This is a genomic window from Burkholderia sp. HI2714 (assembly GCF_002223085.1).
Classification (GTDB): domain Bacteria; phylum Pseudomonadota; class Gammaproteobacteria; order Burkholderiales; family Burkholderiaceae; genus Burkholderia; species Burkholderia lata_D.
In genome coordinates this window covers 1-57,009 of sequence record NZ_NKFM01000067.1, presented here as the reverse complement: position 1 = coordinate 57,009, position 57,009 = coordinate 1, and the positions used below count along the sequence as shown (strand labels likewise).

Sequence of the window (57,009 nt, the reverse complement as noted above, 5' to 3'; positions counted from 1 at the left end):
TGGAGATTCGTCGCTCGGGCGGGACGGCCTTCGACATTCACTTCGGACTACAACAGACAGGCGGCCTCTAACATGTCAGCCGCGCGCATATTGATAGTCGAAGACGATCGGGTCGTCGCTCGTGACATTGCCCAGCAAATGCATCGATGCGGGCATGTCGTCATAGGAAGTGTCGCGACCGGGGAAGAAGCGATAACCTTGGCGGCGAAGGAAATGCCCGACCTTGTCCTCATGGATGTGCGGCTCGAGGGAGGACTCGACGGTATCGATACGGCTCGGCATTTGCGCGAGTCGTTCAATTTGCCCATTGTTTTCCTGACAGCCTATGCCGATGAGGAAACGGTACGACGTGCCACCGTGACCGAGCCATTCGGCTACGTGTTAAAGCCCTTCGATGACGTCCAGTTGCGGACGGTCGTCGAGATGGCGCTCTATAAGCACGATGCCGAGCGTCGATTGCGCGAGAGCGAGCAGCGCTATGCCGTTACGCTGGATAGCATCGGTGATGGTGTCATCGCGACAGACTTCAAGGGCGACATTACGCTGATCAATCCCGTTGCAGAATCGTTGACGGAATGGTCGCGGGGCGACGCAATAGGGAAGCCGCTCGAAGAAGTTCTGGATTTGTTCGACGAGGATACAGCCGCGCCGCTGAACATCAACGTTGCTGCTGTTTTGCGCGAAGGCGGTGTCATCAAGTTTCCTCCGCGGACAACGCTGGTCGGAAAAGCGGGACGTTCGGTACCGGTTGAAAACCGTGGGACGCCGATCGTGAGCGACTCGGGCGGCGTGATCGGCATGGTATTTGTCATTCGCGATGCGACGGAAACGCGTAAGGCCGCCCAAGCCGAAATCCTGCGTGAGACCAATGAAAGGCTGGACGTTGCGATGCGCGGCTCGAAAGTCGGGGTGTGGGCGGCTGAGATTCCGGGTGAAGACAGACGCGAATTGTCGCTGAAGTGTTGGAACATCCTGACGTGGTTGGGTTACACCGAAGGTCATACCGCACCGGACCTCGACCACGTGATGCAGCTTGTTCATCCCGATGACCGGGAGCGCCTGCGCGAAGCGTTTTGGCGATGTAGCAGGGTACCAGAGGGTCTCTTTGGCGTTGAACACCGCTTGCTTCATCACGACGGGACTTATCGATGGGTCTTGACGCGCGGCGCATCGAGGCAGCTTTCCTCCAGGGCGGCCGCGCGCGTGTGCGGCACCATGGTCGACATTACGGACCTGAAGTACGCGGAATCTGCGCTGCGGACTAGCGAAGAGCGCTTCCGGGGAACGTTTGAAAATGCCGCGGTAGGGATAGCGCACTGCGATCCGAGCGGGCGATTCCTCCGCGTCAACCAGCGCTATTGCGATATCGTGGGTTACAGGCGCGACGAACTGCTGTCGATGACGTTTATGGATATCACCGAGCGGCGGAGTGTCCCGAACAGCGTCAATCTATTCAAGAAGCTGATCGACGATGAATTCTCTCACTATGCAGAGGAGAAAGTCCTCATGCGTGGTGACGGCTCCCCAGTGTGGGTCAGTGTTTGCGTCTCCATACAGCGTGACGCCGACCGGCAAGTTCAGCATTCGATCGGCATTCTCCAGGACATCACGGAACGCAAAGCGCTCGAGGAGACTGTGCGCATTGCTCGTGACGAGGCGGAATCTGCCAACAAGGCGAAGGATCAGTTCCTGGCCAATATCAGCCACGAACTTCGCACGCCGCTGAACTGCATTCTCGGTTACGCGCAACTTTTGCGGCGTAGTGATGAGCTAAGCACGCGTCAGAAGTCACATGTGTCGCTGATTGAGCAAAGTGGGTCGCATCTTGTCACGTTGATTAATGACTTGCTGGACTTCGTGCGTACTGGCGCTGGCCGGATTGATCTGGAAGCAATGGATCTGTTGCTTGCACCCTTTCTCAAAATGCTTGCAGAGATGGTCAGCGTGCGAGCGCGTGAAAAGGGGATTGTTCTGACCTGCACGATTGCGCCAGACCTCCCGGCGATCATTCGTGTCGATGAAAAACGATTGCGGCAGGTGCTGCTCAATTTGTTGTCCAATGCAGTGAAGTTTACGGACGTCGGAGAGGTGGCATTTTCGGTGAAGATGCTTCCAGGCAGTGTCATGAGGTTCGAAGTGACAGATACCGGGCTTGGTATCAAGCCTGACGATATCGAGCGCGTGTTTCAGCCGTTTGAGCAGGCAGGTGACAGCGAACGTAGGCGTGCCGGTCTAGGCTTGGGACTTTCCATCAGCCAGCATTTGGCTCGCCTCATGGGTAGCGAAATCTTCGTCGAGAGTGAATATGGGCGGGGAAGTAAATTCGGGTTCGATTTGTTGATCGAAGATTCCTCCCGGGAATCGTCCGAACCTGACGACATGGGTTGTAGTCAATCGATGTTGGGTGGAGGCATGGTTGATGACGCACCGGACCACGTGTGCACGCCAGTGGAACTCCACTCGGATCGCTCGTGTCAGAGCGGTACAAAACTTTCCGATGTCGAAGCAACGGCGCCATTCGTCCTTCCTCCTCGGGCGAGCATGGAGGTGTTACACAACCTCGCGCTCAGAGGTTCGATGCGGGAAGTCATTCGACACATTGAGTCGCTCCGAACAAGCGACAGCCATTACGAGGATTTCGCCAACAAGGTGTGCAATCTTGCGGAGAACTTCGAGTCCCGAGAGCTAGTTGCGCTCATCGAGAAAAATCTAAATGGAAGTTAGTCCAGATGCCAGATGACTTCGGAAAAGATCCACCTGTAGTCTTGGTGGTTGATGATACGGCGGCTAACTTGGGGTTGGTGGTCGACTTCCTTGAGGGCAGCGGTCTGCAAGTCTCGATTGCGCGGGACGGTGAAGAGGCACTGAGCCGTGCGGTGCTTGTGCGCCCAGACTTGATACTGCTCGACGTGATGATGCCAGGCTTGGACGGGTTCGAGGTTTGCCAACGTTTGAAGGCCAAGCCTGAGACGAGGGATATTCCCATCATCTTCATGACGTCGCTATCGCGTACGGAAGACAAGACCGCGGGTTTCCAGGTTGGGGCAGTCGACTATGTCACCAAGCCCTTGCAAATGGAGGAATTGCTCGCACGGGTGCGCACGCACGTCAAGCTGCGGCGATTGCAAATGGCTCTCCAGGATCGCAACGCGCGTCTTCATGAAGAAGTGGAGCGGCGACAGGAAGCGCAAGAGGCGCTGCTGGAGATGATAAACAGCGTTCGCAACACATCGAATGCAATTGCTCATGATTTGCGGACGCCCCTCGCTGAACTTCGGTCGCGGATGGAGGTGATGATCTTCGATCTGAAAGACAAGCTCGATACTGACGGTCTTGAGCGACTTGAGGGTTCGCTCAATGATATCGACCGAGTGATTGGCATCTTCAATGCGCTTCTCCGTCTGGCCGAAATCGACGCAGGGGTTCGAAGGTCCGGCTTTGTTGCCAGTAATGTCGCAGAAATCGCGTCCGAGGCGGTGGACTTCTACCAGCCGTTGGCCGACCTGGGTGGGATTGCGCTTTCGCATGCTTGTCCCGCCGAACTGGACGCAGTGGTGGATCCACTACTTATTGCCCAAGCGGTTGGCAACCTGATTGACAACGGGCTGAAGTACGCGAAATCACGCGTGATTGTGTCAGTGAACGAACGTGACGACCTCATCGAGATATCGGTTGCAGACGATGGTCCTGGGGTCCCTGCTGCTGAAAAGGAAAAGGTAACGGAGCGGTTCTATCGTGGCGATGCGAGCCGGGGTACGCCTGGCGTGGGCCTGGGACTCTCGTTGGTCCAGAGCGTCGCCACGTTGCATCGAGGCACGCTAACCCTGGCCGACAATAATCCTGGGCTGGCGGTAAAGCTGACGGTTTCCCGGCGACTCGACAGTCACCGGCATCGTTCCAGTTGATGGATGCTTGTTGGGGCGCCTCGTGGGCTTCGCTACGAGACGCGTACTTCGCTGAAAGGGGGCGGGAAAAGTGCTTCGACGTCGGCTCGCTGCACACATGTCGCGACTCGGTATCGGCGCGATGCTTCTCTGATTAAGGTGCTGCAGATCCTTTAAGCGTGTGACAAAGACTCTTCAGTGACGGCTCAATTATTGTGAGCCTTGGGTCACTCGCTGTATTCCGCGGCGATTCGCGATGGCACACGAAGAACTTGCGATGCGAACGGGCCCGAAGTAACTGGACCGCTTGTCATTTGCTTGGATACTCCGCCATGAACGAGTTCAATCGCTGGGAGCGAGTGATTTCGCTGCTAAACCCACCGCTCGACGCGGATCGCTGGATGGTGCCCCGCATCCGAGGACGGAAGGACGTGCCCGTTTCGATTAGCAGCATCCCGCGGCGTCGAACCGCAATCGTTTCAGCTGAGCGGAATACCGATTCGTCGGTCTTGTTGTCATGGAGTGACCCGACTCACTGCCGCTACGATGAACAACGCTGGATCATTGCGAAGGCGCGCACGGTCGGCCGCTGCGCGCTGACGGGGCGCGTGATCCGTTGCGGGGATGCGATCTACAAGCCTCAGATCCGGTGCGCGAAACGCCCCGCGAACTCCCGCGAGATGGTACTTGCGTCAGCATTCGATGAGTTTCTGCCGCGAACGTTGCGGGGACGAAGCAAGGCGGTTTACGACTCCTCTGGCGATGTCCGTCCCCTTGGTCCGAACTAGCTTCTTCCACTATGTTCAGCAGGATTGCGAAGGAAGAGATTCTGATTCACCGTTGGCCTACGCTACTAATTCGCCTGCAACAGCAGCGCAGTTACGCATTCAGATCACTTGCAGCTAACGACAACGCAAGCAATCCAAATTGCTGAGACTGGTCACCTCGGTGTGATGCCGTGTCCGAAATCTCGCAGCCAATTCCAGCCACATGGAAGCAAGGGACTCAATGAAGCGATACGAAAAACTCGCGGACGACATCGAGCGCCTGATCCGCCACGGTGTGTATCGGCATGGCGACCGGATTCCGTCGGTGCGGCAGGCGAGCCAGCAACATCGGATCAGCATCACGACCGTGCTGCATGCGTATCTGCTGCTGGAAAGCCGCGGGTTGCTCGAAAGCCGACCGCAGTCGGGCTATTTCGTGAAGCTGCGGCGCGACGACGGCCACGCGCCGGTGCGCGAGCTGCGGCCATCGAAGCCGATCGCGATCTCGTCGTCGGTCGACGTGAGCCGGCTCGTGCTGTCGACGCTGCGCTCGGTCGGCACGGATGACGCGGTGCCGCTCGGCTCGCCGTATCCGGACCCGAGCCTGTTCCCGTTCGAGAAGCTGAACCGCTACGTATACGAGGCCGGTCGCGACAAGTCGCTGTGGGGCGTGACCGACGGGCTGCCGCCCGGCCATCCGCGGCTGATCCGTCAGATCGCGCGCCGCTACCTGGAGAACGGGATGTCGGTGGACCCGAACGAGATCATCGTGACGGTCGGCGCGACGGAGGCGATCAATCTGTGCCTGCAGGCGGTGGCAAAGCCGGGCGACACGATCGCGGTGGAATCGCCGACGTTCTACGCGATGCTGCATGCGATCGAACGCATGGGGATGAAGGCGATCGAGGTGGCAACGCATCCGGAGTACGGGATCGACATCGCGGCGCTGGCCGCGATCGCGAAGTCGCAGCCGATCGCCGCGTGCATGGTGATGCCGAACTTCCAGAACCCGCTCGGCTTCCAGATGCCGGACGAGCGCAAGCGCGAGCTGGTCGAGTTCGCGACGAAGACCGGGATGCCGCTGATCGAGAACGGCGTGTACAACGAGCTGTATTTCGGCGATGCGCATCCGAGTTCGCTGAAGTCGTATGACCGCAGCGGGATCGTGCTGCACTGCTCGTCGTTCTCGAAGAGCCTGACGGCCGCGTACCGGATCGGCTGGGCGCTGCCGGGCCGCTACCGCGATCAGGTCGAGAAGCTGAAATTCCTGAACACGCTCGCGACGCCGTCGTTGCCGCAGCTCGCGATCGCGGAGTTTCTCGAACGCGACGGCTACGAGCATCACCTGCGGCGCCTGCGCAAGGCGTATGCGCAGCAGGCGAACCTGATGCGCGCGATGGTGTCGCGATTCTTTCCGGAAGGCACGCGCATTTCGAGCCCGGCGGGTGGCTACGTGCTGTGGGTCGAACTGCCCGCGCAGCTCGATGCAATGCGGCTGTACCAGCTCGCGCTGGAGCAGGGGATCACGATCGGCCCCGGCTACATGTTCTCGGCCACCGGGAACTACCGAAGTTTTATCCGGTTGAACTACAGTAGTCCTTGGTCCTCTGATGTTGAGCAGTCTGTCGTAACCGTCGGCCGACTCGCACAAAGCCCTGACTTTTTCTGCGTCTAGTACGAGGTTGTTCGATCAATCGGAGATCGCGTCCGACGAGTGGCACGCGACGATCCGGCGCACGCGCGCCGTGCGCCGCGACGCACGAGCGTTCAGCGCGACCGGGTGCGCCGCCACACGCCGGGCGGATGACCCACGATCCGGGCGAATACGCGGTTGAGATGGCTCTGGTCCGAGAAGCCGCACGCGACCGCGATGTCGGCCAGCGTCATGTCGGACGTCTCGATCAGTTCGCGTGCGCGTATTACGCGCTGTTCGAGCAGCCATTGGTGCGGCGTGCGGCCGGTGGTGCGCGAGAATGCGCGGATGAAATAGCCGCGCGACAGGTCGCATTCGTTCGCCACTTCCTCGATCGATACGCCGAGGTCCGCCTTTTCCATCAACAGCTCCTGGGCGCGCGCCACCTTCGCGGGAGACAGCACGCCCTTGCGTTCGAGCTCGCGCGTGCGCGCATTGCCGTAGCGGCGCACCAGATGCGTGCCCATCGCGAGCCCGATCTGTTCGATGAACAGCGCGTTCAGCGGGCCGGGGGCGTCGAGGCTGTCGGCTACCGCGTGCGCGAGATGCCCGAGCACCGGATCGCGGACGTCGGGACGGCACGTGAGGCCGCCGATCGGCTGGCCGCCGTGCTCGGGGCCGACGCGTTCGAGATACGCATGCGGCAGCTCGACCAGCACGAAGTCGAAGTTGCCGTACAGATCCGCGTGGAAAGGGCGGGAAAAATCGCGAATGTAGATCGAGTGATGCTCGAACCGGCGTTCGCTCGCGGCGCCGCGCCCATACAGCGTGCGGCGGTGGCCGCCGTTCAGCGACACGCCGACCAGGAAGCCGCGTTCGCACGGCGGCATCTCGATGCGCTCGACGTGCGCTTCGCGCATGCATTTGCGGTGAAGCTTCAGGCCGCCGGATGTCGTCTCGACATCCTTCGCCAGCAGGCTCGACACGCAGCCGAGCGTGTCTTTCGGCAGCGGCGGAGGCGCTGTCACCGGCGCGGCGATGACGGTGTCTGACATGGAATTCCCCAGCGAGGGACTCGGTGCGTGAAATGACGAGTCCAGTTTAGATGCGCACGCGAACGTTCAAAATGAATTTGCATAAACGTACGCTCGCCATTCTGACAAATTGCTTTCAATGCGGGTGCGCGGTGGCGGCGTATTCCGGCGCAACGCCTGCACGAGCGGTCCGGCAGAATATAGCGCCCCACTTTGACACGCAAGTGATCGTGCCGGCCGCGCCCGACCGAAATCCGCGTGCCGAGCGCATTTTCCTTCAAGATTTTCAGCGGCCATCTGTCTACACTTGGTCCGGAATTCGACATTCTCCGTCCGGTGCAACGGTGCGCCGGACGCGGACTTCCTGCCGGATGAACTGCCGCGTTCATCCGGCAGCCATCCCGAGGGACCCGGAGGCGGCCATGATCCAGATCGGAACTTTGTCGGTGGATTTCGAGCAGCGCGACATTCGGCGCCACGGCTCGTCGCTGCGCATCGGCGCGCGCGCGCTCGACATTCTCGAAGTCCTGCACCGCGCGAGCGGGTCGGTCGTGTCGAAAGACGACATCATGGATGCGGTCTGGCCGGGCCTGATCGTCGAGGAAAACCGGCTTCAGGTGCATGTGGCGACGCTGCGCAAGGCGCTCGGCGCGAACCGCGATCTGATCAAGACGGTGCCCGGACGCGGCTACCTGCTGGTGGCGAGCGCGTCGCCCGGCCCGGACCTCGTGCCCGTGGCCGAAGCGCCGGCCGTCGCGGTGCCGCCGGCCATCGCCGTATCGTCCGATGCGCCCGATGCGCCCGATGCGCCCGATGCGCCCGCGTCGTCGCTGCTCGCGCCGCTCGTCGGGCGCGACGCCGAAATCGCGCAGATCGTCGACATGCTCGAACGCACGCCGGTCGTCACGCTCGTCGGCGCGGGCGGCATCGGCAAGACGAGCCTCGCCGTACGCGTGGCCCACGCGGTGCGCAGCCGCTCGCGCGAGCGCGTGCTGTTCGTGGAGCTGGCGCGCGCGGGGACGCGCGACGACATGCTGATCGCCCTCGCGGCCGAGTTCGGCCTGGACACGCAGCGCGCGCCCGCCGTCGAGGACATCGGTGCCGCGTTCGCGGCGTCGCGCTGCCTGCTCGTGCTCGACAATGCCGAACACATCGTCGATCTCGTCGCGAGCCTCGTCGAAACGCTGACGTCGAGTGCCGGCTCGCTGCGCGTGCTCGTCACGAGCCGCGAGCCGCTGCACATCTCGGCTGAAGCGGTGCTGCGCATGAGCCCGCTCGCGGTGCCGGACGGCAACGCGTCCGCCGACGAAATCGTCCGCTGTTCGGCCGTCGAGCTGTTCCTCGAACGCGTGCGCGCGGCCGCGCCGGATTGCGCGGTCGACGAGGCCGGCGTGCGGCTGATCGGCGACATCTGCCGGCGCCTCGATGGGCTGCCGCTCGCCATCGAGCTGGCCGCGGCGCGCGTGGCGACGCTCGGGCTCGCGGTCGTCGCCTCGCGTCTCGACGACCGGCTGAACCTGCTGACGGGCGGGCTGCGCTCGGCGCTGCCGCGTCATCAGACGCTGCGCGCGACGTTCGACTGGAGCTACGTGCTGCTCGATCGGGCCGCGCGCACGCTGTTTCGCCGGATGGGGTGCTTCATCGGGCCGTTTTCGTTCGATGCCGCGCAGGCGGTCGCCACCGAGCCCGGCACGTCGGCCGCCGACATGATCGCGGTGTTCGGCGAGCTGGTGGCGAAATCGCTGGTGACCGTCGAGTTCCATGGCGCGTCTGCGCGCTACCGGCTGACCGAATCGACGCGCGCATACGCGCTCGAAAAACTGCACAACGAGGGCGAGTTCGAGCGCATCGTCGCGCGCCATGCGGAGTACGAGCGCGAGCGTGCGCCCGTGCGTCTCGTGGCGCCCGTGACGCCCGCCGACGTGCCGCCCGCCGATGCGCCCGCGCTGGCCGTGGACGAACCGGCTGACGCCGCCGAGGCCGCCGAGGTCGCCGACGTGCCCGAGCCCGACCGGCTGACGCACGCGCTGCTGGAGCCGTCGCGGATGCGCGCGTGCACGGCGCGCGCGAGAGAGCTGCTCGACGGACTCGACACGGGCGCGACGGACCCGGTTGACGCCGCGCGCGAGATGCGGCTGCGGGCGGCCTGCGCGTCGGCGCTGCTGCATACCGACGGCGACGCGCTGGCCGCCGCCGCGATGTGGGACCACACGCTCGGTCTCGCCGCGCACATCGGCGACGATGCGTTCGACGCGCGCGCGCTGGTCGGACTGTGGAACACGATGCTGACGCTGTCGGACATTCACGAATCGCTGCGCTACGCGACCCGCTTCGAGCGGGCGGCCGAGCGGCGCGGCGACCGCTCGCAGCGGTTGCTGGCGAACACGATGGTCGCGACGTCGCTGCATTACTTCGGCGAGCACGCCCAGGCGCGCGAGCGGCTGGAAGCGGCGATGGCCGAGCTCGCCGATGCGGGCGAACCGCCGTGCGCGCAGGCCGCGCTGGGCGTCGACATGGCGACGCTCGGGCGCACGATGCTGATCCGTCTGCTCTGGATGCAAGGCGAGCCCGAGCACGCGATGCGGGTCGCCGCGCAGGCGGTCGAGCATGCGCATCGCAGCCCGTCGCCGCTCTCGCTGTGCATCGTGCTCGGCGCGGCCGCCGTGCCGATCGCGCTGCGCTACGGCGATCACGACATCACCTCCGACTATCTCGCGACGCTGCGCGCGACCGCCGACGCGCACGGTTTCGACATCTGGCGCAGTCACGCGGAATGCCTGACCGGCGAGTTCGACATCCAGGCCGGCCATCCCGGCGCCGGCCTCGCGCGGCTCGAACCCGCGCTGCGGCGCGTCGAGGCGAGCGGCTTCCGGCGCGTGCTCGCGCCGTTGACCGTCGCGTACGCGGAGGGCCTCGTGCGGACCGGCCGCGCGGATGAAGCGCGCACGCGGCTCGATGCGACGCTCGCGCGCTGCCGCGCGCACGGCGAGCACCTGTTCGTCCCCGAACTGCTGCGCGTGAGAGGCGTCGCGATGCTCGAACAGGCGCGCACCGTCGGCGCGGATCTCGCCGTGGCGTACGAGGCCGACGGGCATCGTCATCTGCAGATGGCGATCCAGACCGCGAACGCGCAGGGCGCCGCGATGTGGGCGCTGCGCAGCTCGCTCGATCTCGCCGATCACCTGATCGAGCGCGGGCACACCGCGCAGGCGTCGGCGCTGGTCGCCGGTGTCGCGCGGCACTTCGATCCGCATTCGCGCGCCCACGACGTGCGCCGTTTGCTGCGGGTGCAGAACTTCGTCCGTCAGGATGCGCCGCTCGCGCCGTGCCTGACGCGCGCGCGACGCGATGCCGCCGACGCGGCGCAGCAGGCGGCATGACGATGCGCGAATCCGGTACGGCAGTGCGGCCGCGCGATCGCAGCAGGCGTGCCGACGCAGGCGGTGCGGCCGCGTGCCAGTGGGCGGCGGGAAGCAGGACGTGTCGTGCGGCGTCGTGCGCCGGCGTGCACGGGAGGCCCGACGGTGCTTAGAGCGACGGAACCCGCGCGTTCGGCGGACCTCGTCGTGTTCAACGGCAAGATCGCGACCCAGGACGAACAGCGCTCGTTCGTCCGCGCGCTCGCCGTGAAGGACGGAACCATCGTCGCGACCGGCGACGATCGCGACGTGCTGCGCCATGCGCACGACGGCACGACCCGTATCGATCTGAACGGCCGTACCGTGATTCCGGGGCTGATCGACGCGCACCTGCAGGCGATCCGCGGCGGCATGAACTTCAACCTCGAGGTGCGCTGGGACGGCGTGCCGTCGCTGGCCGACGCGCTCGACCTGCTGGGCCGGCAAGTCCGCCGCACGCCCGCGCCGCACTGGGCGCGCGTGGCGGGCGGCTGGACCGCGCTGCAGTTCGCGGAAAAGCGCGGCCCGACGGCGGCCGAGCTCAACGCGATCGCACCCGACACGCCGGTATTCATCCAGCATCTCGGCGACAGCGCGTGGCTGAATGCGGCCGCGCTGCGCGCGATCGGCTACGGGCGCGACACGCCCGATCCGCCGGGCGGCGAATTGCGGCGCGACCGCCATGGGCGGCCGACCGGGCTGCTGCTCGCGCGCCCGGATCCGGCCGTGCTGGCCGCGGCGCTCGCGCGCGCGCCGGTGCTCGGCGCGGCCGACCGGGTCAACTCGACGCGGCAGTTCATGCGCGCGCTGAACCGCGTCGGCGTGACGAGCGCGATCGACGCCGGCGGCGACGGTCTTGCGTATCCGGACGATTACGCGGCGGTCATCGCGCTGGCACGCCGCGGCGAACTGACGACGCGCATCGCGTACGCGCTGGGCGCACGGCACGCCGGCCGGGAAATCGACGACTTCGCGCAGTGGATCGCGCTGACCTCGCCTGGCGACGGCGATGCGTTCCTGCGCGCGAACGGCGCGGGCGAGCGGCTGCTGTTTTCGGCGGTCGATCTGGGGAGTTTTCTCGACCCGCGCACCGAACTGCCCGCGTCGGTCGAAGCGGAGCTGACCGCCGTCGTCCGGCTGCTGGTCCGCCACCGCTGGCCGTTCCGGCTGCATGCGACCTACGACGAGTCGATCGGCCGCTTCCTCGACGTGTTCGAGGCGGTGAACCGCGATACGCCGTTCGCCGGGCTGCGCTGGTGTTTCGACCGGTGCGAGACGATGTCGGATGCGAACATCGCGCGCGTGGCGGCGCTGGGCGGCGGCGTGACGGTGCAGCCGCGCATGGCGTTCCAGGGCGAAGCATTCATCGCGCGCGACGGTGCGGCCGCGGCGACGCGCGCGCCGCCGATCCGCGCGATGCTCGCGGCCGGGCTGCCGGTCGGGGCGGGCTCCGGCGCGCTGGATGCGGGAAGCTACAACCCGTTCGTCGCGCTGTACTGGATGGTGTCGGGGCGCAGCGTCGGCGGCACCGTGCTGTATCCGGCGCGCAACCGGCTCGGCCGGATGGAGGCGCTGCGCCGCTACACGGTCGGCAGCGCATGGTTTTCCGCCGACGAGCATCGCAAGGGTGCGCTGATGCCCGGCCGTTACGCGGACTTCGCGGTACTGAGCGACGACTATTTCACGATCGACACGGCGCGCATCCCGCAGCTGTCGTCGGTGCTGACGGTCGTCGACGGCAAGGTCGTGCACGCGGAACGGGAATTTGCGTCGCTCGCGCCGCCGCCGCCCCCCGTCAGCCCCGGATGGTCGCCGGTCGCCGATGGCGGCGGCACGCCTGCGGCCGGTACGAACGGGCACGGCGGTCCGCGCGCATCGGCGGCGGGCGACGCGTGCACGGAACCCGCTACCGATGCGTGCCGGGCACGCGGCCCCGGGCGCCGCTTCGCGCGGCCGCGCTATCCGACGGCCAGCGCGGCCGGCGGCCGCTGCGAAGCGTGCGGCCGCCGCTGCGCCGTGTGCTAGCCGGCACGCACCGGTGCGCGCGCCGCCGTGGCCGGCGCACGGCCTTGCCTTGAACGATTTTTCGTCCCGTGCACGGGACAGGAAGGAGACACGATGAACGTTGCGCATACGCGCGCACCGTCGACCGGCGACGAAGTGGCCGGCGTCAGCATTCCGCGCACGACGCTAGCGGTCGAGGCGGCCGACGCGGCGCGCGCATCGTTGCCTGCCGCGCTCGCCGATCATGCCGCGCGCGTGTTCGTGTTCGCGTCGCTCGCCGCGCGGCGAGCGGGCGAAGGGTGCGATGCCGATGCGCTGTACGTCGCCGCGATGTACGCGAACATGGGGCTGAGCCCCGCTTACTGCCGCTCGCCCGAACGTTACGAACTCGACGGCGCCGATGCCGCGCACGCGCTGCTGGTGCGGCATCGGCGCTCGCGCAGCATGCGCGACGACGTATGGCGCGCGATCGCGCTGCATACGACGCCCGGTGTGGCCGCGCGCGCGTCGCCGCTCGCCCGTGCGCTGGCCCGCGCCGTGTCGACGGATCTGATGGCAACCGATTTCGACAGCTACACCGCCGACGAGCGCACCGCGGTGCTCGCGGCTTACCCGCGCGGCAGCGGATTTCGCGAAACCTTCCTTGCCGCGGTCGCGCGCGGCGTCGAGCATCGGCCGCAGTCGACTTTCGGCACGTGGAGCGCCGACGTGCTCGAACGCGCGGATCCGGATTTCCAGCGGCCGAATTTCTGCGGGCGCGTGCTGGGCGCGCGGTGGAACGACGCGTGACGGCGCCGTTGCCCCGCGCGGGAATCGGCCGCGCGAGCCGCGCTATCGCGATGCGGTGCGCGACGACCCGTGCAGTGCGCGGGGCATCCGCCGGTTACGCGGGCGATTCGGCCGCGTCGTGCCGCGCATAGTCGACGTAGCCCGCGCGGTCGCCGCCGTACCAGCCGACGTTTTTCGGCTCCGCGAGCGGGGCGCGTGCGGCGAGGCGCTCGACGAGATCGGGGTTCGCGATATAGGCGCGCGCGAACGCGACGAGATCGGCGTCGCCTGCGTCGATCAGCGCGTTCGCCGCGTCCGGTGAAATGCCGCCGTTGACGATCAGCGTGCCGCGGAACGACCGGCGCGCGTGCTCGACGATGCGCGGCAGGTCGGGCTCGCCGCTCCAGCCGTTGGTGTCGGCCGCGTGCAGGTAGGCGACACCCGCGTCGTCGAGCATCCGGCCGACGTACGCGAGCGTCGCATCCGGATCGGCATCGCGCACGTTGTTGTACATCGCGTACGGCGAGATCCGCACGCCGACGCGGCCGAGCGGCATCACGCCGCCGACCGCGTCGACGATTTCCGCGAGAAAGCGCGCGCGGTTCGCGACCGAGCCGCCGTAGCGATCGTCGCGGCGGTTCAGCGTCGACGACAGGAACTGGTGCGGCAGGTAGCCGTTCGCCGCATGGATCTCGACGCCGTCGAAGCCGGCGGCCATCGCACGCGTCGCCGCTTGCCGGAATTCATCGACGGCCGCGACGACTTCGTCGGTCGTCATCGCGCGCGACGGCGTCGCGTGAATCTTCGTGTAATAGCCGTTCTGCAACTGCGCCCAGACCTGCAGCTGTTCGAGGTCGTCGTTCACGCCGGACGGCGACAGCGGCGCGGCGCCGCCGAGCAGCGTCAGCGAACTGACCCGGCCGCCGTGCCACAGCTGCGCGAAGATGCGGCCGCCGTTCGCGTGTACGGCATCGGTGACGACCTTCCAGCCGGCGGCTTGCGCATCGTCGACGAGCCCCGGCGTCAGCTCGAATGCGGCGGACGCGCGGCTGACGTTGGTCGCCTCGGTCACGATCAGGCCGGCCGACGCGCGCTGCGCGTAGTACTCGGCCATCAGTTCGGTGGGCAGCCCGCGCGACGGCGCGCGCGAGCGCGTCATCGGTCCCATCACGACGCGGTTCGGCAGCGCGAGGCCGCGCAGATCATAGGTACTGAGCAGGGAAGACATGGTGGACTCCTTTTCTTCGACGTGGAGCGGGACGGCAACGCGCCCCGCGAACGAATCGGTTTGAAGGGCAGCGGCGGGGTTCAGCCGAGCGCGTGACGTTGCGCGTGCGGCCGCCCGACGAGCAGGTAGTGCGCGAGCGCGACGATCGGGAACGCACTGGCCACCGCCGCGACGAGCGACCAGCCGCCATGCTCGTACAGCGGGCTCGCGAGCGCCGAGCCGACGGCGCCGCCGACGAAGATGCTCGTCATGTACAGCGCGTTCAGCCGGTTGCGGCTTGCCGCGTGCAGCGCGTAGATCTCGCGTTGGCCGAGCACCATGTTCATCTGCACCGCGAAGTCGAGCACGATGCCGGTCACGACGAGCCCGTACAGGCCGGTGCCGTGCACGAACCCGATCGCGTACGACAGCGTGCCGGCGACCAGCGCGATCAGCGTCGCGCGCACCGTATGGCCGGCGTCCGCGAGGCGCCCGGCCACCGGTGCCGACGTCGCGCCGATCGCGCCGACCAGCGCGAACAGGCCGATGGCCGACTGCGATAGTCCGTAGTGACGCGTCAGCTCAACCGGCACGGCGGTCCAGAACAGGCTGAACGATGCGAACATCAGGCCCTGGTAGAACGCGCGATGGCGCAGGACGGGCATCGTGCGGACCAGTTGCAGCAGCGACCCGATCAGCTCGAAATAAGTCGCGCGATGGTCGGGCTGGCGCGGCGGAATCGTCAGCGCGAGCACGGCCGTGACGAGCGTCATCAGCACGGCGGCCGCCGCGAACACGAAACGCCAGCCGAACGCGTCGGCCACGACGCTCGACAGCGGGCGGGCCAGCAGGATGCCGAGCAGCAGCCCGCTCATGATCGTACCGACCACGCGGCCGCGCGAATGATCCGGCGCGAGATGCGCGGCGAGCGGCACGAGGATCTGCACGGCCACCGAGCTGAAGCCGATCAGCAGCGAAATCGCGAGAAAGAGCCCGGGGGTGCGCACGAGCGCCGCCGCGGCGAGGCTTGCAATCGACACGACGGCCGTCACGATCATCAGCTTGCGGTTCTCGAGCAGGTCGCCGAGCGGCACGATGAAGAACAGGCCGAGGGCATAACCGATCTGCGTCAACGACACGATCAGGCTCGCCGTGCCGCCGGACATGTGCAGGCCCGGCGCGATGAGTTCCGTGATCGGCTGCGCGTAGTACAGGTTCGCGACGATCGCGCCGCAGCTGAATGCGAACAGCAGGATCAACCCCTGCGTGAGTCGGGTGCCGTGCGCGGGCGGCGCGAGCGGCGTGGAATCTGCTGACATGGTGGACTCCTTGAGAAGAGGGAGGCGGGGCACCGTGTCGCCGCGCCTGCATGGGGTTCGCGTGGCGCGCGATACGGTGCACCGCGTTGCCGTCCATACTATTGATCGATCGATAAAATCAGAAGCGAGCCGCCGCGCAATCGAGCTTTGCGCGGCACGCAAAGGTGCCGCGTCCGGTCAGCCGCGCTTGCCCTGCAGCGTCGGAATCTGCTCGAACAGGCCCGCGAGCCAGTCGACGAACACCTTCAGCTTGACGGGCACGTGGCGATTGGGCGGATACAGCACCGAGATCGGCCGGGCCGGCGCGTTGAAATCGGTCAGCACCTCGCGCAGCCGGCCCGATTTCAAATAAGGCTCGACGAGGTACAGCGACGTCTTGATCAGGCCAATGCCCGCGACGCCGCACTCGATGTAGTTGTCCGCATCGTTGACGGCGACCGTGCCGCACATCTGCACGACGCGCGGCTCGCCGTCGACGACGTAGTCCCACACGCGGGGGCGTCCGGTATCGGCCGAGATGTGGCTGACCGCCACGTGCTGCGCGAGATCGTCGACGGTCTCCGGCTCGCCGCACCGTGCCAGGTACGCGGGCGAGGCGCACGTGCAGGTGGTCAGGCTGCCGATGCGCCGCGCGATCATCCCCGAGTCGTCGAGCGCGCCGATGCGCACCACGCAGTCGACGCCTTCGCCGACGAGATCGATCTGCCGGTCGGTCACGCCGAGCTCGATCATGATGCCCGGATGGGCGTCGAGGAAGGTGGGCAGCGCGGGCACCACGACCTGCTTGGCCATCGCCGGCGGCAGGTTCACCTTCAGCCGGCCGCGCGGCACGTTGCGCGCCTGCGAGACCGACGCTTCCATGTCGTCGATTTCGCGCAGTACCGCGACGGAACGTTCGTAGTAAGCCTGGCCGTCCTCGGTCAGCGAGATGCGGCGCGTCGTGCGGTTCAGCAGCCGGCAGCCGAGGTGCTGTTCGAGCGCGCTGAGCAGCGCGGACACGCGCGGCGTCGTGAGGCCGGTTGTGTCGGACGCGCGCGTGAAGCTGCCGGTTTCGACGATGCGCGTGAACACGCGCATCGAAAGCAAGGTATCCATCGTCGGGAAGGCTCCAGTCCTGTCGGGTCGCGGCGCCGGTGCGTGCCGGCGCCGTCCGTCTTGTCGGGTATCGGTCGCGCGTATCGGGCGCGACCGAATCGCTATGCGTCGATGCGTCGTCTCAGCGCGTCGCCGGCGAACGGCATTTCGCGCATGCGCTGGCCGGTCGCGTCGAAGATCGCGTTGGCCAGCGCGCCGGCGGTCGGCCCCATCGACGCCTCGGCCGCGCCGAGGAACGGCGCGCCCGGGCGATTGATCAGGTGGACCTTCACGCTCTGCGGTGCGGCCGAGAAGCGCAGGATCGGGTAGCTGCTCCAGTCGAAGCTGCGAATCCGTTCGGTGTCGTACTTCAATGCCTCGTAGAGCGTCCAGCTTGCGGCCTGCACGATGCCGCCCTCGATCTGGTTGCGGATCCCGTCCGGCGACACGACCTGGCCCGCGTCGACGGCGGCTTCCGCGTGCTCGAGCGTCACCTGGCCGGTTTCCGGCACGACCGACACCTCGACCGCGATCGCGACGTACGCCATCAGGTTCTTGTACTTGCCGAACGCGAAGCCGACGCCGCGGTTGCGCGCGCGCGGCGGCCGCGGCCAGCCGAAGTGCGTCGCTGCGAGCTTGATCACCTGAAGCGCGCGATGGTCTTCCATGTGGCGCAGCCGGAATTCGACCGGATCGACACCGGCCGCGTGCGCGAGCTCGTCCATGAAGCTTTCGATCGCCCACACGTTGGTGTGTGCGCCGAGCGAGCGCATCGCGGACGTCTGCAGCGGCATCGTCGGCGAGAAGTTGTTCACGATGTGCTGATTCGGCAGCGCGTACAGCGGAATCGCGTTGCGATCGGCGCCGCCCTCCGGTTGCAGCATCGGCGTCGACGGCGCGGGCACGAACGGCGGCTCCAGCATCCGCGCCGGCAGCAGCCGGCCGGCGTTGACGATCCGCTCGTTGTGCGAACTGCTCCACAGCGCGTAGTTCCAGTCGACGATGCGGCCGTTCGCGTCGAGCGATGCGCTGACCTCGGTCACCATCGCCGGCGTGAAGTGGTCCCACGTATGTTCCTGCTCGCGCATCCACTGCACGCGAATCGGCTTGCCGGGCATCGCGGTGGCGATCAGCGCCGCGTGCGCGGCTGCGTCGTCCGCCGCGTTGTGTCCGTAGCAGCCCGATCCTTCGGTGTGAATGCAGCGGATGCTCGCCTTCGGCATCGACAGCATCTCGGCCAGCGCGTCGCGCAGCGGATAAACGCCCTGCGAGTGGGTCCACACCGTCATCGCCCCGTTCTCGAGGTGCGCGACCGCACACGATGGCCCGATCGAGCCGTGCAGCAGGTAGTTCTTCAGGAACGTCGCGCTCAGCGTCTTCACGGCCGGCGCGGTGGCCGTGTGCGTGTTCGCGATCTCGATGCGCTGCGTCGAGATCCGCTTCAGGTCGGCATGCACGGTGGCGCGATCGGGCAGCTTGCGGCCGGGCGACCAGCGGCACGCGGCGGCCAGCGCGCGTTGCGCGACCACCGCCTGCCATTCGCCCTGCGCGACCACCGCGAGCATGCTGCCGTTGCGCACGATCCGCACGACGCCCGGCAGCTTCAGGATCGCCGCCTCGTCGAACGACAGCAGCTTCGCTTCGTACACCGGCGGCATCACCACGCGCGCGTGCAGCATGCCGGGCAATTCCATGTCCTGCACGTAGCTGACGCCGCCCGTCACCTTGTTCGGGATGTCGACGCGCGGCAGCGACGTGCCGATCACCGTGAACGTCGCCGGGCTCTTCAGCGGCGACGTGGGCGCGGCGCTGCGATGCAGGTCGACGGTGCGGATCGCGTCGCCGTAGGTCATCGTGCGGCCGTCGGGCGCCTTGATCACCGCGTCGGCGGTCGTCAGCGTGTGCGCGTCGACGCCGAAACGCTTCGCCGCGCCTTCCACCAGCAGCGCACGCACCTGCGCGGCCGCGTTCAGCAGCGCGGAACCGCTGTCGGCCATCGTGTGGCTGCCGGCGGTCAACCCTTCGTCGGGCGATGCGCCGGTGTCGGCCGTCAGGAACGTGATCAGCGACGGCTTCATGTCGAGTTCTTCGGCCGCCACCTGCAGCAGTGCGGTGCGCACGCCGGTGCCGAGCTCGACCTTGCCGGTGAATACGGTGACCTTGCCGTCGGGCGCGATCTTGATCCATGCGTCGAGCAGCGGATTGGTCTTCAGGCTGCCGGCGAGCGCCTGCGTGGCTTTCGCCACGTGCACGGCGGCCCCTTCGTCCGCGATCACGAGCTGTGCGGCCGCGCGCGCGGCCGGCGCGAGCGTGAACGCGACGAACAGCGCGCCGGAGACGATGAAGTGCCGGCGGCCTTCGTCGATATCGTCGTGGGAATTCATTACAGCCCCTTGCTGATCGTGACGGGAGCGGAAGCCGGTTCGGGGGCCGGCAGCCCGGCGACCGAGCGCACGGCCGCGAGGATCCGCATATGCGTGCCGCAGCGGCACAGGTTCGGTTCCATGTGCGTACGCAGCTCCTGTTCGGTCGGCTTCGGGTTGCGCTCGAGCAGGGCCTGCGCGCGCATGATCATCCCGGCGATGCAGTAGCCGCACTGCGCGGCCTGATGCTCGACGAACGCGCGCTGCAGCGGGCCCGGATGCTCGGCGGTGCCGAGGCTCTCGATGGTGCGCACGCTGCGCGTGCCGACCGCGGCCACCGGCATCAGGCACGAGAACGTCGGCTTGCCGTCGACGATCACCGTGCACGCGCCGCATTGCCCGAGGCCGCAGCCGAACTTCGCGCCATGCAGGTGCAGGTCGTTGCGCAGCGCATACAGCAACGGCGTGGACGGATCGATGTCCAGCGTATGCCGCACGCCGTTGACGGTGAGGGTGATCATCGTGCGGAATCCTCTTTTCTGAGTTTTGCGGCAAGCGCGTCGACGCCCGACCATGCGGGGCGATCGGTGTAGGTCGCGCGCACGTACGCGGCGAGATCGGCGATCTGCGCGTCGTCGTACTGGTCGATGAACGACGGCATGTAGTTCAGCGTGTCCTCGCCGTGCCAGCCGATGCCGTTGAACATCATCTGGATCGCGTTGCGCGGCGTATCGGCGTTCACGGCCGTGCTGAACGCAAGCGTCGGCCGCTCGCCGATCGATTGCATCGGCGCGGCCGGCCCGTGGCACTGCGCGCACGATGCCTGGAACAGCACCGCGCCGCGCTGCGCGGCGGGCGTCGTCGCGGCGCGTTCGGCCGGTGCGGCGGCCGCGGTCGCCTGTCCGTTCGCCGGCTTCTGGATCGACAGGATGTACGTGGCGATCGCTTCGACGTCTTCCACCGGCACCGTCGCGAGATCGCGCGTGACCGGCAGCATCGGTCCGGCCGCCGCGCCGTGCTCGCTCGCGCGGCCGGTGCGCAGGTACGTGACGAGTTGCGCCTGCGTCCACGGCCGCGCGGCATGGCCGAGCGTATTGAGCGGCGGCGCTTCCCAGCCGTCGACGATACCGCCGTCGAATGCGCGGCCGCTTTGTTCGCCGCCGATCGCGTTCAGCGGCGAATGGCACGACGCGCAATGGCCGAGCCCGTCGACGAGCATCTTGCCGCGGTTCCATTGCGCGGACTGCGCGGGGTCCGGTTGATACGCGCCTTCGCGCAGGAACAGCACGTTCCAGAACGCGACCAGCGGCCGGAAGTTCAGCGGAAATATCAGGTCGTTGGCGGGCGCCGTCGCATGTACCGGCTCACGCGTCATCAGGTACGCGTACGCGGCGGCGATGTCGTCATCCGACATCTTCGTGAAATGGATGTACGGAAACGCCGGGTAAAGCGGCTGGCCGTTACGCCCGATGCCGGTGCGCAGTGCACGGGCGAATGCGTCGCGCGACCAGCGGCCGATGCCGGTTTCCGGATCCGGCGTGATGTTGGTCGCATAGATCGTGCCGAACGGCGTCGCGAGCGGCAGGCCGCCCGCGAACGGCTTGCCGTCCTTCGCCGTGTGGCACACGACGCAGTCGCCCAGCGCGACGACGCGCGCGCCGGCGCGCACCAGTTGCGGATCGAACGAAGCGGGCGCGGGCGGATCGATCGGCGCGATCGACGGCCGGACCATGATGCCGATCGCGACGGCGCAGGCCGCGATCGCGATGCCGGCCGCGCCGATCCAGAGTCGTTTGTGCTTCATGCGCGCTCCATGCGACGCGATGCGGCGCAAGTGATGCGATGCGCGGCAACACCGGACGATGCGTGTCGGCCGTGCGTGGCCGTCCGATGCGGCCGCGGCCGTCTTGCGGCGCGGCGGTGATTGGCGACGGGGATCATGTTCTCACTCCAGCAGTCGATAACGGGCGCCGAGCGCCGTCCTGCGCGGCAGCTCATGAACGGCAGTCTACGCAGAGGCCGCGATCATTGCCTGAAGCGGCGCTGAAACGTTCTGAACGGTGTCCGGCCCCGGGTCGGCCGGGGCGCGGCGCGCGGGCGGATGACGGGCACGGTGTCGCGGCGGCCCCGCGCGTCACGTCATGACGGGATCTCGCCGGCGACGACTTCGTCCTCATAGCACCAGATCCAGCGCTCGCCAGGCTCGATCGAGCGGACGAGCCGGTGGCCGGTTTCACGGAAATGCCGGCTCGCGTGGCGATTCGGCGACGAGTCGCAGCAGCCGACGTGCCCGCAGATCAGGCACATCCGCAAATGCACCCAGCGGCTGCCCGATCTGATGCAATCCTCACAGTAGTCCTTGTCGGTGTCGAACACGCGTGCTTCGTCGAGATGCGTACAGGCGTTGGCCATCTTGCGCTCCGATGCCGGCGCGGGAGCGACGCTCGCGGCGCGGCCGGCACGAGGCCGCAAGCGGGGGGGTACGCGGCATTGTGCAGCGTCGCGTCGCTGCCGGACCTTAATTGTCATGAAGCGGCCCGCGCGGCGCGCGGCGGCGGCGTACAGTCGCGAATGCGTCCGGCAGCGGCACCGGCCGGACCGCATCCGACATCGACATCATCGGGAGGCGCTCATGGATCAACCGCAACACGTGCGGATCGTCGGTTTGCCGCGCAGCAGGGACGCGTACGCGATCCGCGATTTCCTGCAGCGGCGCATGATTGCGTACGACTGGTGCGAGCTGACATCCGACGCCGACTGCGCGCAGGTGCTCGGCATCGCGCCGCTGCGCGACATCCGGCTGCCGGTCGTGATCTTTCCGGACGGCTCGCGCCTGTACCAGCCGACCCTGGCCGAGATCGCCGCGCGGCTCGGCTGGGTCGCGCGCCCGCGCTTCGTCGAATACGACGTGTCGATCTACGGCGCGGGGCCGGCCGGGCTGTCGGCGGCGGTCTACGCGGCGTCCGAAGGGCTGCGCGCGGTCGTGATCGAACGCGGCGCGATAGGCGGGCAGGCCGGCACGAGTTCGCTGATCGAGAACTACATGGGCTTCCCCGACGGCATCCCGGGCGCGGCGCTCGCGGAACGCGCGCGCGAGCAGGCGGTGAAGTTCGGCGTCGAGCTGCTGACGATGCGCGAGGGCGTGCATGCGACGTTCGTCGACGGCAAGATCCGCGTCGAGCTCGCCGACGGGTCGATCCTGGTCGCGCGCGCGAACATCTGCGCGACCGGCATCGAATATCGCAGCCTCGGGCTGCCGGAGGAGCCGGCGTTCCTGAATGCGGGGCTGTTCTACGGCGCCGGGTCGAGCGAAGCGCCGATGTGCGCGGGCGAGCAGGTGTTCATCGTCGGCGGCGGCAATTCGGCCGGCCAGGCCGCGATGAATTTCTCGCGGCATGCGCGTCAGGTGACCATGCTCGTGCGCGGTGCGTCGCTCGCGGACACGCTGTCGCGCTACCTGATCGACCGGATCGAGCGCACGCCGAACATCGAGGTCCGCTACCGGTCGAGCGTCGCCGCGCTGCACGGCGACGGCTGGCTCGACGCGATCGAGCTTCGCTCGGCGGATGGCACCCGCGAACGGCTGCCGGCCACGCGCCTGTTCGTGTGCATCGGCGGCGCGCCGAATACCGACTGGGCGAAGGACACCGACATCATTCGCAATCCGGACGGTTATCTGGTCACCGGCGGCGACCTGTACGACTGTCCGTCGTTCGAGCGCGTGTGGCCGCTCGAACGACGGCCGTATCACCTGGAAACCAGCGTGCCGGGATCGTTCGCGGCCGGTGACGTGCGATCCGGATCGGTCAAGCGCGTCGCGTCGGCGGTCGGCGAAGGCGCGATGGCGGTGACTTTCGTGCACCGGTTTCTCGGCGAGGATGCGCATCGGCTAGCGCGCGCGTGACGCAGGTGCGGGCCGTTCGATGGATTCATCGCGCGTCCGCCTGCGTCGCGTCGCGCCATCCGTCCCGGCCGGCGCGTGCCGGCGGCGTCCACCCGCCGCCCAATGCGCGCACGAGGCTCACCGTTGCGACGGCCAGCGCCTGCCGGCTGTGAATCAGCTGGCGCCGCGCATTCAGCGCATCGCGATCGGCGTCGATGACTTCCAGATAGCTGACGTACCCGTGCGCGTAACGGCTCAGCGACAGCCGCGCGGCTGCATCCGTCGCGCGCGCCGCGTCGTCGTAACGCACGATCCGCTCTTTTTGCGCGGCGATGTCGTTGAGCGCGTCCTGCACGTCGCGCAACGCACCGATCGCGATCGCGCGATAGTTGGCGTCGGCTGCGTCCATGCCGGCCCGCGCGGCTGCGACCATCGCCTCGCGCTTGCCGCCGTCGAACAGCGTCAGCGCGACGTTCGCGCCGAGGCTCCACAGCGAACTGTTGCGGTCGAGGAATGTGCGCAGATCGCGGGTCGCGAAGCCGCCGTCGGCGGTCAGCGTCAGCGTCGGCAGCCATGCGGTGCGCGCGATGCCCAGTTCGAGCGATGCTGCATCGGCGCGCCGTGCCGCCGCGAATACGTCCGGGCGTCGGGCGAGCAGCGTGGACGGCAGCCCGGCCGGCACGTCCGGCACTTGCACGGGCACGGCGCGCGCGTCGACGTCGAATGCGGTCGGCGACACGCCGGTCAGCACCGCGATGGCGTCGACGAGGTTCTCGCGCAGCCGGCGGCTCTCCGCGAGATCGGCATGCGCGGTATCGAGATCGGCCGATGCGCGCAGCCCGTCGAGATCGCTCGCCGCGCCGGCCCGCACGCGGGCGGCGATCACGTCGAGCGCGGTGCGCCGCAGCCCGATCGCGCGCGTGAGCGTCACGAGATCGTCGTCGACGTAACGCAGCGTCAGGTAGTCGACGGCCACTTCGGTCGCCACCCGCAGACGCACCGCATCGCGGTCGGCCGCCGCCTGCAGCACGTTCTGTTCGCCGATGTCGGCGTCGCCGCGCAAGCGGCCCCATAGATCGACTTCGTAGCTCGCGGCGACGGGAACCGACCAGTTGTGCATCGTGCGCTTCGGCAACGCGTTGTCGACCGTGCCGGATACGCGCGTGCGGCTGAACGACGGGTCGACGCGCACGGTCGGCGCCAGCGCGGCATCGCGCACGCCGAGCAGCGCCTGCGCCTGGTCGACGCGCGCGGCCGCCGCGCGGATATCGAGGTTGTGCGCGAGCGCGGCGTCGACGAGGCGGCCGAGTTGCGGGTCGCCGAACCAGGCGGGCCACGCAGCGAGCGACGGCGTGCGCGCATCGGTCGACGTATTGGTCGACGGATCGGCATGGCGGAACCCGTCGTGTCCGACCGGCACGGGCGCGAGCGGTTGCGGCGCGATCGAGCATGCGGCGAGCAGGCTGGCGGCGAGTACGGCGGCGGCGCGCTTCATCGCGATTCGCCGTCGGCTTGCAGCGTGACGACGACCGACAGCCCGGGTCGGATGCGCGGCTCCGTCGCGGCCGGGCCGTCGAGCAGGATCTTCACCGGCACGCGCTGCGTGACTTTCGTGAAATTGCCGGTCGCATTGTCGGGCGGCAGCAATGCGAACTGGGCGCCCGTCGCGGGCGACAGGCTGTCGATGTGGCCGGTGAACGCACGTTGCGGCAGCGCATCGAAGTGCAATTGCACGGCATCGCCGGCACGTACGCGGCGAAGCTGCGTCTCGCGGAAATTCGCGACGATCCATGGGTGCGGCTCGACGAGCGTGAGCAGCGCCTGGCCGGGCGCGACATGTTCGCCGGTCTCGACGGTCTTCTTGCCGACGTAGCCGTCCGACGGCGCGACGACCGCCGTGTAGCCGAGCTGCAGCAGCGCGTCGCGCAACTCGGCGTCGTTCTGGCTCGCCGCGGCGTCGGCGGCTTCAGCGGCGGCGACGGCGCTGCGCCGTTGCGCATCGGCCGCCGCGACGCGCGCGCGGGCCGACTTGCGGGCGGCATCGGCCGCATCGAACTCCTGCTTCGACAGGCCGCGCGGCGTCTCGCGGGTCAGTTCGCGTGCACGCGCGTAATCGAGTTCGGCTTTTTCCGCATCGGCGTGTGCGGACACGAGCGCCGCGTCCGCCTGCTCGATCAGCGCGTGTGCGCGGCTCGCATCGGCATGCGCCTGGGCGACGCGTGCGCGCTGCGCCGCGACCCGCACGTCGAAGTCGCGCCGGTCGATCTGCACGAGCGCGTCGCCGGCATGCACGAACTGGTTGTCGTCGACGAGCACGCGCTCGACCGTGCCGGCCACGCGCGGCGAGATCACGTGCAGGTGACCGGTCACGTATGCGTCGTCGGTGCCGCGATCGCGCGCGTCGAACTCGTACACGAGCAATGCGACGAGCAGCAGCGCGAGCACAGCGATCGCCACGATCGCGGGCCGGCGCGAGCGAACGGGCGCGGCGGGCGGCGGCGCCGAAGCGGCCGGCGTATCGGCGGAAGGTGAGGTCATGATCGGCAAACTCCATCGTACGGGCAGGGTTCGACGCATCGCGTTATGCTTGCGCCAGCTTGACAGCGGGGAGCCGCCTGACGATGAACACCACGTTTGCGACTGGTCGTGCCGCGCCGGCGGCGGCGCCGGACATCCCGACGTTCCGGTCGATCGCCGCGATCGCGGCCGTGCTGCTCGGCGCGATCATCGCGACGCTGACGTCGCGGATCACGTCGCTCGGGCTCGCCGACGTGCGCGGCGCGCTGGGCGTCGGTTTCGACGAAGGCGCGTGGATCAACACCGCGTTTACCGCGTCGCAGATGTTCGTCGGGCCGCTCGCGATCGCCGCGGCATTCATGTTCGGCACGCGCCGTGTGCTGGTCGCGGGCGCCGTCGTGTTTCTCGGTGCCGAAACCGTGCTGCCGCTCTGCACGCAGTTCGGCGCGTTCGTCGTGTTCCAGGCGATCGCGGGGCTCGCGTCCGGCGTGTTCGTCCCGCTGACGGTTGGCTTCGTCGTCCGGACGCTGCCGCCGCGGCTCATTGCGTTCGGCATCGCCGCGTATGCGATGAATCTCGAGATGTCGCTGAACCTGTCGGCCACGCTCGAGGGCTGGTACAGCGAACACCTGAGCTGGCGCTGGCTGTTCTGGCAGAACGCGGTGCTGACGGTGCCGTTCATCGCGTGCCTGCTGCTGTCGCTGGCGGACGAGCCGGTCAAGCGCTTCGCGTCCGGCATCGATGCGCGCGGGATGCTGCTCGGCGCCGGCGGCTTCGCGTGCCTGTGCGTCGCGCTCGACCAGGGCGAACGGCTGTTCTGGCTGCAGTCGCCGCTGATCGTCGCGCTGCTGGCCGCCGGCATCCTGATGATCGCCGCGTTCCTGATCCACGAACTCGCGTCGCCGCGCGCGGGGCTGGATCTCGGCTACCTCGCACGGCCCAACATCGCGCTGCTGATCGTGCTCGTCGGCCTCGTGCGCTTCACCGTGCTCAATACGAGCTTCATCCCGTCGCTGTTCCTCGCCAGCACCTACGGGCTTCGGCCGTTGCAGATCGGCGATACGCTGCGCTGGATCGCGATCCCGCAGCTGCTGTTCGCGCCGTGCGTCGCACTGTTGCTGCAGCGCGTCGATCCGCGCCGGCTGATCGTGGCCGGCTTCGTGACGGTGGCGATCGCGTTCGCGCTCGGGTCGCGGCTCACGCCGGTGTGGGCCGAACCCGACTTCATTCCGTCGCAACTGCTGCAGGCGCTCGGGCAGACGATGGCGCTGACGTCGGTGATCTTCTTCTTCGGCAAGCACGTGACGGCGGAACACGCGTTGACGTTCGGCGCGGTCGTGCAGACCACGCGCCTGCTGAGCGGGCAGCTCGGCACGACGTCGATCGCGGTGATTCAGCGGATCAGGGAGGGTACCCATTCGAATCTCGTCGGTCTGCATGTGTCGCTGTCGGATCCCGAGACGCTCGGGCGGCTGCGCGCCGGCGCGGCGTCGCTGGTCGCGCACGGCGCCACGGTCGCGACCGGCAACCAGGCCGCCTACGCGCTCGTCGATCGGGCGGTGCGCGTGCAGGCGACCACGCTCGCGCTGGCCGACAATTTCCGCGTGGCGATGGCCTTTGCGCTCGCCGGCGCGCTGCTCGGCATTCTGCTGCGGCCGGTGCGCTCGCCGTGAGCGCGGCGCGGCTGAATTTTTCTGAAAAATCCTGAAGGGCACGTCTGCCGAAGCGGCGTGCGCGCCGCGACGGCAGACGGTGCGCTTACGCCTGCAGGAACGCGAGCAGCTCGGCGTTGATGCGATCGGCGTTCACGACGCACATGCCGTGCGACCCGCCTTCGATCACCTTCAACTGCGCGTGCTTGACGATCTTCGACGACAGCCGGGCCGAATCGTCGATCGGCACGATCTGGTCGTCGTCACCGTGCAGCACGAGCGTCGGCACGTCGATCTTCTTGAGATCGTCCGTGTAGTCGACTTCGGAAAACTCCTTCACGCACAGGTACTGGCCGTGAATGCCGCCCATCATGCCCTGCGACCAGAACGCGTCGATCGTGCCCTGCGACGGTTTGGCGTTCGGGCGGTTGAACCCGAAGAACGGCACCGCGAGATCCTTGTAGAACTGCGAACGGTTCTCGGCGACGTTCTTGCGGATGCCGTCGAACACGTCCATCGGCAGGCCGCCGGGGTTGGTCGGCGACTTCACCATCTGCGGCGGCACCGCGCCGATCAGCACGGCCTTCGACACGCGCTTCGTGCCGTGGCGGCCGATGTAGCGCGCCACTTCGCCGCCGCCCGTGGAGTGGCCGACGAGCGTGGCTTCGCGCACGTCCAGGGCGTCGAGCAGGGCGGCGAGATCGTCCGCGTACGTGTTCATGTCGTTGCCGCGCGACGGCTGGCTCGACCGGCCGTGGCCACGGCGGTCGTGCGCGATCACGCGATAGCCGTGCTGCACGAGGAACAGCATCTGCGCGTCCCACGCGTCCGCACACAGGGGCCAGCCGTGCGAGAACACGACCGGGCGGCCGGTGCCCCAGTCCTTGAAGTAGATCTGCGTGCCGTCCTGGGTGGTGATCGTGTTCATCGAATGGGCTCCTGGGTGGGCTGAAGAGGCGCTGCGGGCGGGGGTGCCGGCCGCGGCCGCCATCGCGGGCAGCGCGGCTGCCGCGACGGCCGTCGCGCCGGCAAGCAGCATGTCGCGGCGGCGCGCCGACGGAACGGCGTCGGTCTGTACGGGGTGCATCTGGACTCCTGAGGTATGCGGCGCAACGATGCCGCGCGGGATGGTGGATCGGTAACGACCGGCCGCGGCCATCCCGCCGGCAGCCGGTCCGCTTGCGTCGTCGCACGCCGGTTCGTGCGGGCGCGGACGAACGAATGCCGCCGGGAGCGTATCGCGGCGCGATATGCGCCGTACTGAAATCCGGCTGAATTTTCTTGAACGCGCCGCCGAGGGAAATTGGCCGGGCTGCAGAAAAATTAAGCGCGCGACCGGGACTCTTCAGCGAACGGCGACTATCGTCGACATTGGATCATCCGCACACGTTTCGCGCCGCGCGCACGGATCCGACACCCGCACCGCCCGTCACTTGCCTGGATATGCCGCCATGGATGCCTTCAATCGCTGGGAGCACATGATCACGTCGCTCGGGCCGCCTTCCCTGGCGGGCGTCCGGTCGATGCCGGCGCCGCGCACGCGACAGGCGGACGGCCCGCGCCGCGGCCATCGCGGCGACGCGCCGACGCCGTCGAGCGGCGACATACGCCGCCGCAGCGCGATCGTCACCGCCGAGCGGCAGACCGATTCGTCGATGCTGGTGTCATGGAGCGACCCGACGCACTGCCGCTACGACGAGCAGCGCTGGATCAGCGCGAAGGCGCGCGGGAGCGGGCGGTGCGCGCTCACCGGCGGGCCGATCCGGGTCGGCGATGCCATCTACAAGCCCCAGTGGCGCGGCGCGAAACGGCCGGCGAACTGCCGCGAGATGATTCTGGCGTCGGCGCTCGACGTGTTCGCCGCGCGGCAGTCCCGGCCATGACGCCCGGCAGCGCGGCGTGGCATCGGTTGCGACCGGCGCGGTACGTCGTGACGCCATCAATCTCGGAACGGAGGCGGCGGCGACACGCTTGCCGATACCGCGCGACGAATGGCCGCGGTTTGCACAGGCCCGATCGCACGGCTGCTCGAAACGGGAATCGTTCCGCTATCGGCACGGAGCGACGATCTACCGGCGCTATATGCGGCGCCCGCGCGCATTCGATCGACCGGCCGAATCTAACGGAAAATACGTCGAATTTTCCCGAACCGGCAAGCATATCGTCTGATATATGTAAATCATATTTACGAGCGAATCGGCAATTCGCACATGAATCGTGCGCCGCCGTGCTTCTCTTGCCGCATTCGGGTGCATATGGTCACACGCGTGCCACACCACGTCGCCGCGGTATTTTTCGTCATTTCAAAAAATTCGATCGCTTCATTCTGATAATTTGAATCATTCTGCTACGTAAATACCGTAGCATTGACGCGAAACCGGCGCCGGGTTTAAACCGTGCGCCGTTGAATGTCACCATCAAGAAATTGCGATGATCCGAATTGGAACACTTCACGTTTTTCTCGACAGACGTGAAATTCGTTCGAACGGCAAGCTGTTGCGCATCGGTAGCCGCGCATTCGAGATTCTCGAGCTGTTGATTCGGGCGAACGGCGCACTGGTATCGAAAGACGAAATCATGCAGCGCGTGTGGCCGCACACCGTGGTGGAAGAAAACAACCTGCAGGTGCACATCGCGTCGCTGCGCAAGGCGCTGGCCGACGACCGGAACCTGATCGTGACGGTGCCGGGCCGCGGCTATCGGCTCGTCATCGAGCAACATGACGACGGCGGCGCGCCCGTGCGCCCGGCGATGTCGCGGCCGTCCGCCGCGCCCGGCGCGCTGTTCGGCCGCGAACACATGGTCGGCGAGGTGCTGGCCGCATTGCAGGACGCACGCATCGTGACCCTGGTCGGCGCGGGCGGCATCGGCAAGACGCGCATCGCGATCGAAGCGGCCGCGCGCGCGGACGCGCGTTTTCCCGAAGGCACCGTGTTCGTGTCGCTCGCGACGGTCGCGTGCCCGCGCTTCGTGCCGGATGCGCTCGCGGGTGCGTTCGGCATCGCTCAGCCGACCGGCGCGCTGACCCTCGAAGCCGTGCTCGCTGCGGTCGCACGCCGCCGGATGCTGCTCGTGCTCGACAATTGCGAGCATCTGCTCGATGCCGCGGCGCGGATCGCGAGCGCGCTGACCGACGCGGACGACGGGCTGTGCGTGCTCGCGACGAGCAGGGAATCGCTGCGCATTCACGGCGAGCGCGTGTGCCCGGTGCTGCCGCTCGACGTGCCCGATGAAGGCGCGGCCGATCACGATGCGATGCGCGCGAGCGCCGTGCAGTTGTTCGCCGCACGCGCACGCGCGGCCGATCCGCGTTTTCCGCTCGATGCGCGCAGCCTGTCGCTGATGGCGTCGGTCTGCCGCCGGCTCGACGGTCTGCCGCTCGCGATCGAACTGGCCGCGGCGCGTGCCGCCGTGCTCGGCATCGACGTGCTGGCGGCCCATCTCGACGATCATTTCCGGCTGTTGACGGGCGGTTTCCGCACCGCGCTCCCGCGCCATCAGACGCTGCAGGCGATGTACGACTGGAGCGACCGGCTGCTGGGCGATGCCGAGCGCCTGCTGTTGCGATGGCTCGGCGTGTTCCGCGACGGTTTCTCGATCGAGGCCGTGCGCGCGGTGGTCGGCCCGAACGGGCTGGCCGGCGCCGACCTGCTCGATACGATCGCGGGCCTCGTGTCGAAATCGCTGCTGATCCTCGAGACCGCGCACGGCGCGCCGCGCTACCGATTGCTGACGACCACGCGCGCTTACGCGCAGCAGCAGCTCGACGCGCACGGCGACGGCGCGGCGGCCGCGCGTGCGCACGCCGGCTATTTCCTCGCGTTGTTCCGGCAAGCGGCGCATGGCGGTGGCGCGCGGGGCAGCGAGCACGGCGGCCCCACGCGGCTCGATGCGGTGCGGCGCGAGCTCGGCAACCTGCGTGCCGCGCTCGACTGGGCATTCTCGGCGAACGGCGATGCGGCGCTCGGCATCGCGCTCGCGGCCGTCGCGGTGCCTTGCCTGTTCGACCTGTCGCTCGTCGACGAATGCCGCGAACGGGCGCGCGTGGCGCTCGATGCGATGCGCGACGCCGACACCACGGCAGAGGCCGCCGATGCGCGCGTGCGCTTGCTCGCCGCATATGCGGCGGCGCTCGCGCATACGGCCGGATCGACGCAGGCGGTGCATGACGCGTGGTCGGAAGTGCACGCGCTCGGCTTCGATGCGGCCGAGGCGGAGCTGCCGGCACGCGAGGGCTGACGGCGGATGGGCGGTGTGCCTTCCGCGCTTCAGAACGTTTCAGCGCGGCTCAAGGACACGGGCACGCGGCACGCGTAGATTGCGTGCGTAAGGCGCGGCCATTCCGGCACGCTTGCGTGGCGATCCCGTGCGCGCGCCGAGATATCGCGACGCCATTCGCCACGCGGGCGTCGCGACGCGTGCGGCGCTACCTGCGCCGTCGCGTACCCGCCCAACCGGACGAATCGCCGCATGAAATTTCCCGAATCCGACCTTTCCCGCCACGCGGCCGACCTCGGCCTGCTGTTCCTGCGCGTCACCGCCAGCGTGCTGCTGCTCGTGGTTCACGGCTTGCCCAAAGTCCTGCACTACACGTCGGAAGCCGCCGCCATCGAGGATCCGTTCCATCTCGGCCGCACGCTGTCGATCCTGTTTGCGATCTTCGCGGAAGTCGTGTGCCCGGTATTCATGATCGTCGGCGTATGGCCGCGCCTCGCCGCGCTGCCGGTGATGATCATCACGCTCGTCGCGCTGGTGTTCGTCCATCCCGACTGGTCGCTGCGCGATGCGCAGTTCGCGTGGATGCTGCTGATCCTGTTCGGCACGATCGCGATCGCGGGCGCCGGCCGCTATGCGTTGCCGGGCGTGGTGCGCCGGCGCGAGTAACGTGGCCGCGGGCGTCGCCCGCGCCCATCATCCCGTCGCAGCGGCGACGGTCCGACCGTCACGCTGCCGTCGCCATCGTTGCGTTCCGATATGCTGAATCTCTCCGATACCGCGCTGTACGGCGCGCCGATCGTGCTGGCCGATCTCGTCGCATGGCGTCTGTTCGGGCGCGGTCGCGGCGCGATGCGGGCCGTGTGGCGCTGCGCGGCGTTCGCCGCACTGACCGCCGTGCTGTTCGCGCACGGCGTGAGCCCGCTCGCCGTTCCCGCGTCGGCCACGGGCCTCGACCGCGTCGCGCTCCAGGCCATCTGCATCGTGTGGTGGCTGCAATGCGCGATCGTCTTCAGCCTGCTGCTCGATCATCTGCTGTTGCCGCCCGCGTGGCGCAGCCAGCGGCTCTTTCACGACATCGCCGCGGGCGTCGTGTTCGGCGCGGCGGCGGTCGCCGCGTTGGGCTACGTGCTCGGCCTGCCGTTGAGCGGCGTCGTTGCGACGTCCGGCGCCGTGGCGGTGATCCTCGGTCTCGCACTGCAGAACACGCTGAACGACGTGTTCTCCGGGCTCGTGCTGAACACCACGCAGCCGTTTCGCCTGAACGACACCGTGTCGATCGGCGAGATCGAAGGGCGGATCGTCGAGAGCAACTGGCGGGCGACGAAGCTGATCGACAGCCTCGGCAACCTGGTCGTCGTGCCGAACAGCGCCGCGGCTCGCGCAACGATCGTGAACCTCAGCGAACCGTCCGGCCTGCACGGCGTGACGCTCGCGCTCGACGTCGATCCCGCGATGCGGCCGGCGGTCGTCGTCGGCGCGCTCGAGCGGGCAGCGGCCAGTTCGCTCGACGTACTCGCGCGCCCCGCGCCCGTTGCCGTCGTGAAGGCATTCGGCACCAACGCGATTCGCTACGAGCTCCTCTGTTACGTCGACGCGCTGCAGAAGACGACGGCCGTGCGCAACGCACTGTACGATCTCGCGCATCGGCATCTGGCCGCGGCAGGCACCGCGTGGCGGCCGCTCGCGAGCACCGCGCCGTCAGCGGCGGCGGACGGGCGCGACGGGCACGACCAGCATGACGTATCGCGCCGGTTGCTGCTGTTGCGTGCGGTGGACCTGTTCGCGCGCGTCGACGACGACGATCTCGCCGCGCTGGCCGATGCGCTGGTAACGCGTTCGTTCGGCCAGGGCGACGTGATCTATGCGTCGAATTCGGATACGCGCGTGCTGACGATCGTCGAATCCGGCGTCGCGGCCGTATTCGTGCCGGGCCCGTCGGGCGACGTCGAGGTGCGGCGCATGGCGCCCGGCGATGCGATCGGGCAATCGGTCGTGCTGGCCGGCACGCGCCTGCATGCGACCGTGCATGCGGTGACCGCGATGACCGTCCTGCAGTTGCGCAGCGAGGACCTGTCGGCGCTGATCCGCAGGAAGCCGGAGCTCGGCAGGCTGATGTGTGAATCGGTCACCGAACATATCGCGACCGAGGAACGGCTGATGATCCCGCCGGTCGAGAAGGCGCACGCGTCATTCAGCCTGATCGCGTGGCTCGAGAAGGAAATGAAGCGCGTGCACGATTCGATCGTCTGACGCGGGCCGCGCCGCGGTCAGTGACCTTCGCTGGCGCCGAAGCACGCGCGCGGGCAAGCGCAGCGGCCAAGGGCCGGCGCGCTGCAAGCGTTCAGGTGAGTCGGGTCGTTCAGGCGGGAAGGCAGACAACACGATTGCGCGGGGCGCACGGACGGCGCGATCACGCGAGCTGCAAAAGGCGATCGACGAGATCGGGGCGATCGAGTTGCTCGACCCACCACAGGAGGGCACGGCCGGCCTCGTCGCTGCGCCAGGCGAGATAGCAATGCGTGGTATCGCGCATGCCGGTCACCCGGCGGGCGACGAGCTTGCCGTCGGCGATCGCGCGCGCGGCGATGCATTCCGGCAGCGTGCCCACCGCGAGCCCTTCGCATTGCGCATCGAGCTTGGCCGCGAGCGTCGGCACCGCGAGCGTCGGCTGGCCCGCGTCGATCGCCACCGACTGCGGCGGCAACTCGCGCGACGTATCGCTGATCACCGCGCCGCGATACTGGACGACCGCCGTCATCGACAGCGGCTCGGGGAGCGCGGCGAGCGGATGGGTCGGCGCAACGGCGAACACGTGCTTCAGCGCGCCGATCGGGCGCGCGATGATGTTCGGCAGTTCGGGCGGCGCTCCGGCGGCGCCGACGACGAGATCCGCGCGGCGCGAGATCAGCGCGTCCCAGGTGCCGCCGAGCACTTCGGTCGACAGCCGCAGCCGCGTATCCATCCCGAGTGCATAGAACCGGTGCACGAACGGCCACATCGCGTCGAACGGCAGGATCTCGTCGATACAGATGCGGACCTCGGTTTCCCAGCCTGCCTGCGCGCGCTGCGCCTTCATCTCCAGCTGTTCGGCCGCATGCAGGAGCCGCCGGCCTTCCTCGACGACGATGCGGCCCGCGTGCGTGAGCTTCGCGCGCCGGCCGCTGCGGTCGAACAGCATGACGCCGAGATCGCTCTCGAGTTTCTGCACCAGGTAGGTCAGGGCGGACGGCACGCGATGCAGCAGTTCCGCGGCTTCGGCGAACGTTCCGGTACGGTCGATCGCGTCGAGGGCTTCGAGCGCTTCGAATGAAAGCTTCATCGCGAGTTCCGGTAGGGGCGGCTGGCGCATCATACCAGCGCGTGCCGCACGAAGGGCAGCGCGCGTCATGGTGGTTTGCTAGACTGATGCGCGTCGTCATTCACCTGCTTGTCTCCACTCATGACTGCACGTCAGGCGGACAACGCTTCTTCCGATTTCATCCCGGCCGACGTCCGGCAGACCGTCGTCGCGCAAGCGCTGCCGAAGGGACAGGTCAGCATCGTCCGGCTGCAGACGCTGCGCCGCAACAGCGGGCTCACTGCGCCTTATCAACTGGAGAATTCGGATCTCATCGTGTTGCAGTTGCGCCCGTTCGGCGAACAGGATCTGTGGCTCGACGGCCGCCGCGCGCCGTTCGTGCCGTACGGCGCGGGCACGGTCACGGTTTACGATCTCGATCGCGACTGGGTAGCCGATCTGAAGGGCGCGTTCGACTGCATGCATTTCCACATGCCGCGCCCGCTGCTCGAGGAAACGGTGGACGACCTCGGCGGCCGGCAGCGGCCGCGGCTTTACCTGCCGCCTCACCTGAGCGCGCACGATCCGATCGTCCACTCGCTCGGCCAGTCGCTGCTGCCCGCGCTCGCGCGGCCCGACCAGGCGTCGCAGATGTTCATCGATCACGTCGGCCTCGCGTTTCAGGCGCACGTGGCCCACCGTTACGGCGGCGTCAGCGAGCGGCGGGAAAAGACGTACGGGAAACTCACGCCGTCGCAGGAGCGCCGTGCGAAGGAATTGCTGCTCGAGCATCTCGACGGCAACCTCGGGCTGGCCGACGTGGCGAGTGCATGCGGGCTGTCCCGCAGCTATTTCGTGAAGGCGTTTCATCAGACGACCGGGCTGCCGCCGCATCGCTGGCTCATCGTGCAGCGCGTCGAACGGGCGAAGGAGTGGATGCGCAATCCGAGCCTGCCGTTGAGCATGATCGCCGCCGCATGCGGTTTTGCCGATCAGAGCCACTTCTCGCGGACCTTCACGCGCTTGACCGGCGTCAGCCCTCGCCGCTGGCGCGCCGACCATACCTGATCGTCGTGATGCGGGGCCGGGTAGGCGAGGTTCGCCTCGTCATTCGGTATCGGAACGTGGGCATCCCGCGCGGCTCGATTCGGCCGGGTGCGGGGCGGGCGCAGTAGCGGCGATCGCCCGTGCGGCGCGCGGCTTGCGCCACGCCGGCCAGATAAGCGCGCGCCTGTAGCGGTGTGCGCAGGGGGCTTATGCGTAGAAGCCGATCAGCATGTCGAGATTGCGTTGCGCGTGCTGCTCGAGCGGCGCGAATTCCGCCGATCGAAACAACGGGGCCTGCGCGCGCAGATGCTCGAGCGCCTGTTTGCGGCCGGCGCGGAAGCCTGCCGACGGTGCATCGGGATCCTGCGCCCACTCGCGCGCGATCGCGCGGTCGTACTCGCGGAGCCGCTCGGGGGCGGCCGTGAGGATCGCGAGATCGGCGTCGAGGAAAATTTGCGCGGCGCGCTGCAATTCCGGATCGACGGCGAATCCGCCAGGCAGCCGGTGCGACTTCGTCGCCAGCACCAGGTCGTGGGCAACGGACACGTGCGATGCATGCGCGTGCAACCAGGCTGCGTCGCAACGCGCGTGCGTGACCTGCGCGAGCCATTGCGCGCTGAGCGCTTCGTTGTCCGCATGATCCGGCAGTGTCGTCGCGTAGACGATGTCGTGTGCCCACACGGCCAGCTCGATGGCCGGCCACAGCGGGTCCGCGCGATAGGGCGCGAGGTGCGCGAACAATTCCGCCAGATGGGAGAGCGTGTGGTAGAAGCGCTGCGGCTCGCCGTACGCGCGTTCGACGAGCGGCCACACGGCCGTCGTGCCGAAGCAGGCGTCGCAGGCGGCGCGCAGCGTGCGCGCGATATCGGGATCGAGGGCGTTCATGGCGGCGATCGGCTCGGGCAGGCGGATGCGCGAAGCATAGCAAACGTGGCCGCGAGCAGGCACGCCGCTTGCGCATGCGCACGGATCGCACCGTATCGGAGGTTGCCATGAAACGCATCTGGCCGCGATGCCCGCTGCTCGCGATCTGCGCGGTCGGGGTGTTCGCGCTGCACGCAGGGCCCGCATCGGCGGCGCCCGACGTATCGATCAGCCGCGCGGATTACGGGACGACCGCGACCGGGCAGGCGGTGAGCCAGTACACGCTCGCGAACCGGCACGGCGTGACGCTGCAAGTCATCACGTATGGCGGCATCGTGACCGCACTGAACGTGCCGGACCGGGCCGGCCACGTTGCCGACATCGCGCTCGGCTTCGATTCGCTGCACGACTACGAAGCGCACAACGGCAACATCCATTTCGGCGCACTGATCGGCCGGTATGCGAACCGCATTGCCGGCGGGCGGTTCCCGCTCGATGGCCGCACGTGGACGCTGCCGGTCAACGACGGGCCGAACACGCTGCATGGCGGCCCCGGCAGTTTCGACGCGAAGGTATGGACGGTCACCGGTACGCACGGCGACGCGAACGGTTCGAGCGTCACGCTGCGCTACGTGAGCCCTGACGGCGAGAACGGCTTTCCCGGCACGTTGACGACGGACGTCACCTACACGCTGACGCGTGACAATCAGATCCGCATCGACTATCGCGCCACGACCGACAAGGACACGGTCGTCAACCTGACCAACCACAGCTATTTCAATCTGGCGGGGCAGGCCGGCGGCAGCGTCGAGCGGCAGCTGATCGAGATCGCCGCCTCGCGCTTCACGCCGACCGACGATACGTCGATTCCGACCGGGCAACTGGCGAGCGTGGCGGGCACGCCGATGGATCTGCGCCAGTTGACACCGATCGGTGCGCATCTGCGCGACGCATATCCGCAGCTCGTCATCGCGCATGGGTACGACCAGAACTGGGTGCTCGACCAGGGCGGCCAGCCGGCGCCGGCGTTTGCCGCGCGCGTTTACGACCCGGCGTCGGGGCGTTTCCTCGAGGTGTACACGACACAGCCGGGGCTGCAGTTCTATACGGCCAACGGGCTGAACGGCAGCGTCGCGGGCAAGGGCGGGACGGTCTATCGGCCAACCGATGCGTTCGCGCTGGAGGCCGAACATTTTCCCGATTCGCCGAATCATCCGGCATTCCCGACGACGGTGCTCAAGCTCGGCGAGACGCTGCACGAAGTGACGGTGTGGCGGGTGGGGGCGCGGTGAACCGGGGCGCGGGCCGGATCGTCTCCGCTACAGGTTGATCACGCCACGCCCGAGTTCGATCACGCGCCCGCCGACGCCGATTTCACCGCTCGCACTGACCGACAACCGCAACCGGCAAGGCCGGCCGATGGCGTCACCCTGTTCGACCTGAAACGCGGCCGGCAGGTCGCGATTCATCGCAAGCAGCCACCCGCCCAGATTCGCGCAGGCCGACCCCGTGCCCGGGTCTTCCGAGACGCTGCCTTGCTTCACGAAGAAGTAGCGCGACACCACGGTCCCCGGACGCTCGGCATCGAACGCGAATACGTAGGCGGTCTTGCGGCCGAGGCTGCTGGTCGGCCAGATATCGAGGCAGGCACTGTCGGGCTGCGCGCGACGCACGGCGGCGGGGTCCTTGAGCGCGACCAGCAACTGGTCGGCGCCGGTGTCGATCCAGATCGGCGGTGCGAGCAGATCGTCTTCCGTGAGCCCCAGCAATGCCGCCATTCGGGCATCGGACAATTCACATGGCGCCGTCTTCGGCATGCCTGCGTGCGGCGCGGTGAACGTCCACACGTCGTCATGCGCGCTGACGTCGACCACGCCGGCCTTGAACTCGAGCGCGAGCGCGTACCCCGCACCCTGCAGGTCGCGCACGACATGCGCGGTGCCGAGCGTCGGATGGCCGGCAAAAGCCATCTCATGACCCGGCGTGAAGATGCGTACCCGCGCATGGGCGTGCTCCGACGGCAGCACGAAGGTCGTTTCGGACAGATTGAACTGCACCGCGAGTGCCCGCATGGTCGCGTCGTCCATGCCGCGCGCGTCGTCGAATACGCAAAGCGGGTTGCCGCCGAAAGTCGATTCGGCGAATACGTTCAGCAGGCGGAAGGCATAGGAAGGCATTAGACGCTCGCGTGAGAGGGGGAATGACCGTACCTGGGTGAGGTGCGCGCGGCTCGATGCACCGGCGGCCGCGCGACGTCGCATAGGTCAGCTCGGCTTGTCGAGCGGCGCAAGCATCGCCTGCATGTCGGGGTGCTTCAGGATCTTCTTGTGCTCCGCCGGACTCATCGCGTCGATCAACACGCGCCCGCTCACGTCCGCCTTGATGTACTCGACCGCGAGCAGTGCGATGACCGGATTGGTCGTCAAGGTGGCGTGATCGGGTGAATGATCGCCGAATTCCGCCACCACTGCCTCGGTGTTGTCAGCCACCGCGACGGCGAGCCGGCGGCCGGACAGCCGGAGCCTCGCGCTGGCGCCGCATTTGGCCATGTCGTAATGGCGCGGCCCATTGAGCGTGCGCGTGCCGTAAATCGCCACGTGCGTGTCGACGCCCCGCGCCGCGGCCGCCTCGAGCAGCGGCCCGAGATCGTCGATCTCTTCGTCCCAGACGCCAGCGAAGATCTGCGTTTTCGCATTGACGATGACGCGCGCGAAGGCGCTGGCGATCGCTTCCCGCCCGCTCAACGACCAGACGAGCCCCGGCTCCTGCTGGACCGGCAGCCGATCGAGCGCGCCCGCGGCCAGTTCGAGATCCGCATTGAAGCGCGTGCGCAGATCCTCGAGCAACGACCGGTGGGGCACGGCCGCATAGCGGACGGGCTCCGACCGGTTGACGAGCACCGCGCCGCGCGTTTCCAGGCGACCCAGCGTTTCGTAGATCTTCGAGGGCGGCATGCCGGCGCGCCGGCCGACTTCCGCGCCCGTCAGCGCGGCCTGCCCGACGAGGGCCGCGTAGGCCTGCGCCTCGTACTGGGTGAATCCAAGCCGGATCAACGACGTGATCAGCTCCGTGTTCTCGCTCATGTGTATCGGCTCCTGCTCCCACGACGACTTGCGTGAGGTTCCTTGATTAACTACCGGAGTAGTATACAATCGCCTGAACTTACTACCCAAGTAGTAGGTGTTGTATCTCAACCTGACTGGAGGGATCTTCAAGATGCGAAAACGGATCAGTACCGGCTCCCCGTGGGAGCCCAAGGTCGGCTACTCGCGCGCCGTGGTCGTCGACGACACCATCTACATTTCGGGAACCGCCGGCAAAGGCGCGGACGTGTACGCGCAGACACGCGATGCGCTGGCGACGATCGACCGGGTGCTGGCGGACAGCGGGTTCTCGTTGTCGGACGTCGTCCAGAGCCGCCTGGTGGTCGCGGACTTCGACAACTGGGAAGCCGCGGCGCGCGCGCATGGAGAAATCTACGGCGATATCCGGCCGGCGTTTTCGCTCGTGCATGCGCTTCCGTTCGTCGATCCGGACATCCTCGTCGAAGTCGAAGCGATCGCGGTCAGGGCCGCGGCATGACCGTCGCCGGCAACCGCGTGCCGCTGTCCCGCACCGCGACGGGCATGCTCGCACTGGCGGCCGGCGTGGCGATCGCGAACGGGTATGCGCTGCAGCCGTCGCTGTCGGCCATCGCGAGCGAGTTCGGCGTGGCGGCGTCGCGCATGGCGGCCCTCGCGTCCGTGACGATGCTCGGTTATCTGGTCGGCCTTGCGTTGCTGGTGCCGCTGGCTGACCGGTTCAGTCCGCGCGCGCTCGTCGCGACGCAGATGGGTGCGCTCGCGTTGTTGCTGGCGTGCGTGTCGGGGTCGCCCGGCCCGCTCGCGCTCGACGCGGGTTTCTTTCTGGTGGGGGCGGCAACGACGGTCGCGGCGCAATGCAGCGCCGTCGCCGGCAAACATGCGGATCCGCAACGGCGCGGCGTCGCGATGGGGGCCGTGTCGGCCGGCATGTCGGCCGGGATCCTGCTGAGCCGTTTCGTGGGCGGCGTGTTGTCGCAATGGTGCGGGTGGCGCGGCGCTTTGCTCGTGCTGGCCGGGTGCGTTGCGCTGGCCGCTATCGGCGCTGCCGCGCGGTTGCCCGGCGGCCGGCCGGAAGGGCTGCCCGGCCGGGCGAACGCGATCGGCGCCATGCCGCGGTTGCTGCGCGACAGTGCTCAGTTGAGGCGCCGTACCGGCGCCGGCATGCTCTGGTTCTTCGCGTTCAACCTGGTCTGGGTAGGGCTCGCGCTTCGCCTGGCCGAGCCGCCGTATAGCCTCGGTGCCGCGGCGATCGGTGCGTACAGTCTCGCGGGCGTGCTGGGTCTCGGCGTGACGCGCGTGGCCGGAAAACTTGCCGACCGGTTCGGCGATCGCGTGGTCATCGGGGGCGGGCTCTTCGTCGCGGCCGTGTCGGCGTTGCTGCTCGGCGTTGCGCTCGGTCATCCCGGATGGCTGGGCGCGGGGCTGGCCCTGTTCGATGCCGGGTGCTTTGCCGCGCAGGTCGCGAACCAGACGCGTGTCGTCGCGATTCAACCGGCCCAGGCCGGGGCATTGAGCGCAGCGTACCTGACGCTCTACTACGCGGCTGGTGCCGGCGGTGCGGTGGCGGCGGGATTGCTCAACGCGCGAGTTGGGTGGGGCGCGATGATGGTCGTGGCGGCTGCGGCAATCGCGGCGGCCGGGTTGATCGGTACCACATCGACCCGCGTCGATGCGCGGAGCGAGCCTACTTCCGCCCGTTAAGCGCAGGCGCGACGTGCGTGCGCGCGACCGATCCGAATTTCATTTTTCGTGCATGATCGGATTGCGCGGTCGATCGACGGCGATCCGGTTCCGGCATTCAACGATCCGCACCGCTCACGGATATTTTTGCGCTGGAACAGGCATTCACGCGCCCTCGCGTGTCATTTGCGATCGCAAGCGAACACGGGCTCATCGGATTGGCCATCACGACGCCGTACCCAAGCAACACGTGTCGGGTTCAGTGTCGCTCGGCGCGTGCCGGCTGCTGCACGCAGGAGGAAGACATGGAACCAGACGGAAGCGTCCTGAATACCGGCGTCGGGTTGGCCGGCGCGCATGCGGAAACCGGCACGCCGCAAACTCTCCTGGACGCGATCATCCGTGGCGTCGAAGGCCACGGCATCCCTGCCGGCACCGATTGGCCGACCGCGATGCAAACCCTCGCGGACAACGATAGGCAGTGGAAATTCTCGGCGGTGCTGGTCGCGATCGTCGCGCGGCGCGAGCCGACGATCCTGCTGACCACGCGCGCGTCGGATCTCAGGGAATACTCGTCGCATGTGAGTTTTCCGGGGGGCCGCCCGACCGAGTTCGATCGCGATATCGGCGCGACCGCGTTGCGCGAGGCGTTCGAGGAAATCCGCCTCGCGCCCGATGCGGTCCGCTTGGTCGGCAGCTTGCCGATCCACAAAACCAGAAAGCGCAATCACGCGATCTTTCCCGTGATCGGCATCGTGCCGGAAACGGCGATCTGGGAGGCGGCGCCCGCGGAAGTCGCGGAGATCTTCGAGTTTCCGTTCGCCGTGCTGCTGAATCCGGACCTGCTGCGGCAATACACGGACGGCGAACGCGCGGGCGCATGGTACTGGGCGGAGCAGGCGCAGGACATCTGGGGCGTGACGGCGCTCATCCTGAGGTCGCTCGCCGGTCTGGTCCGCGATGCCATGCGTTGACGGCATGCGTGACGGTCGCCCGCCGACGCACGTCAATGCGACGACACGAATGCCGCATCCTCGAAGGCTTCCGGAATCGCGAAGCTTTCGCGCATGCGCTGCGCCTCCTTCGCCGGCGTCAGGCCGAACAGGCGCTTGAATTCACGGCTGAACTGCGACGGGCTCGTATAACCCACCGCGTAGCCGGCCGCCTCCGCGGTCAGGTCCTCGCGCACCATCAGCAGGCGCGCCTGATGCAGCCGTGTCGATTTCAGGTACTGCATCGGCGACACCTGCGTGATCGCCTTGAAGTGGCTGTGAAAGCTCGGCACGCTCATGCCGGCTTCGTCGGCCAGTTGCGGCACGTCGAGCGGCTGCGCGTAATCGGCATGGATCACGCGCAGTGACCGGCCGATCCGGCCGAACTGCCCGCGCATCGCCAGCGCGCTGCGCATCGCGTTGCCTTGCGCGCCGGTCAGCACGCGGAAATACAGCTCGCGCAGCAGCGCCGGGCCGAGCACCGCGGCGTCGAGCGGCCGGTGCATCGCCACGACGAAACGCAGCACCGACGCGTGCATCGCTTCGTCCATCGGCGTCGACATCATGCTCTTCGGCGCCTGCACCGTTTCCGCGAGGCCGGCGCGGTCGATCTGCGCGGCGAGTTCGGCGGCCAGCGTGAAATCGAGGTGCAGGTACAGCGCGAGCAGCGGGCGTTCGGGCGTGGCGTCGGTTTCCATGCTGAACGGCACGGGCACGGACACCGCCAGGTAGTGATGCTCGTCGTACAGGTAGCGCTCGCCGCCGAAGTAGCCGCGCTTCGAGCCCTGGCACACGATCACGATGCCCGGGTCGTACAGCACCGGCGTGCGCGACAACGCGCGGTTCGAACGCAGGATGCGCACGCCCGGCAGCGCCGTCAGGTTGTAGCCTTCGTCGGGCGCCAGCGCGCGCAGCAGCGTCACCAGGCGTTTCCGGTCGCGCGGCGACAGCGTCGGGGATCGGGCTGGGATGGGATCGGCGCTCATAGTTTTGTGCAAGAAAATCAGCGGAATCGGGCTTATCCGGTGTGGTTCGTCAGACTAGTATGCACGCTCCAATCGACATTCGGGAGAAGCTCAAATGGCATCCGGCAAGCTCATGCTCATTACCGGTGTCAGCAGCGGCTTTGGCCGCGCGCTCGCGCAGGCGGCCCTCGCGGCGGGTTACACGGTGGTCGGCACCGTGCGAAGCGCGCAGGCGGCGCAGGATTTCGACGCGCTGTCCGCGCAGGCCTTCGCGCGGGTGCTCGACGTGACCGACTTCGATCGCATCGACGGCGTCGTGGCGGAAATCGAGGCGAACGTCGGGCCCGTCGACGTCCTGGTGAACAACGCCGGCTACGGGCACGAAGGGATCATGGAAGAGGCGCCGCTCGCGGAGATGCGCCGGCAGTTCGACGTGAACGTATTCGGCGCGGTCGCGATGATGAAGGCGGTCATACCGACTATGCGCGAACGGCGGCGTGGCCACATCCTCAACATCACGTCGATGGGCGGCCACATCACGATGCCGGGCATCGCTTACTACTGCGGCAGCAAGTTCGCGCTGGAAGGTATCACCGAAACCGTCGGCAAGGAGCTGGAGCCGTTCGGCATCGCGGTGACGGCCGTGGCGCCGGGTTCGTTCCGCACCGACTGGGCCGGCCGCTCGATGGCGCGCACGCCGCGCTCGATCGCGGATTACGACGCGCTCTTCGATCCGATCCGCCAGGCGCGTGAAGAGAAGAGCGGCAAGCAGTTGGGCGATCCCGCGAAGGCTGCGCGGGCGATGCTCGCGGTGATTGCCGCGGAACGTCCGCCCGCGCACCTGCTGCTCGGCAGCGATGCGCTGCGGCTGGTACGTGGAAAATTGGCTGCACTGGACGCGGAAATTCGCGCGTGGGAGGCCGTGACGGTGTCGACGGATGGTTGACGTGCGGCGCGAACGGGCACGCGAACGCGGCGTTGGGCCGCCGCTGTGCGGGTTTCGGCGCGGTTGCTCAGCCGCCGGCGCGCTACGCGTTGCCGCGATCGGCGATGGCCGTGTCTCGCAATATCAGGTAGGTGACCGACGGGTATTTGGGCGTTTCGCCACGCTGCACGACCGTGCCGCCCAGCGATTCCGCGATGCGGCGGCTGGGTTCGTTGGCTTCGGCAACCGGATAGGTGAAGCGTCGAATGCCGAGCGTCGCGCATGCCCATTCGACGACGAGACCGACCGCTTCACGGCCGATGCCTTCGCGATGGCGGTCCTCGCGAATCCAGACACCGAGTTCCGCACCGGCAATCGTGACGTGATGAAGGCCGGCCAGGCCCAGGAACATTCCGCAGTCGCGTTGGCGGACCGTGAAGACGAAGTCGCTCCCGTCCGCGATAGAAGGCAGCCACGCGCGCCAGATGCGATCGAAGCCGGCGCGGTCGGGAGGCGGCTCCCAGGCCATGAAGCGCGTCAGGGTCGGTGTGATGCACGGAAACGCCGCACCGGCGTCGCCGGCAGAAAACGGCTTGATCGAAAGTCGGTCCGATTCGATGTGAATCGGGTCAGCGCGCAGCGCCATCGTTCGCACCTCGAGGGTTCATCCACGTCGACGACATTGTCGACGGTCATTCGCAACTTGGCATCATCGTTTAACAAACCTGTCCGATAATGGCTACCGGCCACAGCGCCGAGCTCATCCACCTTACCGGAGTCCATCGAGATGCCAACCGTCACAACGAAGGATCACGTCGAGATTTTCTACAAGGATTGGGGCCCGAAGGACGCGCAGCCCATCGTCTTCCATCATGGCTGGCCGTTGTCCGCGGACGACTGGGATGCGCAGATGCTCTTCTTCGTCCAGAAGGGCTATCGCGTCGTGGCGCACGATCGGCGCGGCCACGGCCGGTCGGCGCAGGTGTCGGACGGTCATGACATGGATCATTACGCGGCGGACGCTTTCGCGGTCGTCGAAGCGCTCGACCTGCGCAATGCGGTGCACGTCGGCCACTCGACCGGTGGCGGCGAAGTCGCGCGCTACGTCGCGAAGCATGGCGAGCCGGCCGGTCGCGTCGCGAAGGCGGTGCTGGTCAGCGCGGTGCCGCCGCTGATGGTGAAAACCGCATCGAACCCGGAAGGCTTGCCGATCGAAGTGTTCGACGGCTTCCGCAAAGCGCTCGCCGACAATCGCGCGCAGTTCTTCCTCGATGTGGCGAGCGGCCCGTTCTACGGGTTCAACCGCGAAGGTGCAACCGTGCATCAGGGCGTGATCCGCAACTGGTGGCGCCAGGGGATGGAAGGCAGCGCCAAGGCGCATTACGAAGGCATCAAGGCGTTTTCGGAAACGGACCAGACCGAAGACCTGAAGTCGATCTCCGTCCCGACGCTCGTGCTGCATGGCGAAGACGACCAGATCGTGCCGATCGCGGATGCCGCGCTGAAGTCGATCAAGCTGCTGAAGAACGGCACGCTGAAGACGTACCCGGGCTACTCGCACGGGATGCTGACGATCAACGCGGACGTCCTCAACGCCGACCTGCTGGCTTTCGTGCAGGCGTAACAGGGTGAGCGCAGGCCCGCTTCGGCGGGCTGCGCCGCCATTGCGGGCCGGCGGCGCGCAGTCGCGCTGTCGGCCCCGCGGCCGCTGCGGTTCAGCCCGGGCCGTTGAAGCGGATGCCCGGAAACGTCAGCCGCGGCATCCGGCTCTCCAGGAACGCGAGCAGTTCGCGCACCTGGGCAGCCTTGGCGGAGTCTTCCGGCCAGACGAGGTAGTACGCGTCCCCCGTATTGACGGCCGTCTTGAACGGCAGCACGAGCTGCTTCTCGTCGATGGCGGTCGCACACAGCGCGAGATCGCCGATCGAAATGCCGTGGCCGGCAATCGCCGCCGCGATCCCCTGTTCGAGCATGTCGAACACCTGCCCGCGCGTGATGTCCACCTCGAGATCATGGCCGCTGCCCTTGAGCCAGCGGCGCCAGTCGCGCCGGTCGGGCGACGGGTGGATCAGCTCGCACGCCGCCGGATTCGTGCGTGCGACCGTCGCGGTCGCCCGCGAGCACACCGGAATCAGCCATTCGTCGAACAGCTTCACGCACTGCGTGGCCTCGCCGAACCTGCCTGTGCCGAGCAGGATCGCGCAATCGTAGGATTCGCTGAAGAAATCGACGGTATCGACGTCCATCCACACGCTCGCGATCTGCACCTCGAACGCGGGCCGCGTAGCGCGAAACGCGGCCAGTGCGTCGAGCAGCCAGCGCATCGTGAGCGTGGACGGCGCCTTGAGCCGCAGCACGTCGCGTCGCGACTGGAACAGCACGCACGCTTCCTCGATCTGCCGGAAGCCACGCCGCAGGCCCGACGCAAAGATGTGCGCTTCCGCCGTCACGGTCATTCTGGGGCCGTGCCGGACGAACAGTTTCCGGCCGAAGTACGCCTCGAGCGTCTTCACGTGCTTGCTCACCGCGCTTTGCGTGAGGCTCAGTTCCTCGGCGGCCAGCGTAAACGAGCCGGTGCGCGCGGCGCTTTCGAACGCGCGCAGCGCGTAGACAGGGGGGAGCGGTTTGGCCTTCACGGGTTTTGAATGTGAATAAAACTCATGTCATCCGGCAGGATTTTCCGTTTTTCAACAGCACGCCGGGTACGGAATACTTCAGAAAACCGCGCAATCCGGTGCGCTGAAGCACGATGATGCCACCGTGGGGGGCACGCGCGTCAATTCACCCAACAACTTTTTGTCATGGCACTTCATTACCCGCTGCTGTTCGCCTATCTCGCCGCGATCGTGCTGCTCATCGCGACGCCCGGCCCGGTCGTCATGCTCGTGGTCGGCACCGTCGCGCGGCGCGGCTTCCGCCAGGGCATGCTGACCGCGGTGGGCGCGAATGCCGCGAGCCTCGTGATGATCGCGGGGGCGATGCTGATGGTGTTCGGCGTCGTGCTCGTCAACGAGCGCCTGTTGACCGGGTTGCACGTGGCGGGTTGCGTGTTCATCGCGGTGCTGGCCATCCGGACGCTGCTCGGCGAATGGCGTGCCGGCCGGACGCGCAACGGCAATGACGTCGCGCAACGCGAACCGGCATCGGGGGCGCGAGGCTTGCCCGGCGTCGTGCGCGGCTTTCTCGTCGGCATCGCGAATCCGAAGGACCTGCTGTTCTTCGTCGCGTTCTTTCCGCAGTTCGTCGGCATCACGCCGGATTCGCGCGTGAGCCTGGCCATCCTGGCCGTACTGTGGATCGCGGTCGATTTCACGATCCTGACCAGCTACATGGCCGCGATCAACCACCCGCTGATTCAGCGCAAGCAGCGCTGGATCACGGCGTCGTCGGCGGGCGCGCTGCTCGTGATTGCGCTCGCCGGGCTCGGCAGCACGATCGCGGGCGCCGCGTAAGCCCGCCGGCGATCCGCGTTACGCTTCGTTTGCTCCCACTCTTTGACCGAGTTCGATCATGTCCAGCACCCCCGCGACTTACTCCGAACACCTCTTTTCCTATGGCACGCTGCAACTCGAGCCCGTACAGCTCGCGACCTTCGGCCGCAAGCTCGACGGTCGCGAGGATGCGATGCCCGGTTACGCGATGACGATGCTGAAGATCGACGATCCGGACGTGGTGGCGACGAGCGGGAAGACGCATCATCCGGTGGTGGCTTATACCGGCCAGTCCGGTGATCGTGTCACGGGCACCGTGTTCGCGATCACGCCGGGGGAACTGCAACACGCGGACGACTACGAAGTCGACGCATATCGCCGCGATCGCGTGGTGCTCGAATCGGGCGTGGCCGCGTGGGTGTACGTGGACGCGACTTCGCCGCGGCCGGCCTGAATCCGGCGCGCGGACAGGCGCGTCGCTGTCGCGCCTTCGCCTGCTAGCCGTTGCGCAGGAACACGACGTAGCCGCGGAACCACGGATTCGTCGCGAGGTACGGCGGCGCGTCCCATTCGCCGCCCTGGATGATGCCGATGCGAAACGGCAACTGCAGCCGCGCGACGCGCGGCAGGTAGTCCGCATAGTCGGGGATCGTGCGGCGGCCCTGGTAGGTCTGCACGACCACTTCGTCGACGATCCCCCTGAGCTGGTTGACCTGGTCGGTATCGATGCGGCTGCTCCAGTCGAGCAGCCCGGTGATGCTCAGCCGGCAATCGGCGGGCAGCGTTTCGCGCAGCGACCGCAGGAATTCGAGGTAATCCTGCAGGTGACGTGTGCGCGCATCGAAGTCGATCTGGATGCCGGTGATCGTGCGGCCCGACGCGCGCCAGCGCGTGAGCTGCGCGAGCATGATGTGCGTGACGCGCGGCGTCCAGCGCAGCGTATGCGCGCGATAGACGAGCCACACGCGCGCCTGCGGCGCGGGCGGCAGCGCCACCCCCTGCGCGATCACGCGGACCTGCGACTCGTCCCGCGGCGACGCCTCGATCTGCCCTTGCAGCACGTAGACGGCACGTGCGCCATGCACGACCGCCTGCGGCTTCACGCCTGCCCACAACCAGAACGCGTCGTACCGCGCGGCGTCGACGGTGCCGGCCAGTGCGACGCGTCCGGCCAGCAGCAGTGCGATGCACGCCAGGCGCGCGATACGCTTCACGCGGCGCTTACCAGTAGTAGCGAAGCTTCTGCGCCCACGGGCTGCCCGCGTAGCTGGCCTTCAGCGTATCGAACCAGCGCTTGCGCACGTTCTTCGGCACGTCCTTGCCGCCGCATTCGTTGGAGCCGCCCGGTGCATAGCACTTGATCGCACGGTAGTACGCGTAGGCGCGGTCGTTCGGGTTCGCCTGCGCATCGGCCATCACCGTCACGTAGCTCGACATCCGCTCGAACGGCTTGCCCGCGAACTGCGACGGCGCGCCGCCGAGCGTCGGCGGGATGCGCGTGGCGGCCGTCGTCGACGCGTTGCGCATCCACGGCGGCACCGGATCGCTTTCGAGGCCGGGCGCGGGCGGGTGCAGGCGCACGAAATCGGCGAGACAGTTCAGCCCTTTCGCATCGGCGGGATTCTGCTGGAGCACCGTGGCGATGTCGCTCGCGGACGGGCACGTATAGCCGTCTTCATTTTTGGCGCCGGCTGCGATGAATGGCTTCAGCGGATCGGCCGGCTTGCCGGACACCAGCGCGGCATCGGCGATGAACTCGGCGTAACGCGAGCGGGTGAGCTCCTTGTACAGCAGCGTGTACAGCGCGGTGTCGCGCAGCGCGCCGCCGGTCGCCTGGTTTTGCGCCTGGGCGCGCAGCAGGTCCGCATTGGCCGTGCGTTGCAGCAGCACGGCGCGGATCGCGGCGTTCTGCACGGGCGAATCGTCGGCGAATACGTCGTTGACGAGTCCGGCCTGCTCCAGGTTGATCGCGAGCGCGAGTTCCAGCGCTTCGCGCTGGAAGCGGAGTTTCGCGAGCGGGATCAGGTCGCGCCACAGCTGGCGCGCCTTGTCGGACTGGCCGCTATCCTCCAGCGCGAACCCGCGCAGCGCCTGCTGGCTCAGGCCGAAGTAGTCGAGCGGCTCCGCGGGCGTCTGCGGCAGCAACGCGAGCGCGGCGTCCGGTTTGTGGCCGATCTGGACGTACCAGGTCGCGAGCAGGTAGTCGTAGAGCGCGGGTGCATTCGCGAAGCGCGGCTTCTGCGCCTGCAGGTCGTCCAGCGTCAGCGGCTTGGCGCGGCTCGAGTCGCTGTTTTCCGACGTGCGCATGCGCAGCAGGTCGACGGTCGCGAGCACGGTCGGCGACTGGATCTGGCTCGCGTCGAATTCCGACCCGAACAGCAGCTTGCTGTCGAGTTCGTTCGCGAGCTGGATCAGCGGCACGTTCGACGTCGCCGGCGACCAGCGCGCGAGCGCGTGGCCGTACAGGTCGGCCTGCTGCGTGACGTTCCCGCCAAGCCACGCGACACGCCGCAGCAGCCCGTTTGCGGAGGTCGCATAGCGGCCCTGCGGGTACACCTTCAGGTAAGTGCGAAACACCGTATTCGCGGCGTCGAGCGACACCTTCGTCACGCGGCCGCGCGACGGCGCGGGGCTGTCGTTGTCGAACACGTTGGCTTGCGCGGCGTTCAACTGCGCGCGCCCGGCCATATAGAGCCCGGTTTCCTTCAGCCACGGGTTCGCGCTGTGCGACGCGCTCGCGAAGGCCCGGGTCGCGGTGAGGAAGTCGGCGCGGTAGAACGCGTTCGTACCGTCCAGGTACGCGGCGAACTGCTGGCCGAGCGGCGACTTGACCGGCGGTTTCGTCCAGGCGGCACTCGCGCCGCCAGCGGCACAGGTCTTCTGCGCGATGTCGGCACGCGCCGCGCGCAGGCGCGCGGCTTCATCGGCGGGGAGGCCGCCGGCACTGCCCAGTGCGTCGTTGAATGCGTCTGCGCCCGAGGTCATGCTGCGGCAGATGCTGCCTTCGCCGTCGGCGTACTGGTTCGACGGCGCTTCGGCATCCGTTGCGCTGCCGGTCTTGTCGGGCTCCTTCTGCCCGATATAGATCCATCCGGAGAAGTCCATCGGGAACGGCACGATGATCTGGTTGATCCGGTCTTTCGCCGGGATCGTCTTCGGGTCGGGAAACGCCTGCGCGACCTTGGCGCTGTCGACCATCATCAGCATCGCGTTGATGCGCGTGTCGTTGGCGGGGCTCAGCATCGGCACGTTGGCGCAGGAGTAGGTGTTTTGCCGGAGCGTGGTCGGCGCATAGCAGCCGTCGTCGCCGCTGGCATGGGCGACAGGAATCCAGAACAGGCTGGCCGCCAGCGCGGCGAACAGGTGTCGGTGCAGCAATGGGCTTTTAGGCATTTCTTCTTGTGCCGGGTGTGGGGCCGCAGCGGCCGGGTCTCTCAGGTGAGGCGTTTCGCCCCGGCGCGTATCGTACCGCACCGGTCGCTTCGGCCGCGAGCGCGCAGGCCGGCCGATCGCCGCATCGAATGCGGGCCGGCGAAATGGAAGTCCACTTACTGTAGACGCAACGCCACCTTGAATCCGGACCGCCTGAATTAAGATGCAGCCGGCAGTGACGGACATCCGACGATAGACGACCTGTCGTCGTCCTCGCTGCCCGACGGGGGCGGTCTGCCGGAAGCGGCGTTCGCATCGATCCGCACGACGGGGTCGATCATGATTGAGGGTGAGCGGACGCCGGTTTCCATGCCTGTTCAATAGTATTGCTTATCAATAGGCCGATCGATGCGAGGCATCGTGAGGCGAACGGCAGACGAGAGTGCGCCGGCACACGAAAATAAGAGGATTCCGATGAAACCCATTACATGGATGGTCATGGCAGTCGCGCTCGCACTGTCCGCCTGCGGCGGCGACGACGTCGCCACGAACGGCGGCGCGTCGTCGTCGCCGAACACGCCCGGTTCACCTTCCGGCCCGACGTCGCCCGGTGGCGGCTCGAACGGCGGGCCGACGGGCGGCGGCGGGACGACGCAACCGCAGGCCGGCTGGTCGAAGGCTGCCGCCGTGGACGGCAGCGGGCCGGAGGGCCAGCCCAGCGTGACCATCGACGCGAGCGGCAACGCGCTCGCCACCTGGATGACCAATGGCCCGGCCGGCACGAACGGCAACGAAATGTGGGGCGCGCGCCGTGTGGCGGGCTCGGGCTGGGGCAGTGCGACGCGGCTCGACACGGGCGACGGTTCGCATGCGATGAACACGCTGACCGGCGTGCAGCCGAAACTGGTCGGCAATGCGAGCGGGCAGGCGGTCGCGTTCTGGACCGAATGGACGCCGGGCGCCAACACGTACGCGTTGTGGGCGCGCCCGTACAGCCCGGGTAGCGGCTGGGGCACGCCGGTCACGCTGGCGCCGGACATGGCCGGGTCGTCCTATTCGGCCGGCATGGACAGCCAGGGCAACGCGCTCGTCACGTGGACGCAGTCGATCAGCCTGCTCGATACGCGCATCGCGTGGACGCGCTATACGCAGGCCGGGCAGTGGTCGCCGACGGCGCTGGTCCAGATGCCGGTGCAGAGCGGCCCGGACGCCGTGACCGGCGACACCGACAACGTGCGGCCGATGCTGTCGGTCCTGTCGTCCGGCCGGGCGGTGCTCGCGTGGCGGCAGACCAACCATACGAAATCGGCGCTGTGGACGGCCACGTACGACGCGACCAACGGCTGGACCAACGTCAACCCGGTCGTCTCGAACTCGAGCCTGTTCACGACGATCATCTCGCCGGTCGCCGGCATGGACGCGAAGGGCAACATCACGCTGGTCTGGGGGCAACTCGACGTGACGGGCGGCAAGCTCTACAACGCCACGATGTCGCAGCGCTACGTGTCCGGAACCGGATGGCAGCCCGCCCAGCCGGTCGCCCCGGCGATCGTGGTGCCCACGGGCTTCATCGCGACGCCGATGCTGACCGTCAACGAAAACGGCGTGGCCGCCGCGATGTGGGCGGAAGGCGGCGCGGTGCTGCAGGCGAGCGTGTCGGACGCCAGCGGAAACTGGGGGCCGCTGCAGAAGCTGACGGAACACCTGAACGGGGCGGCGCTCCAGTACCCGCCGCTGGTGATCGACCCGGCCGGCAACGTGACGGTCGCCTGGGAGGACACGGGCACGCCGAACGCGTCGGTCCTCCTCGTGGCCGGCTACCGGAACGGCGCATGGAGCACGTCGACGGCGGATCCGCAGGATGGAACGTGGCCGGCGCTGGCCGTCAACGCGGCGGGGGCGATGGCGCTCGTCTGGCAGGGGTTTGCCGCGAACATCGGCAGCCAGATCCAGTCCAGTTTTTATACGCCGGGCTCGTAATCGTGTCGCGTCGGGCATTCGAAGGAGAAGCCATGAAGCAAGTCTTGCAGTGCACCGTTGTTACCTTGCGGACCGCGCTGGGCGCGGCGGCCGCCGGCCTCGTGTTGTCCGCGTGCGGTTCGACGCAGATGAACATGGTCGACGTGCAGACGTCGACCGCGAAGACGCTCGGCCTCGCGTCGTCGGACGAGATCACGATCGCCAACGTGCAGTACGGGAAGAAGGACGGGCTGGGCGGCCAGAAGGTGGGTTACGACGCGACGACCGGCAAGGGGCGGCGTTTCGGCTGTACGGTGTTCATGATTCCGGGGCTCACGCCGATCGATCGGCCGACGTACAACAACTGGGAATGCCATCCGCAACGCTGATGGCCGCGAGATCGACGGCGCCCGTCGCAGGGCGCCGGTCGGCCGCTTGTGTGGACGACATGCCGCGCCGGCCTTGCGCCGGCGCAATTTGGTCCGATAATCGACGAACCGATCTATCCTCCCGTGTCGGCTCGACAAAAAAACTGTCATGGATCAAGCGGCATTCGTCCCTGTTTTCAAGTTTCGCACGATCGACTACCCCGAGCGGGACCGGTTCCACGTTTGGGTCAAGGACATGCTGTGCGACTACCGTCTGGATGACGACGGCGGCCACGGCGCGTTCGACGCGGAAGCGAGCGGCGCGGCGCTCGGCCCGCTGATCCTGTCGGGCCGGCAATGGCGGTCGCGCGCACCGGCCTATCGGGTCAATCGCACCACACGGCGAATCCGGCTCGACGGCCAGGATTCGATCCGCTTCACATTGTTGCTCGGCGGGCGGCTGGCCAGCCACACCGGCGGGCCCGAACTGGTCAAGCGCGCCGGCGACGTGTTCGTCTACGACGTCGCGCAGGTCAACGACTGCCGAGTCGAGGCCGGCGACGTGATCAGCCTGGTCGTGCCGAGGTACCTGCTGCCGAGCCATGCCGCACAGGCGCACGGCCAGACGCTGACGAGCGGCGTGGGGCGGCTGCTGGGCGACCACATGCTGTCGCTGTTCCGCAACCTGCCGACTCTGCGCACGCACGAGATCCCGAGCATCGTGCAATCGATGTTGCTGCTGCTGGCCGCGGCCATTTCACCCACCACGCAGGCGCTGAACGACGCACGCGGCCCGATCGACGGGGCGCTGGCCGAGCGGGTCCGGCGCTACATCGACGTGCATCTGCTGGAGCCCGACCTCGATCCCGACCGGATCTGCCGCGACATCGGCGTGTCGAGAGCGCGGCTCTACCAGCTGTTCAAGGAAGACGGCGGCGTGATGCGGCAGATCACGCGCCGGCGGCTGCGCCATGCGTACCACGTGCTGGGCGACCCGCAGCGCCGGCATCGGCGCATCGCGGAAATCGCGTGGGCGCACGGCTTTCCCGACGAGAAGTATTTCCACCGGCTGTTCAAGGCGGAGTTCGGCCACACGCCGAAGGAAACGCTCGAATGCGCGACCGCGCCGGTGCTGCTGCCATGCGATGTGGCCGAGGATCGATGGGCGGACGGCGGCCGCCTGACAGGATGGACGTTGCCGTTCGGCGTGCTCACCAACTGAGCGGGCGGGGCATGCCGGCCGCCGCACGGCGGTTCGTGTCGTGCGTCACGCGTACGCGCTGCTCGCCACACCGCCTTCATCGACATCGTCGATCGCAGCCCGCAAGTCGTCGATCGCCACCATCAGCTCGCGGACCTGCCGCAACGACGGGTACTGGTGCAGCACCGCATGCCATTGCGGCAGCGTCAGCAGCGCGTGCCAGACCACACCGAGGCCGTCCGGATCGGCATCCGGCCGCTGCGCGAGCGCGCTCGCGTATTCGAGGCTCGCCTGTGCCGACAGCAACTGCATCCGGCTGGCGGCGCCCAGCAGGCGCGGCGTCGTGTCGGCGGATGCATCGCAGCAATAGAGCACTTCGCGTGGCAGCGTCGCTTCATCGGTAGTCAGTGCGCGCAGCGACGCGCCGTGCACGCGCACCGTGCCCTGGTGCGTCTCGAACGCATAGAGCGTGTCCGGGTCGGCCTGCGCGAGCAGGTTCAGGCCGCGCAGCAGCCGCGGCAGATCGGTCGTCGCGGCATCCGCGGATGCTTTCGCTTCGACGAGGAAGCGCACGTTCCACACGGGCGCCGGGTCATCGCCGCGCGGGCGTTCGAGCAGGATCGCGTCCCATTCGGTTTTCGCGCGATCGTGGCGGCCCGGAATCGATGACGGCACGCGCATCGACGTCACCACCCGGTACGTGCGGCGTGCGTCGACGGCGTCGAGCCGGCGCGCCAGCGCGTCGAGCGCCTGCGCGGCCAGCGCTTCGACGGCCGCGCCGCGCTGCTGCGACGCGACGCCCTGCGCGACGGCGACGGTGCTGCCTTCGAGCGGGCCCTGGCGCACCCACAGCGCCCGGTAGCGACGCACGTGCTCGTCCGATGCCAGTGCGGCGACGCGCAGCATGCGTTCGAGCGCGGGGCTGTCTTTCAGCTTGACGATGTCCTGCTCGAACGCGGCGTCGGTCGCCATGTCGGGCAGGGAGAGCAGGTGCAGCAGCGTGTCGTGCAGGTCGGCCCACGACGCGGCGGTGGCGGCCGCATGCAGCCGCGCGAGCCCGTCGCGTTGCCAGGGGCGGGCGCTGCGCTCGAGCTTGGCCGGGTGCGCGATCGCGTTGACGGCCGAGTGCAGCGCGCGACGGTCCTGCTCGGCGTGCGCGGACAACGACGCGTATTCGCGCACGCTCGGCGCATCGTGCCGCAGCACCGCGGCCTGAAAAGCGGGATCGCCGGCGTGCGTGTCCATTGCATCGCGGATCATCCGCGCGAGGGCGTCGATGAAGCGCTGCCGTAGCGCCGCGTCGGGCGTCCGTCCGTCGCTTCGCATCCGGCGCGCTTCCTCGATCACGATCGCGAGCGTGGCGGCCGGGTTCGCGGCGTCGGCCGGCGACAGCGTGCTGTCGAGCGGCGGCAGCCGGTAGCGGCGCGCGACGGTGTGCAGGATTTCGTCGAGCAGGGCGGGAAGCGGTGTCAGCGACATGGTCGGTATCGGCGTGTAAGCGGTGCGCGTGTGCGACGGGACGGGCCGATGCACGCGGTGATGTCAAGGCCTGCCGTTTGGGCGATCATTCAAACACGAAGCTTTTGTTCGGCGCATGCTCCTCGTCGATATACGTGCCTTGAAAGTCGACGTCACGACCATGACCAAGCACGCTCCCGCATTGGCCGCGCTGCTCGACCACCATCTGTGCACCGTGGATCGCGAAATCGAGCTGGCAGCCATCGGAGGAAACGTGAAATGCCTTGCCGTCGGCCCGTACGACTGCAGTGGCCTCGTATTCGCGCCCACTGTTTTGACCATTCCATGATGACGAGTTAAACGTCAGCTGTGCCGCATTGTCATACGAGGTGCGATGAATCGTGATGAGTCCACCTCGATTGTGCGGGAGCGGCTTGGACGCAATCTCTATCAGCGTCCAGGTTTGCGACCAATGGAAGTCGTTGATGTCGAGCACTGTACCCGGATCGGGCTCGGCAAGTTGCCGCAGTCGCCGGAGATACTGACGAGTGCACCAAATAGTTCGTGGTGCGTTATACGGGTATGAAGACGAAAACTGATGCCCGAAAGTTGGATCAGGCGACGCAGGCGTACCTGAGGAAGACGGTGGTCGAAGCCGTGCGTGAC

Annotated in this window: 48 protein-coding genes (1 of these 48 only partly in view); 26 read left to right on the top strand and 22 right to left on the bottom strand. The window is 67.7% G+C overall.

Annotated features, from left to right (window positions below; translation table 11 throughout):
* The 5 genes from CFB82_RS36980 to CFB82_RS36960 form a co-directional block, all read left to right on the top strand.
* On the top strand, window positions 1–71 hold the end of the coding sequence (locus tag CFB82_RS36980) for an AAA family ATPase (RefSeq protein ID WP_256990660.1). Its footprint begins 4,927 nt before the window's first position; the window shows 71 of its 4,998 coding nt (coding positions 4,928–4,998); its start codon lies off the left edge, out of view; the stop codon is at window positions 69–71.
* 1 nt (window position 72) lies between these two features.
* Window positions 73–2,724: a hybrid sensor histidine kinase/response regulator gene (locus CFB82_RS36975; RefSeq protein ID WP_179255504.1), complete on the top strand. Its 2,652-nt coding sequence runs from the start codon at window positions 73–75 to the stop codon at window positions 2,722–2,724.
* Window positions 2,725–2,729: 5 nt separating this feature from the next.
* Entirely contained in the window at window positions 2,730–3,905 is a 1,176-nt protein-coding gene (locus tag CFB82_RS36970) for an ATP-binding response regulator (protein WP_089449353.1), read from the top strand.
* Between the two features lie 311 nt (window positions 3,906–4,216).
* Window positions 4,217–4,672, top strand: coding sequence for a DUF3331 domain-containing protein (locus tag CFB82_RS36965; RefSeq protein WP_089449354.1), 456 nt, complete (start codon window positions 4,217–4,219; stop codon window positions 4,670–4,672).
* A 220-nt stretch (window positions 4,673–4,892) separates the two neighbouring features.
* Window positions 4,893–6,326 carry an aminotransferase-like domain-containing protein gene (locus CFB82_RS36960; protein WP_089487284.1) on the top strand — a complete coding sequence of 478 codons (1,434 nt, stop codon included), beginning with the start codon at window positions 4,893–4,895 and terminating at the stop codon, window positions 6,324–6,326.
* A 92-nt stretch (window positions 6,327–6,418) separates the two neighbouring features.
* On the opposite strand, the gene CFB82_RS36955 is transcribed toward CFB82_RS36960, so the two are convergent.
* Entirely contained in the window at window positions 6,419–7,339 is a 921-nt protein-coding gene (locus tag CFB82_RS36955) for an AraC family transcriptional regulator (RefSeq protein ID WP_089449356.1), read from the bottom strand.
* Window positions 7,340–7,740: 401 nt separating this feature from the next.
* On the opposite strand from CFB82_RS36955, the gene CFB82_RS36950 reads away from it, so the two are divergent.
* The 3 genes from CFB82_RS36950 (at window position 7,741) to CFB82_RS36940 (ending at window position 13,509) form a co-directional block, all read left to right on the top strand.
* Window positions 7,741–10,698, top strand: a complete 2,958-nt coding sequence (locus tag CFB82_RS36950) for an ATP-binding protein (protein WP_089487283.1) — start codon at window positions 7,741–7,743, stop codon at window positions 10,696–10,698.
* A gap of 144 nt (window positions 10,699–10,842) precedes the next feature.
* Entirely contained in the window at window positions 10,843–12,741 is a 1,899-nt protein-coding gene (locus tag CFB82_RS36945) for an amidohydrolase (RefSeq protein WP_256990659.1), read from the top strand.
* 93 nt (window positions 12,742–12,834) lie between these two features.
* Complete coding sequence (locus CFB82_RS36940) at window positions 12,835–13,509, top strand: phosphohydrolase (protein ID WP_069250235.1); 675 nt, start codon at window positions 12,835–12,837, stop codon at window positions 13,507–13,509.
* Between the two features lie 94 nt (window positions 13,510–13,603).
* Here CFB82_RS36940 and CFB82_RS36935 read toward each other — a convergent pair whose 3' ends face one another.
* From CFB82_RS36935 to CFB82_RS36905, 7 genes are all read right to left on the bottom strand, one after another.
* Complete coding sequence (locus tag CFB82_RS36935; RefSeq protein WP_089487281.1) at window positions 13,604–14,716, bottom strand: alkene reductase; 1,113 nt, start codon at window positions 14,714–14,716, stop codon at window positions 13,604–13,606.
* 80 nt (window positions 14,717–14,796) lie between these two features.
* The gene (locus CFB82_RS36930; protein ID WP_089487280.1) at window positions 14,797–16,014 is read right to left on the bottom strand and encodes an MFS transporter; all 1,218 of its coding nucleotides are present in this window, start codon (window positions 16,012–16,014) and stop codon (window positions 14,797–14,799) included.
* A 177-nt stretch (window positions 16,015–16,191) separates the two neighbouring features.
* Window positions 16,192–17,109, bottom strand: a complete 918-nt coding sequence (locus CFB82_RS36925; RefSeq protein ID WP_089487279.1) for a LysR family transcriptional regulator — start codon at window positions 17,107–17,109, stop codon at window positions 16,192–16,194.
* Window positions 17,110–17,210: 101 nt separating this feature from the next.
* The gene (locus CFB82_RS36920) at window positions 17,211–19,472 is read right to left on the bottom strand and encodes a xanthine dehydrogenase family protein molybdopterin-binding subunit (RefSeq protein WP_089487278.1); all 2,262 of its coding nucleotides are present in this window, start codon (window positions 19,470–19,472) and stop codon (window positions 17,211–17,213) included.
* Complete coding sequence (locus tag CFB82_RS36915; protein ID WP_069250240.1) at window positions 19,472–19,972, bottom strand: (2Fe-2S)-binding protein; 501 nt, start codon at window positions 19,970–19,972, stop codon at window positions 19,472–19,474. Before CFB82_RS36915 ends, CFB82_RS36920 begins: the two co-directional genes overlap by 1 nt.
* The gene (locus tag CFB82_RS36910) at window positions 19,969–21,255 is read right to left on the bottom strand and encodes a c-type cytochrome (RefSeq protein ID WP_089487277.1); all 1,287 of its coding nucleotides are present in this window, start codon (window positions 21,253–21,255) and stop codon (window positions 19,969–19,971) included. The genes CFB82_RS36915 and CFB82_RS36910 overlap by 4 nt, the downstream gene beginning before the upstream one ends.
* 335 nt (window positions 21,256–21,590) lie before the next feature.
* A complete protein-coding gene (locus tag CFB82_RS36905) occupies window positions 21,591–21,863 on the bottom strand; it encodes a UBP-type zinc finger domain-containing protein (protein ID WP_089487276.1) in 273 nt (90 codons plus the stop codon).
* 220 nt (window positions 21,864–22,083) lie between these two features.
* On the opposite strand from CFB82_RS36905, the gene CFB82_RS36900 reads away from it, so the two are divergent.
* Window positions 22,084–23,355: an NAD(P)/FAD-dependent oxidoreductase gene (locus CFB82_RS36900; protein ID WP_089487275.1), complete on the top strand. Its 1,272-nt coding sequence runs from the start codon at window positions 22,084–22,086 to the stop codon at window positions 23,353–23,355.
* A 25-nt stretch (window positions 23,356–23,380) separates the two neighbouring features.
* On the opposite strand, the gene CFB82_RS36895 is transcribed toward CFB82_RS36900, so the two are convergent.
* Window positions 23,381–24,829: an efflux transporter outer membrane subunit gene (locus tag CFB82_RS36895; RefSeq protein ID WP_089487274.1), complete on the bottom strand. Its 1,449-nt coding sequence runs from the start codon at window positions 24,827–24,829 to the stop codon at window positions 23,381–23,383.
* Window positions 24,826–25,872, bottom strand: coding sequence for an HlyD family secretion protein (locus tag CFB82_RS36890; protein WP_089487273.1), 1,047 nt, complete (start codon window positions 25,870–25,872; stop codon window positions 24,826–24,828). Before CFB82_RS36890 ends, CFB82_RS36895 begins: the two co-directional genes overlap by 4 nt.
* 83 nt (window positions 25,873–25,955) lie before the next feature.
* Between CFB82_RS36890 and CFB82_RS36885 the strand changes: the two genes are divergently transcribed.
* Window positions 25,956–27,524: an MFS transporter gene (locus CFB82_RS36885; protein WP_089487272.1), complete on the top strand. Its 1,569-nt coding sequence runs from the start codon at window positions 25,956–25,958 to the stop codon at window positions 27,522–27,524.
* An 85-nt stretch (window positions 27,525–27,609) separates the two neighbouring features.
* Here CFB82_RS36885 and CFB82_RS36880 read toward each other — a convergent pair whose 3' ends face one another.
* Window positions 27,610–28,590 carry an alpha/beta fold hydrolase gene (locus CFB82_RS36880; protein WP_089449369.1) on the bottom strand — a complete coding sequence of 327 codons (981 nt, stop codon included), beginning with the start codon at window positions 28,588–28,590 and terminating at the stop codon, window positions 27,610–27,612.
* A 364-nt stretch (window positions 28,591–28,954) separates the two neighbouring features.
* Between CFB82_RS36880 and CFB82_RS36875 the strand changes: the two genes are divergently transcribed.
* The 4 genes from CFB82_RS36875 (at window position 28,955) to CFB82_RS36860 (ending at window position 33,971) form a co-directional block, all read left to right on the top strand.
* Window positions 28,955–29,386 (top strand): DUF3331 domain-containing protein, encoded by a 432-nt coding sequence (locus CFB82_RS36875; RefSeq protein WP_089449370.1) that lies wholly within the window; start codon window positions 28,955–28,957, stop codon window positions 29,384–29,386.
* A 547-nt stretch (window positions 29,387–29,933) separates the two neighbouring features.
* Window positions 29,934–31,742: a winged helix-turn-helix domain-containing protein gene (locus CFB82_RS36870; RefSeq protein ID WP_089487271.1), complete on the top strand. Its 1,809-nt coding sequence runs from the start codon at window positions 29,934–29,936 to the stop codon at window positions 31,740–31,742.
* Window positions 31,743–31,973: 231 nt separating this feature from the next.
* Complete coding sequence (locus CFB82_RS36865; protein ID WP_089487270.1) at window positions 31,974–32,387, top strand: DoxX family protein; 414 nt, start codon at window positions 31,974–31,976, stop codon at window positions 32,385–32,387.
* A 90-nt stretch (window positions 32,388–32,477) separates the two neighbouring features.
* Window positions 32,478–33,971 carry a mechanosensitive ion channel family protein gene (locus tag CFB82_RS36860; protein WP_089487269.1) on the top strand — a complete coding sequence of 498 codons (1,494 nt, stop codon included), beginning with the start codon at window positions 32,478–32,480 and terminating at the stop codon, window positions 33,969–33,971.
* 160 nt (window positions 33,972–34,131) lie between these two features.
* Here the strand turns inward: CFB82_RS36860 and CFB82_RS36855 are convergent, their stop codons facing one another.
* Window positions 34,132–35,040, bottom strand: a complete 909-nt coding sequence (locus CFB82_RS36855) for a LysR family transcriptional regulator (RefSeq protein ID WP_089487268.1) — start codon at window positions 35,038–35,040, stop codon at window positions 34,132–34,134.
* Between the two features lie 120 nt (window positions 35,041–35,160).
* Between CFB82_RS36855 and CFB82_RS36850 the strand changes: the two genes are divergently transcribed.
* Entirely contained in the window at window positions 35,161–36,066 is a 906-nt protein-coding gene (locus tag CFB82_RS36850; protein WP_089487267.1) for a helix-turn-helix domain-containing protein, read from the top strand.
* Window positions 36,067–36,252: 186 nt separating this feature from the next.
* Here CFB82_RS36850 and CFB82_RS36845 read toward each other — a convergent pair whose 3' ends face one another.
* Window positions 36,253–36,930: an HD domain-containing protein gene (locus CFB82_RS36845; protein WP_089487266.1), complete on the bottom strand. Its 678-nt coding sequence runs from the start codon at window positions 36,928–36,930 to the stop codon at window positions 36,253–36,255.
* Between the two features lie 107 nt (window positions 36,931–37,037).
* On the opposite strand from CFB82_RS36845, the gene CFB82_RS36840 reads away from it, so the two are divergent.
* Window positions 37,038–38,201 (top strand): aldose epimerase family protein, encoded by a 1,164-nt coding sequence (locus tag CFB82_RS36840; RefSeq protein ID WP_089487538.1) that lies wholly within the window; start codon window positions 37,038–37,040, stop codon window positions 38,199–38,201.
* A gap of 27 nt (window positions 38,202–38,228) precedes the next feature.
* Here the strand turns inward: CFB82_RS36840 and CFB82_RS36835 are convergent, their stop codons facing one another.
* Window positions 38,229–39,086, bottom strand: a complete 858-nt coding sequence (locus CFB82_RS36835) for a PhzF family phenazine biosynthesis protein (RefSeq protein ID WP_089487265.1) — start codon at window positions 39,084–39,086, stop codon at window positions 38,229–38,231.
* Between the two features lie 87 nt (window positions 39,087–39,173).
* The gene (locus CFB82_RS36830; RefSeq protein ID WP_089487264.1) at window positions 39,174–39,992 is read right to left on the bottom strand and encodes a TrmB family transcriptional regulator; all 819 of its coding nucleotides are present in this window, start codon (window positions 39,990–39,992) and stop codon (window positions 39,174–39,176) included.
* A gap of 133 nt (window positions 39,993–40,125) precedes the next feature.
* Here CFB82_RS36830 and CFB82_RS36825 point away from each other — a divergent pair, with 133 nt between their 5' ends.
* From CFB82_RS36825 to CFB82_RS36815, 3 genes are all read left to right on the top strand, one after another.
* A complete protein-coding gene (locus CFB82_RS36825) occupies window positions 40,126–40,491 on the top strand; it encodes a RidA family protein (RefSeq protein WP_089449380.1) in 366 nt (121 codons plus the stop codon).
* Window positions 40,488–41,693 carry an MFS transporter gene (locus CFB82_RS36820; RefSeq protein WP_089487263.1) on the top strand — a complete coding sequence of 402 codons (1,206 nt, stop codon included), beginning with the start codon at window positions 40,488–40,490 and terminating at the stop codon, window positions 41,691–41,693. The genes CFB82_RS36825 and CFB82_RS36820 overlap by 4 nt, the downstream gene beginning before the upstream one ends.
* A 197-nt stretch (window positions 41,694–41,890) precedes the next feature.
* Complete coding sequence (locus tag CFB82_RS36815) at window positions 41,891–42,646, top strand: NUDIX hydrolase (protein ID WP_256990656.1); 756 nt, start codon at window positions 41,891–41,893, stop codon at window positions 42,644–42,646.
* A 32-nt stretch (window positions 42,647–42,678) separates the two neighbouring features.
* Here the strand turns inward: CFB82_RS36815 and CFB82_RS36810 are convergent, their stop codons facing one another.
* A complete protein-coding gene (locus CFB82_RS36810) occupies window positions 42,679–43,650 on the bottom strand; it encodes an AraC family transcriptional regulator (protein ID WP_089487261.1) in 972 nt (323 codons plus the stop codon).
* A 94-nt stretch (window positions 43,651–43,744) separates the two neighbouring features.
* On the opposite strand from CFB82_RS36810, the gene CFB82_RS36805 reads away from it, so the two are divergent.
* On the top strand, window positions 43,745–44,575 hold the full coding sequence (locus CFB82_RS36805) for an oxidoreductase (protein WP_089487260.1): 831 nt from the start codon (window positions 43,745–43,747) through the stop codon (window positions 44,573–44,575).
* 82 nt (window positions 44,576–44,657) lie between these two features.
* Here the strand turns inward: CFB82_RS36805 and CFB82_RS36800 are convergent, their stop codons facing one another.
* Entirely contained in the window at window positions 44,658–45,200 is a 543-nt protein-coding gene (locus CFB82_RS36800) for a GNAT family N-acetyltransferase (RefSeq protein ID WP_089487259.1), read from the bottom strand.
* A 141-nt stretch (window positions 45,201–45,341) separates the two neighbouring features.
* Between CFB82_RS36800 and CFB82_RS36795 the strand changes: the two genes are divergently transcribed.
* On the top strand, window positions 45,342–46,178 hold the full coding sequence (locus tag CFB82_RS36795) for an alpha/beta fold hydrolase (protein ID WP_089487258.1): 837 nt from the start codon (window positions 45,342–45,344) through the stop codon (window positions 46,176–46,178).
* Between the two features lie 91 nt (window positions 46,179–46,269).
* Here the strand turns inward: CFB82_RS36795 and CFB82_RS36790 are convergent, their stop codons facing one another.
* A complete protein-coding gene (locus CFB82_RS36790) occupies window positions 46,270–47,190 on the bottom strand; it encodes a LysR substrate-binding domain-containing protein (RefSeq protein WP_089487257.1) in 921 nt (306 codons plus the stop codon).
* A 165-nt stretch (window positions 47,191–47,355) separates the two neighbouring features.
* Here CFB82_RS36790 and CFB82_RS36785 point away from each other — a divergent pair, with 165 nt between their 5' ends.
* Both CFB82_RS36785 and CFB82_RS36780 read left to right on the top strand, forming a co-directional pair.
* The gene (locus CFB82_RS36785; RefSeq protein ID WP_089487256.1) at window positions 47,356–48,006 is read left to right on the top strand and encodes a LysE family translocator; all 651 of its coding nucleotides are present in this window, start codon (window positions 47,356–47,358) and stop codon (window positions 48,004–48,006) included.
* Between the two features lie 58 nt (window positions 48,007–48,064).
* Window positions 48,065–48,439, top strand: coding sequence for a gamma-glutamylcyclotransferase family protein (locus CFB82_RS36780; protein WP_089487255.1), 375 nt, complete (start codon window positions 48,065–48,067; stop codon window positions 48,437–48,439).
* A 43-nt stretch (window positions 48,440–48,482) separates the two neighbouring features.
* On the opposite strand, the gene CFB82_RS36775 is transcribed toward CFB82_RS36780, so the two are convergent.
* Entirely contained in the window at window positions 48,483–49,190 is a 708-nt protein-coding gene (locus tag CFB82_RS36775) for a DUF3142 domain-containing protein (protein WP_089487537.1), read from the bottom strand.
* A 16-nt stretch (window positions 49,191–49,206) separates the two neighbouring features.
* On the bottom strand, window positions 49,207–51,378 hold the full coding sequence (locus tag CFB82_RS36770; protein ID WP_089487254.1) for a hypothetical protein: 2,172 nt from the start codon (window positions 51,376–51,378) through the stop codon (window positions 49,207–49,209).
* A 453-nt stretch (window positions 51,379–51,831) separates the two neighbouring features.
* Between CFB82_RS36770 and CFB82_RS36765 the strand changes: the two genes are divergently transcribed.
* From CFB82_RS36765 to CFB82_RS36755, 3 genes are all read left to right on the top strand, one after another.
* Entirely contained in the window at window positions 51,832–53,337 is a 1,506-nt protein-coding gene (locus CFB82_RS36765) for a hypothetical protein (RefSeq protein ID WP_069249418.1), read from the top strand.
* A gap of 32 nt (window positions 53,338–53,369) precedes the next feature.
* Window positions 53,370–53,705 carry a hypothetical protein gene (locus tag CFB82_RS36760; protein ID WP_069249419.1) on the top strand — a complete coding sequence of 112 codons (336 nt, stop codon included), beginning with the start codon at window positions 53,370–53,372 and terminating at the stop codon, window positions 53,703–53,705.
* A gap of 148 nt (window positions 53,706–53,853) precedes the next feature.
* Entirely contained in the window at window positions 53,854–54,906 is a 1,053-nt protein-coding gene (locus CFB82_RS36755) for a helix-turn-helix domain-containing protein (protein ID WP_069249420.1), read from the top strand.
* A 45-nt stretch (window positions 54,907–54,951) separates the two neighbouring features.
* Here CFB82_RS36755 and CFB82_RS36750 read toward each other — a convergent pair whose 3' ends face one another.
* Together CFB82_RS36750 and CFB82_RS36745 are read right to left on the bottom strand one after the other, a co-directional pair.
* Window positions 54,952–56,364, bottom strand: coding sequence for a 3-deoxy-D-arabino-heptulosonate 7-phosphate synthase (locus CFB82_RS36750; RefSeq protein WP_089487253.1), 1,413 nt, complete (start codon window positions 56,362–56,364; stop codon window positions 54,952–54,954).
* An 85-nt stretch (window positions 56,365–56,449) separates the two neighbouring features.
* The gene (locus CFB82_RS36745) at window positions 56,450–56,839 is read right to left on the bottom strand and encodes a hypothetical protein (RefSeq protein WP_256990654.1); all 390 of its coding nucleotides are present in this window, start codon (window positions 56,837–56,839) and stop codon (window positions 56,450–56,452) included.
* Window positions 56,840–57,009 lie beyond the last annotated feature (170 nt).

What these genes read in the sequence shown, in the direction of transcription:
- CFB82_RS36975 (WP_179255504.1), top strand. Translation starts at nt 73, where the DNA reads ATGTCAGCCGCGCGCATATTGATAGTCGAAGACGATCGGGTCGTCGCT.
- CFB82_RS36970 (WP_089449353.1), top strand. Translation starts at nt 2,730, where the DNA reads ATGCCAGATGACTTCGGAAAAGATCCACCTGTAGTCTTGGTGGTTGAT.
- CFB82_RS36965 (WP_089449354.1), top strand. Translation starts at nt 4,217, where the DNA reads ATGAACGAGTTCAATCGCTGGGAGCGAGTGATTTCGCTGCTAAACCCA.
- CFB82_RS36960 (WP_089487284.1), top strand. Translation starts at nt 4,893, where the DNA reads ATGAAGCGATACGAAAAACTCGCGGACGACATCGAGCGCCTGATCCGC.
- CFB82_RS36955 (WP_089449356.1), bottom strand. Translation starts at nt 7,339, where the DNA reads ATGTCAGACACCGTCATCGCCGCGCCGGTGACAGCGCCTCCGCCGCTG.
- CFB82_RS36950 (WP_089487283.1), top strand. Translation starts at nt 7,741, where the DNA reads ATGATCCAGATCGGAACTTTGTCGGTGGATTTCGAGCAGCGCGACATT.
- CFB82_RS36940 (WP_069250235.1), top strand. Translation starts at nt 12,835, where the DNA reads ATGAACGTTGCGCATACGCGCGCACCGTCGACCGGCGACGAAGTGGCC.
- CFB82_RS36935 (WP_089487281.1), bottom strand. Translation starts at nt 14,716, where the DNA reads ATGTCTTCCCTGCTCAGTACCTATGATCTGCGCGGCCTCGCGCTGCCG.
- CFB82_RS36930 (WP_089487280.1), bottom strand. Translation starts at nt 16,014, where the DNA reads ATGTCAGCAGATTCCACGCCGCTCGCGCCGCCCGCGCACGGCACCCGA.
- CFB82_RS36925 (WP_089487279.1), bottom strand. Translation starts at nt 17,109, where the DNA reads ATGGATACCTTGCTTTCGATGCGCGTGTTCACGCGCATCGTCGAAACC.
- CFB82_RS36920 (WP_089487278.1), bottom strand. Translation starts at nt 19,472, where the DNA reads ATGAATTCCCACGACGATATCGACGAAGGCCGCCGGCACTTCATCGTC.
- CFB82_RS36915 (WP_069250240.1), bottom strand. Translation starts at nt 19,972, where the DNA reads ATGATCACCCTCACCGTCAACGGCGTGCGGCATACGCTGGACATCGAT.
- CFB82_RS36910 (WP_089487277.1), bottom strand. Translation starts at nt 21,255, where the DNA reads ATGAAGCACAAACGACTCTGGATCGGCGCGGCCGGCATCGCGATCGCG.
- CFB82_RS36905 (WP_089487276.1), bottom strand. Translation starts at nt 21,863, where the DNA reads ATGGCCAACGCCTGTACGCATCTCGACGAAGCACGCGTGTTCGACACC.
- CFB82_RS36900 (WP_089487275.1), top strand. Translation starts at nt 22,084, where the DNA reads ATGGATCAACCGCAACACGTGCGGATCGTCGGTTTGCCGCGCAGCAGG.
- CFB82_RS36895 (WP_089487274.1), bottom strand. Translation starts at nt 24,829, where the DNA reads ATGAAGCGCGCCGCCGCCGTACTCGCCGCCAGCCTGCTCGCCGCATGC.
- CFB82_RS36890 (WP_089487273.1), bottom strand. Translation starts at nt 25,872, where the DNA reads ATGACCTCACCTTCCGCCGATACGCCGGCCGCTTCGGCGCCGCCGCCC.
- CFB82_RS36885 (WP_089487272.1), top strand. Translation starts at nt 25,956, where the DNA reads ATGAACACCACGTTTGCGACTGGTCGTGCCGCGCCGGCGGCGGCGCCG.
- CFB82_RS36880 (WP_089449369.1), bottom strand. Translation starts at nt 28,590, where the DNA reads ATGCACCCCGTACAGACCGACGCCGTTCCGTCGGCGCGCCGCCGCGAC.
- CFB82_RS36875 (WP_089449370.1), top strand. Translation starts at nt 28,955, where the DNA reads ATGGATGCCTTCAATCGCTGGGAGCACATGATCACGTCGCTCGGGCCG.
- CFB82_RS36870 (WP_089487271.1), top strand. Translation starts at nt 29,934, where the DNA reads ATGATCCGAATTGGAACACTTCACGTTTTTCTCGACAGACGTGAAATT.
- CFB82_RS36865 (WP_089487270.1), top strand. Translation starts at nt 31,974, where the DNA reads ATGAAATTTCCCGAATCCGACCTTTCCCGCCACGCGGCCGACCTCGGC.
- CFB82_RS36860 (WP_089487269.1), top strand. Translation starts at nt 32,478, where the DNA reads ATGCTGAATCTCTCCGATACCGCGCTGTACGGCGCGCCGATCGTGCTG.
- CFB82_RS36855 (WP_089487268.1), bottom strand. Translation starts at nt 35,040, where the DNA reads ATGAAGCTTTCATTCGAAGCGCTCGAAGCCCTCGACGCGATCGACCGT.
- CFB82_RS36850 (WP_089487267.1), top strand. Translation starts at nt 35,161, where the DNA reads ATGACTGCACGTCAGGCGGACAACGCTTCTTCCGATTTCATCCCGGCC.
- CFB82_RS36845 (WP_089487266.1), bottom strand. Translation starts at nt 36,930, where the DNA reads ATGAACGCCCTCGATCCCGATATCGCGCGCACGCTGCGCGCCGCCTGC.
- CFB82_RS36840 (WP_089487538.1), top strand. Translation starts at nt 37,038, where the DNA reads ATGAAACGCATCTGGCCGCGATGCCCGCTGCTCGCGATCTGCGCGGTC.
- CFB82_RS36835 (WP_089487265.1), bottom strand. Translation starts at nt 39,086, where the DNA reads ATGCCTTCCTATGCCTTCCGCCTGCTGAACGTATTCGCCGAATCGACT.
- CFB82_RS36830 (WP_089487264.1), bottom strand. Translation starts at nt 39,992, where the DNA reads ATGAGCGAGAACACGGAGCTGATCACGTCGTTGATCCGGCTTGGATTC.
- CFB82_RS36825 (WP_089449380.1), top strand. Translation starts at nt 40,126, where the DNA reads ATGCGAAAACGGATCAGTACCGGCTCCCCGTGGGAGCCCAAGGTCGGC.
- CFB82_RS36820 (WP_089487263.1), top strand. Translation starts at nt 40,488, where the DNA reads ATGACCGTCGCCGGCAACCGCGTGCCGCTGTCCCGCACCGCGACGGGC.
- CFB82_RS36810 (WP_089487261.1), bottom strand. Translation starts at nt 43,650, where the DNA reads ATGAGCGCCGATCCCATCCCAGCCCGATCCCCGACGCTGTCGCCGCGC.
- CFB82_RS36805 (WP_089487260.1), top strand. Translation starts at nt 43,745, where the DNA reads ATGGCATCCGGCAAGCTCATGCTCATTACCGGTGTCAGCAGCGGCTTT.
- CFB82_RS36800 (WP_089487259.1), bottom strand. Translation starts at nt 45,200, where the DNA reads ATGGCGCTGCGCGCTGACCCGATTCACATCGAATCGGACCGACTTTCG.
- CFB82_RS36795 (WP_089487258.1), top strand. Translation starts at nt 45,342, where the DNA reads ATGCCAACCGTCACAACGAAGGATCACGTCGAGATTTTCTACAAGGAT.
- CFB82_RS36785 (WP_089487256.1), top strand. Translation starts at nt 47,356, where the DNA reads ATGGCACTTCATTACCCGCTGCTGTTCGCCTATCTCGCCGCGATCGTG.
- CFB82_RS36780 (WP_089487255.1), top strand. Translation starts at nt 48,065, where the DNA reads ATGTCCAGCACCCCCGCGACTTACTCCGAACACCTCTTTTCCTATGGC.
- CFB82_RS36770 (WP_089487254.1), bottom strand. Translation starts at nt 51,378, where the DNA reads ATGCCTAAAAGCCCATTGCTGCACCGACACCTGTTCGCCGCGCTGGCG.
- CFB82_RS36765 (WP_069249418.1), top strand. Translation starts at nt 51,832, where the DNA reads ATGAAACCCATTACATGGATGGTCATGGCAGTCGCGCTCGCACTGTCC.
- CFB82_RS36760 (WP_069249419.1), top strand. Translation starts at nt 53,370, where the DNA reads ATGAAGCAAGTCTTGCAGTGCACCGTTGTTACCTTGCGGACCGCGCTG.
- CFB82_RS36755 (WP_069249420.1), top strand. Translation starts at nt 53,854, where the DNA reads ATGGATCAAGCGGCATTCGTCCCTGTTTTCAAGTTTCGCACGATCGAC.
- CFB82_RS36750 (WP_089487253.1), bottom strand. Translation starts at nt 56,364, where the DNA reads ATGTCGCTGACACCGCTTCCCGCCCTGCTCGACGAAATCCTGCACACC.